This window comes from Paenibacillus alginolyticus DSM 5050 = NBRC 15375, assembly GCF_000422905.1.
Lineage (GTDB): Bacteria > Bacillota > Bacilli > Paenibacillales > NBRC-103111 > Paenibacillus_E > Paenibacillus_E alginolyticus.
On the sequence record NZ_AUGY01000011.1, the window covers coordinates 57,672 to 115,342 of the forward strand.

At 45.8% G+C, this 57,671-nt stretch carries 47 protein-coding genes, 6 pseudogenes and 1 riboswitch (2 of these 54 cut by a window edge); of the genes and pseudogenes, 37 read left to right on the forward strand and 16 right to left on the reverse strand.

The genetic code is table 11. From position 1 onward, the window contains the following. The 3 genes from G519_RS0105480 to gcvPB all read left to right on the forward strand — a co-directional run. Positions 1–143 carry the final stretch of an SDR family NAD(P)-dependent oxidoreductase gene (locus G519_RS0105480; protein ID WP_029193829.1) on the forward strand. The gene continues 640 nt to the left of window position 1, outside the view, so only the last 143 of its 783 coding nucleotides appear in the window; the start codon falls outside the window, past its left edge; the stop codon is at positions 141–143. A gap of 85 nt (positions 144–228) precedes the next feature. Further along, entirely contained in the window at positions 229–1,644 is a 1,416-nt protein-coding gene (gene gcvPA / locus G519_RS0105485) for an aminomethyl-transferring glycine dehydrogenase subunit GcvPA (RefSeq protein WP_036632132.1), read from the forward strand. A gap of 28 nt (positions 1,645–1,672) precedes the next feature. Next, positions 1,673–3,232, forward strand: a complete 1,560-nt coding sequence (gene gcvPB / locus G519_RS0105490) for an aminomethyl-transferring glycine dehydrogenase subunit GcvPB (RefSeq protein ID WP_029193831.1) — start codon at positions 1,673–1,675, stop codon at positions 3,230–3,232. Between the two features lie 161 nt (positions 3,233–3,393). Here the strand turns inward: gcvPB and G519_RS41835 are convergent. Continuing rightward, a pseudogene (locus G519_RS41835) lies at positions 3,394–3,839 on the reverse strand (EVE domain-containing protein). Between the two features lie 116 nt (positions 3,840–3,955). Here G519_RS41835 and G519_RS41840 point away from each other — a divergent pair. Both G519_RS41840 and G519_RS0105505 read left to right on the forward strand, forming a co-directional pair. Beyond that, on the forward strand, positions 3,956–4,759 hold the full coding sequence (locus tag G519_RS41840; RefSeq protein WP_161632903.1) for a helix-turn-helix transcriptional regulator: 804 nt from the start codon (positions 3,956–3,958) through the stop codon (positions 4,757–4,759). Between the two features lie 106 nt (positions 4,760–4,865). Then, positions 4,866–5,474 (forward strand): SET domain-containing protein, encoded by a 609-nt coding sequence (locus tag G519_RS0105505; protein WP_029193832.1) that lies wholly within the window; start codon positions 4,866–4,868, stop codon positions 5,472–5,474. Here the strand turns inward: G519_RS0105505 and G519_RS41845 are convergent. Beyond that, a complete protein-coding gene (locus G519_RS41845; RefSeq protein WP_051253110.1) occupies positions 5,438–7,579 on the reverse strand; it encodes an ATP-binding cassette domain-containing protein in 2,142 nt (713 codons plus the stop codon). The genes G519_RS0105505 and G519_RS41845 overlap by 37 nt on opposite strands. Before the next feature lie 198 nt (positions 7,580–7,777). Between G519_RS41845 and G519_RS0105515 the strand changes: the two genes are divergently transcribed. Both G519_RS0105515 and G519_RS0105520 read left to right on the forward strand, forming a co-directional pair. After that, the gene (locus G519_RS0105515; RefSeq protein WP_029193833.1) at positions 7,778–8,491 is read left to right on the forward strand and encodes an ABC transporter ATP-binding protein; all 714 of its coding nucleotides are present in this window, start codon (positions 7,778–7,780) and stop codon (positions 8,489–8,491) included. A gap of 14 nt (positions 8,492–8,505) precedes the next feature. Beyond that, positions 8,506–9,726, forward strand: coding sequence for an ABC transporter permease (locus tag G519_RS0105520; RefSeq protein ID WP_029193834.1), 1,221 nt, complete (start codon positions 8,506–8,508; stop codon positions 9,724–9,726). A gap of 80 nt (positions 9,727–9,806) precedes the next feature. On the opposite strand, the pseudogene G519_RS41850 reads toward G519_RS0105520, so the two are convergent. Beyond that, positions 9,807–10,064: pseudogene (locus G519_RS41850) on the reverse strand (SDR family NAD(P)-dependent oxidoreductase); the annotation flags it as partial. Between the two features lie 327 nt (positions 10,065–10,391). Here G519_RS41850 and G519_RS0105530 point away from each other — a divergent pair. Both G519_RS0105530 and G519_RS0105535 read left to right on the forward strand, forming a co-directional pair. Further along, positions 10,392–12,269 carry an LTA synthase family protein gene (locus G519_RS0105530; RefSeq protein WP_029193835.1) on the forward strand — a complete coding sequence of 626 codons (1,878 nt, stop codon included), beginning with the start codon at positions 10,392–10,394 and terminating at the stop codon, positions 12,267–12,269. A gap of 114 nt (positions 12,270–12,383) precedes the next feature. Next, the gene (locus G519_RS0105535) at positions 12,384–13,439 is read left to right on the forward strand and encodes a metallophosphoesterase family protein (RefSeq protein ID WP_029193836.1); all 1,056 of its coding nucleotides are present in this window, start codon (positions 12,384–12,386) and stop codon (positions 13,437–13,439) included. Between the two features lie 153 nt (positions 13,440–13,592). Here G519_RS0105535 and G519_RS0105540 read toward each other — a convergent pair whose 3' ends face one another. After that, positions 13,593–14,027, reverse strand: coding sequence for a hypothetical protein (locus G519_RS0105540; protein ID WP_029193837.1), 435 nt, complete (start codon positions 14,025–14,027; stop codon positions 13,593–13,595). Positions 14,028–14,588: 561 nt separating this feature from the next. Then, a riboswitch (SAM riboswitch) is annotated at positions 14,589–14,719 on the forward strand. 102 nt (positions 14,720–14,821) lie between these two features. Between G519_RS0105540 and G519_RS0105545 the strand changes: the two genes are divergently transcribed. After that, on the forward strand, positions 14,822–15,397 hold the full coding sequence (locus G519_RS0105545) for a hypothetical protein (protein WP_029193838.1): 576 nt from the start codon (positions 14,822–14,824) through the stop codon (positions 15,395–15,397). Between the two features lie 237 nt (positions 15,398–15,634). On the opposite strand, the pseudogene G519_RS41855 reads toward G519_RS0105545, so the two are convergent. Further along, a pseudogene (locus G519_RS41855) lies at positions 15,635–16,514 on the reverse strand (sigma-70 family RNA polymerase sigma factor). Positions 16,515–16,735: 221 nt separating this feature from the next. Between G519_RS41855 and G519_RS0105555 the strand changes: the two are divergent. Both G519_RS0105555 and G519_RS0105560 read left to right on the forward strand, forming a co-directional pair. Further along, entirely contained in the window at positions 16,736–17,170 is a 435-nt protein-coding gene (locus G519_RS0105555) for a VOC family protein (protein ID WP_307720068.1), read from the forward strand. A 94-nt stretch (positions 17,171–17,264) separates the two neighbouring features. After that, the gene (locus tag G519_RS0105560) at positions 17,265–17,633 is read left to right on the forward strand and encodes a DoxX family protein (RefSeq protein WP_029193840.1); all 369 of its coding nucleotides are present in this window, start codon (positions 17,265–17,267) and stop codon (positions 17,631–17,633) included. A 199-nt stretch (positions 17,634–17,832) separates the two neighbouring features. On the opposite strand, the gene G519_RS41860 is transcribed toward G519_RS0105560, so the two are convergent. The 3 genes from G519_RS41860 to G519_RS47250 are packed head-to-tail and all read right to left on the reverse strand — an operon-like array spanning position 17,833 to position 20,404. Continuing rightward, the gene (locus G519_RS41860; protein ID WP_244280021.1) at positions 17,833–19,077 is read right to left on the reverse strand and encodes a S8 family serine peptidase; all 1,245 of its coding nucleotides are present in this window, start codon (positions 19,075–19,077) and stop codon (positions 17,833–17,835) included. Continuing rightward, positions 19,050–19,235 (reverse strand): hypothetical protein, encoded by a 186-nt coding sequence (locus G519_RS51995; protein WP_244280022.1) that lies wholly within the window; start codon positions 19,233–19,235, stop codon positions 19,050–19,052. Before G519_RS51995 ends, G519_RS41860 begins: the two co-directional genes overlap by 28 nt. A gap of 53 nt (positions 19,236–19,288) precedes the next feature. Beyond that, positions 19,289–20,404: a sensor histidine kinase gene (locus G519_RS47250; protein ID WP_051253112.1), complete on the reverse strand. Its 1,116-nt coding sequence runs from the start codon at positions 20,402–20,404 to the stop codon at positions 19,289–19,291. Between the two features lie 213 nt (positions 20,405–20,617). On the opposite strand from G519_RS47250, the gene G519_RS0105575 reads away from it, so the two are divergent. Next, a complete protein-coding gene (locus G519_RS0105575) occupies positions 20,618–21,067 on the forward strand; it encodes a MarR family winged helix-turn-helix transcriptional regulator (protein ID WP_029193841.1) in 450 nt (149 codons plus the stop codon). Positions 21,068–21,122: 55 nt separating this feature from the next. Beyond that, positions 21,123–21,899 carry a pirin family protein gene (locus G519_RS0105580; protein WP_029193842.1) on the forward strand — a complete coding sequence of 259 codons (777 nt, stop codon included), beginning with the start codon at positions 21,123–21,125 and terminating at the stop codon, positions 21,897–21,899. A gap of 199 nt (positions 21,900–22,098) precedes the next feature. On the opposite strand, the gene G519_RS53245 is transcribed toward G519_RS0105580, so the two are convergent. The 3 genes from G519_RS53245 to G519_RS0105590 are packed head-to-tail and all read right to left on the reverse strand — an operon-like array spanning position 22,099 to position 23,551. After that, positions 22,099–22,329: a dihydrofolate reductase family protein gene (locus G519_RS53245; RefSeq protein WP_322786716.1), complete on the reverse strand. Its 231-nt coding sequence runs from the start codon at positions 22,327–22,329 to the stop codon at positions 22,099–22,101. Then, positions 22,253–22,609, reverse strand: a complete 357-nt coding sequence (locus tag G519_RS41870; RefSeq protein ID WP_244280023.1) for a hypothetical protein — start codon at positions 22,607–22,609, stop codon at positions 22,253–22,255. The genes G519_RS53245 and G519_RS41870 overlap by 77 nt, the downstream gene beginning before the upstream one ends. A 45-nt stretch (positions 22,610–22,654) precedes the next feature. Then, positions 22,655–23,551, reverse strand: a complete 897-nt coding sequence (locus tag G519_RS0105590) for an alpha/beta fold hydrolase (protein ID WP_029193843.1) — start codon at positions 23,549–23,551, stop codon at positions 22,655–22,657. A 265-nt stretch (positions 23,552–23,816) separates the two neighbouring features. Here G519_RS0105590 and G519_RS41875 point away from each other — a divergent pair, with 265 nt between their 5' ends. The 12 genes and pseudogenes from G519_RS41875 to G519_RS0105650 all read left to right on the forward strand — a co-directional run bounded on the left by G519_RS41875 (position 23,817) and on the right by G519_RS0105650 (position 38,230). Further along, on the forward strand, positions 23,817–24,158 hold the full coding sequence (locus tag G519_RS41875) for a winged helix-turn-helix transcriptional regulator (protein ID WP_051253113.1): 342 nt from the start codon (positions 23,817–23,819) through the stop codon (positions 24,156–24,158). A gap of 185 nt (positions 24,159–24,343) precedes the next feature. Further along, positions 24,344–24,872: pseudogene (locus G519_RS0105600) on the forward strand (GyrI-like domain-containing protein); the annotation flags it as partial. Positions 24,873–25,006: 134 nt separating this feature from the next. Beyond that, complete coding sequence (locus G519_RS0105605; RefSeq protein WP_029193846.1) at positions 25,007–25,627, forward strand: MepB family protein; 621 nt, start codon at positions 25,007–25,009, stop codon at positions 25,625–25,627. Positions 25,628–25,828: 201 nt separating this feature from the next. Next, positions 25,829–26,467, forward strand: coding sequence for a pyridoxamine 5'-phosphate oxidase family protein (locus G519_RS0105610; RefSeq protein ID WP_036632135.1), 639 nt, complete (start codon positions 25,829–25,831; stop codon positions 26,465–26,467). A 120-nt stretch (positions 26,468–26,587) separates the two neighbouring features. Then, complete coding sequence (locus tag G519_RS0105615; RefSeq protein ID WP_029193848.1) at positions 26,588–27,940, forward strand: ABC transporter substrate-binding protein; 1,353 nt, start codon at positions 26,588–26,590, stop codon at positions 27,938–27,940. A gap of 143 nt (positions 27,941–28,083) precedes the next feature. Further along, positions 28,084–29,838 carry a sensor histidine kinase gene (locus G519_RS0105620; RefSeq protein WP_244280024.1) on the forward strand — a complete coding sequence of 585 codons (1,755 nt, stop codon included), beginning with the start codon at positions 28,084–28,086 and terminating at the stop codon, positions 29,836–29,838. 8 nt (positions 29,839–29,846) lie between these two features. Next, a complete protein-coding gene (locus tag G519_RS0105625; protein ID WP_029193850.1) occupies positions 29,847–31,466 on the forward strand; it encodes a response regulator transcription factor in 1,620 nt (539 codons plus the stop codon). A 345-nt stretch (positions 31,467–31,811) separates the two neighbouring features. Further along, on the forward strand, positions 31,812–33,659 hold the full coding sequence (locus tag G519_RS41880; RefSeq protein ID WP_051253117.1) for a GH32 C-terminal domain-containing protein: 1,848 nt from the start codon (positions 31,812–31,814) through the stop codon (positions 33,657–33,659). A gap of 24 nt (positions 33,660–33,683) precedes the next feature. Then, positions 33,684–34,601 carry a carbohydrate ABC transporter permease gene (locus G519_RS0105635; protein WP_036632137.1) on the forward strand — a complete coding sequence of 306 codons (918 nt, stop codon included), beginning with the start codon at positions 33,684–33,686 and terminating at the stop codon, positions 34,599–34,601. 243 nt (positions 34,602–34,844) lie between these two features. After that, a complete protein-coding gene (locus G519_RS0105640; protein WP_029193852.1) occupies positions 34,845–35,681 on the forward strand; it encodes a carbohydrate ABC transporter permease in 837 nt (278 codons plus the stop codon). 39 nt (positions 35,682–35,720) lie between these two features. Continuing rightward, a complete protein-coding gene (locus tag G519_RS0105645; protein WP_029193853.1) occupies positions 35,721–36,689 on the forward strand; it encodes a carbohydrate kinase family protein in 969 nt (322 codons plus the stop codon). A 29-nt stretch (positions 36,690–36,718) separates the two neighbouring features. Continuing rightward, positions 36,719–38,230 (forward strand): glycoside hydrolase family 32 protein, encoded by a 1,512-nt coding sequence (locus G519_RS0105650; protein ID WP_029193854.1) that lies wholly within the window; start codon positions 36,719–36,721, stop codon positions 38,228–38,230. A gap of 63 nt (positions 38,231–38,293) precedes the next feature. Here G519_RS0105650 and G519_RS0105655 read toward each other — a convergent pair whose 3' ends face one another. Next, on the reverse strand, positions 38,294–39,157 hold the full coding sequence (locus G519_RS0105655; protein WP_029193855.1) for a helix-turn-helix transcriptional regulator: 864 nt from the start codon (positions 39,155–39,157) through the stop codon (positions 38,294–38,296). A 148-nt stretch (positions 39,158–39,305) separates the two neighbouring features. Between G519_RS0105655 and G519_RS0105660 the strand changes: the two genes are divergently transcribed. From G519_RS0105660 to G519_RS53470, 10 genes and pseudogenes are all read left to right on the forward strand, one after another. Then, a complete protein-coding gene (locus G519_RS0105660) occupies positions 39,306–41,279 on the forward strand; it encodes a glycoside hydrolase family 127 protein (protein WP_029193856.1) in 1,974 nt (657 codons plus the stop codon). 623 nt (positions 41,280–41,902) lie between these two features. Continuing rightward, positions 41,903–42,928, forward strand: a complete 1,026-nt coding sequence (locus G519_RS0105665) for a LacI family DNA-binding transcriptional regulator (RefSeq protein ID WP_029193857.1) — start codon at positions 41,903–41,905, stop codon at positions 42,926–42,928. A gap of 169 nt (positions 42,929–43,097) precedes the next feature. Further along, positions 43,098–44,888 carry a glycoside hydrolase family 36 protein gene (locus G519_RS0105670; RefSeq protein ID WP_029193858.1) on the forward strand — a complete coding sequence of 597 codons (1,791 nt, stop codon included), beginning with the start codon at positions 43,098–43,100 and terminating at the stop codon, positions 44,886–44,888. Positions 44,889–44,911: 23 nt separating this feature from the next. Then, a complete protein-coding gene (locus G519_RS0105675) occupies positions 44,912–45,949 on the forward strand; it encodes a LacI family DNA-binding transcriptional regulator (protein WP_051253119.1) in 1,038 nt (345 codons plus the stop codon). A 311-nt stretch (positions 45,950–46,260) separates the two neighbouring features. Beyond that, complete coding sequence (locus G519_RS0105680; RefSeq protein WP_029193860.1) at positions 46,261–47,940, forward strand: type 2 periplasmic-binding domain-containing protein; 1,680 nt, start codon at positions 46,261–46,263, stop codon at positions 47,938–47,940. A gap of 84 nt (positions 47,941–48,024) precedes the next feature. Continuing rightward, a complete protein-coding gene (locus tag G519_RS0105685) occupies positions 48,025–49,002 on the forward strand; it encodes an ABC transporter permease (protein ID WP_244280025.1) in 978 nt (325 codons plus the stop codon). A gap of 11 nt (positions 49,003–49,013) precedes the next feature. Beyond that, entirely contained in the window at positions 49,014–49,910 is an 897-nt protein-coding gene (locus tag G519_RS0105690) for a carbohydrate ABC transporter permease (protein WP_029193862.1), read from the forward strand. A 49-nt stretch (positions 49,911–49,959) separates the two neighbouring features. Further along, entirely contained in the window at positions 49,960–51,258 is a 1,299-nt protein-coding gene (melA, locus tag G519_RS0105695; RefSeq protein WP_029193863.1) for an alpha-glucosidase/alpha-galactosidase, read from the forward strand. A 334-nt stretch (positions 51,259–51,592) separates the two neighbouring features. Further along, positions 51,593–53,797 (forward strand): DUF5018 domain-containing protein, encoded by a 2,205-nt coding sequence (locus G519_RS41885; RefSeq protein WP_051253121.1) that lies wholly within the window; start codon positions 51,593–51,595, stop codon positions 53,795–53,797. A 102-nt stretch (positions 53,798–53,899) separates the two neighbouring features. Beyond that, a pseudogene (locus tag G519_RS53470) lies at positions 53,900–54,034 on the forward strand (hypothetical protein); the annotation flags it as partial. An 86-nt stretch (positions 54,035–54,120) separates the two neighbouring features. Here G519_RS53470 and G519_RS0105705 read toward each other — a convergent pair. Genes G519_RS0105705 through G519_RS0105715 form a run of 3 tightly spaced genes read right to left on the reverse strand, consistent with a single transcriptional unit; the run spans position 54,121 to position 55,927 of the window. After that, on the reverse strand, positions 54,121–55,323 hold the full coding sequence (locus G519_RS0105705; RefSeq protein WP_029193864.1) for an NAD(P)/FAD-dependent oxidoreductase: 1,203 nt from the start codon (positions 55,321–55,323) through the stop codon (positions 54,121–54,123). Further along, on the reverse strand, positions 55,320–55,658 hold the full coding sequence (locus G519_RS0105710; protein WP_029193865.1) for a (2Fe-2S)-binding protein: 339 nt from the start codon (positions 55,656–55,658) through the stop codon (positions 55,320–55,322). The genes G519_RS0105705 and G519_RS0105710 overlap by 4 nt, the downstream gene beginning before the upstream one ends. Further along, positions 55,655–55,927, reverse strand: coding sequence for a (2Fe-2S)-binding protein (locus G519_RS0105715; protein WP_029193866.1), 273 nt, complete (start codon positions 55,925–55,927; stop codon positions 55,655–55,657). The genes G519_RS0105710 and G519_RS0105715 overlap by 4 nt, the downstream gene beginning before the upstream one ends. 153 nt (positions 55,928–56,080) lie before the next feature. On the opposite strand from G519_RS0105715, the pseudogene G519_RS41890 reads away from it, so the two are divergent. Next, positions 56,081–57,186, forward strand: a pseudogene (locus G519_RS41890) (M24 family metallopeptidase). Between the two features lie 56 nt (positions 57,187–57,242). On the opposite strand, the gene G519_RS0105725 reads toward G519_RS41890, so the two are convergent. Beyond that, positions 57,243–57,671: the end of a LacI family DNA-binding transcriptional regulator gene (locus tag G519_RS0105725; RefSeq protein WP_029193867.1), read on the reverse strand. The gene runs 537 nt beyond the window's last position; 429 of the gene's 966 nt are visible here — the last part of the coding sequence; its start codon lies beyond the right edge, outside the window — the gene reads right to left on this strand; the stop codon is at positions 57,243–57,245.

Consider the following 57,671-nt stretch of genomic DNA (forward strand, 5'->3'; position numbering starts at 1 on the left):
TAATCGCCTCGGCTGGCGGCCGCCCGCTGGAAAGACTCGGAACACCGCGAGATATCGCCAATGCGGTCCTATTTCTGGCGAGCGACATGTCTTCCTGGGTAACGGGAAGCGTGCTTGTTGTAGATGGCGGGGGCATTGCTTAAGGGCGATTCGCACCTAGCTACGCTTAGCAAGTTTAGAATCTATGAGTTCGTGTTTTTTAAACTACCTTTATAAGTACAACAACGAATGGAGGCGTTACCTTTGCCTAATAACAGAAATTATGCCCATCCTTATATACCGAATACCGTGCCTGAGGTTCGTGATGCGATGCTGAAGGAAATCGGCCTGACCTCGATGGATCAGCTTCATGACGCCATTCCAGATAGCTTGAAGCTGAATCGGGAGATGAACCTTCCGCCTGCCATGACGGAATATGAGCTGCGCCGTCATATAGATGGTTTGCTCGCCAAGAACAAACACGGCGCCGCTTATCTGAATTTCCTCGGAGCGGGCTGCTGGCAGCATTTTATTCCGGCTGTCTGTGACGAAATCAATCAGCGTTCCGAGTTCGTTACGGCATATGCCGGTGAACCTTATGAAGATCACGGACGATTCCAAACTCTGTTCGAGTACCAAAGTTTAATGGCTGAGTTGGTTGATATGGACGTCGTTAATGTCCCTACCTTTGACTGGGCACAAGGGGCTTCAACAGCGATTCGAATGGCGGGCCGCATTACCGACCGCAGTGTTGCACTGCTTCCAAAGTCAGTCGATCCCGACAAAGTCATGATCATTAACAACTACTGCACACCTGTGATGGAGCTGCGTTTTGTTGAAATCGATGAGACAACCGGCAAGATGGACTTGAATGATTTGCGCAGCAAGCTATCCAGCGAAATAGCTGCGGTATACTTCGAGAATCCTGGTTACCTTGGGATCATCGAAGACCAAGGACAAGAAATTTCGGAGCTTGCTCATTCCGTGAATGCCATCTCCATCGTTGGCGTGGACCCAATCTCACTCGGCGTTCTTCAGCCTCCTAGCCAATATGGCGCAGATATCGTCTGTGGAGATTTGCAGCCGCTGGGGATGCATATGAACTACGGCGGCGGGCAAGCCGGATTTATCGCGACACGCGATGAAGAGAAATACGTCATGGAATACCCTTCACGATTGTTCGGCATCGTGCCGACGGAGGTAGAAGGCGAATATGGCTTCGGCGACGTGGCTTATGAGCGCACATCCTTCGCGCTTCGTGAGAAAGGGAAGGAGTCCGTTGGTACCCAGACCGCATTATGGGGCATAACAGCAGGTGTCTACTTATCTTTGCTTGGGCCAACTGGTATGCAGGAGGTCGGCGAGACTATCATGCAGAAGTCGCAGTACGCGGCCAAGAAACTCTCCGCCATTCCAGGCATTTCCCTTCGGTTCGCAGAAACAGCTTTCTTCAAGGAGTTTGTTGTTGATTTCAACGATACAGGCCTAACGGTTGCTGAAATTAATGCGCGTCTGTCAGAAGCAGGAATATTCGGAGGCAAAGATTTGTCCGGTTCTTTCCCGGCATGGGGACAATGTGCCCTCTATTGTGTTACTGAAATTCATTCACAGGCTGATCTAGATCGTCTGGCAGACACCATTCAAACCATTGTTCGCAAACCGTGATCGACATATATAGAGAGGACGGAACGCCATGAAACGAATTCGCAGAGACCATAAAGTCCGTAATTTTCATCAAGCCAAATGGGATGAGCCGGTCATATTTGAGCTTCACCGTCAGGGTGAGCGAGGGGTCATTCCGCCAGGAACGGAGGCTGGCATTTCAGCTGAAGTGGGAGACGGGATTGGACGTATACCTGTTTCCATGAAACGAAAATCAGCGCCGGCTTTACCCGAAATCGGTCAAGCTAAGGTGCTTCGCCATTATTTGCGCCTATCCCAGGAGACTCTTGGTTCCGATTTGAATGTCGAGATCGGCCAAGGCACCTGTACGATGAAGTATATTCCGCGCATCAACGAAATGCTTATCCGTACGCCTCATATGATGGAGCTGCATCCTCTACAGGAGGCTGATTCCGTGCAGGGTATGCTGGAGATTTTCTATAAACTGGACCTTGCGATGCGTGAGATCAGCGGAATGGATGCCTTCTCGTTCCAACCGAGCAGCGGCACGCAAGCCTTGCTAGCGATGGCTTCCATCGTTCGCGCTTATCATGATTCGCAGGGTGAGGGGGATCAGCGGGATGAGATCATTACGACGATTTTCTCCCACCCCTCCCAAGCGGCGACAGCTGCAGTTAAGGGCTACAAAATCATCACACTGCATCCTGATGAAGATGGCTTCCCAGACATAGAGAAGCTGAAGAGTGTCATCTCCGAGCGAACAGCTGGTTTTGTCGTTGCGAACCCGGAGGATACGGGCATCTATAACCACCGAATCCGCGAGTTTACCGACCTTGTCCACGAAGCGGGCGGAGTCTGCTTCTACGATCAGGCCAACGCAAACGGCTTGCTTGGCATCACGAGAGCGAAGGAAGCGGGCTTCGACATGTGCTTCTTCAATCTGCATAAGACATTTGCGGCTCCTCATATGTGCGGTGGTCCAGCTACGGGTGCACTTGGTGTAAGCGAGGGACTGAAACGCTTCTTGCCTGGACCGCTTGTGGATTACGACGGAAGCCGTTATGTTTTGACGAATCAGACGGCAGACAGCATTGGCAAAGTTCGCAGCTTCCACGGGGTTGCACAGACGGTCCTGCGTTCTTACGCTTGGCTTATGAGCCTCGGTCCGGATGGGCTGAAGGATGTCGCCCAAATTGCGGTTCTGAACAACAATTATCTGTATCATAAAATCCTGCAAATCCGCGGAGCAAGCGCACCTTATATCAAAGGACGCCGCCTCGAGCAGGTTCGCTACAGCTGGAAGCAGCTTACAGATGAGACAGGTGTCACGACAGAGGATATCACTCGCCGGATGTGTGATTTCGGCCTGCACTACTGGACGTCCCATCACCCGTATATCGTGAAGCAGCCGTTTACCTTAGAGCCGACAGAGTCGTATTCCAAAGAGGATCTGGACGAATACATCCATGCGCTGGAGCATATTTCGAATGAGGCCTACACACAACCTGATATTGTGCGGTCAGCTCCGCATAACAGTACCGTTCATCGGAACGACGAGTCGTCTCTAGATGATCCGAAGCAATGGTGCATTACTTGGCGGGCGTATTTGAAGAAGACTCAACTGGTATAAATCGAACTATCATATTTATCTTGTTATCATCTGTAATTATTGTTGAACAGAGAGGCTCCGTGAGGGGTCTTTTCTGTTTGTAAGTATGAGGGACAAACTCTAAACACAATAAGTGGAATCCAATATTTTAATAAGGGATCCCACTTTATTCATTTGTAAATTCAATTGTAGAAAACACATTGCTTTCTCATAGCTTCTGAAATAACTGTGAAATCCGTTAGATCAATTTCAAAGTGTCCCTGCGAAAGCGATATCCCCAATTTCGGTTTCCCTTGGTGAAACTCATTCTCTCCAAGAGGGAATGGGCGGGAGCCTCCGTACACTCATAATAATCTATGTTGCGTCGATATGGAATGAAGGATTCACTCATAGGATACTCGTACACTTCGTCACCTCTCACTTGTCCAATTGCTGTAAATGCTTGTAAAGGTTCACCGCTGTTTAAATCCGTTTTTGGGGAGTAATAGATTAGCCAATCTCCCTGTCTCATTCGCTTTAAGGATGCGGCTTTTCCGTGACACAATTGTGCAAAGCCACCTTCTACTCCTCTTATGACGTGCGATTTAGAGACAACTCCGATCCAATAACGAAGATTATTATTTTCCATATAATTCACACAACCTTGAGTTCAATTTTTCGTCCCATTCTTTCAACCGTGATATGGAGGCCCTCTCGATATCAGGCATACCACTCCGCTCAACACCAGGTATTGGGTATGAGCTCATGGAAGGGTTCTTTCTACCGCCGATTCAATTTACTGCTCTAGAGGCGTCCATGCTGTTACTCGGGAGCGACTATGTAGCTACTACTTTTGACAGTACATATGCTGAAGTTGCGCATACAGCACAAGAGAAAATAGAGGCAATTATGCCTGAAAAGCAACGGATACAGGTTCAACAGCTGCGTGACAGTATTCATCTTCTGAACTTGGACGAAGCTTTTCATGCCCCGAACATCACGGAATCCGATCAAGAAATATTAGGGCTTGTACGCAGAGCCGTGTTGGAACAACGTGAGCTCTCTTTTACGTATAGAAGCCGCCGATCTTCCCCTTATGCATCCGAAGAACCCTCATGTACACGAAACGCTCATCCTTACGGACTCGTTCATCAGAGAGGAATCTGGTACTTCGTGGGTCATTGCACCATGCGCAATGAACTGCGTCAATTTCGTTTGGAGCGTATGGAGTCTGTTACTCTGTTGACAAGCACCTTTGCGCGTCCCTCCGAATTTCGGATGAGTGAGTATGAGCCAGAACAAAACTTTCTAGTAGAAGTGACCGTATCGTTCACAAAAGAGGCAGCTTCTTGGGTTCGAGAAAATCCCTCTTTCTATTTAACAAATTTGGAGGAACGAGAGGACGATGTCCTTGTGACGCTGCATTGTCGAAATGAACAAGATATTCTGCAATGGGTACTCAGTTGGGGGCGGTACGCACGTGTGTTACAGCCACAATCGTTGCGCGAGAGCATCAAAGATCACGCAGCGTTCCTTGTCGATGCTTATCGGGAACTGGAACCTTCTTGAGAGTTTTGAATCATGAATTTCTGGGAAAAGCAGGAATCGACAATCCAATCGATAATATAATATAAAAAGACAAATACCGCCAATTTTCGGCAAGGAGAGTACAAACATGATGCATCCGCATACGGAACTGCGATACATTGATGACAAGATCGGTTTCGGGGTTTTCGCTACCAGGCTTATTCCCAAAGGGACGATTACTTGGGCACTCGATGATTTGGATCAAATTCTAGAGCCGGAAGCGGTTCAGGCGCTCGAGGAAGATAGGAAGAAGCTAGTTCTAAAGTACTCCTATCGCAATCAGGATGGGAAGTACATCCTTTGCTGGGACAATGGCCGTTATGTGAATCACAGCTTCCATGCTAACTGTATTGGAACGGCGTACGAGATTGAAATCGCGGTCCGTGATATTCACCCTGGGGAGCAGCTAACCGATGATTACGGCTCGCTGAATGTGGATGAACCGTTTGAATGCTTCCCGGAGGAAGGAACCGATCGAAGGCGAGTGATGCCCGGCGATTTGCAGCAATACGCTGATGTGTGGGATGCTCAGGCGTTAGACGCTTTCCAGCACTACTATGAGGTCGTACAGCCACTGGCGCATCTCATTCGCCCGGAATTTCAAAATAAAGTAGAAATCGCTGCTAAAGAGCAGCGATTGGTGGATTCCATTCGAGCCATTCATTTTGACCGTGATTCCAAGAATGTTGTCAAATGAGGAGCACGCTTCATTAAGTCTTGGAAAAATTCACGCTGCAGCGTGATAAAGACGACTGGTGAAAGTGTGTAAATTGTAGCAGTTCGGGGAATGTTGCGAAGTAAAGCCACTTCCCCAAAGAAATCGCCGTCGGACAGCACGGCAAGCCGATCATTGGTTCCGGTGCTGTTCTTTTTCAACACTTCGACCTTGCCCCTCACAATAATGTAAAACTTATCCCCCAGATCCCCTTCGTGGATGATCGTCCGCTCTTTGGCATAGGATTCCGTCACGAAAAAGTGGGATATATCTCGTAATAGCGATTCATCCATTCCTGAAAAAATCGGAAACAGCTTCAGCCGCCCCGAACTAACCTCCACGTGATAGCCGTCCTCGCTAATGTCAAAGCCAGTCTGCTTCGTCCACGATTGCTTATAACGTCCTTCCGGCAGCTTGAGTAATTCCTGGTGACTGCCTTGCTCGGTAACTTCGCCTTGATTCAGCACATAAATACAATCGGCATGCTCGGCTGACGCGAGACGGTGGGTCACGGATATGACCGTTCTGGTGGCCGTTATTTGTTGTAACGTCTTGTTGATCGCTGCCTCTGTGGACGGGTCAAGTGCCGAGGTCGCTTCATCCAGGATAAGAATGGCTGGGTTGCGAATGATAGCACGGGCGATCGCGACGCGCTGCCGCTGACCGCCGGATAGACGTCCACCACGCTCGCCGACATCCGTATCGTACCCATCTGGAAGACTCATGATGAAATCGTGGATTTCGGCTAAGCGTGCTGCCTCCATCACTTCCTCGTCACTAGCTTCGGGCTTGCCAAGGCGAATATTTTCACGAATGGACGATCGGAAGAGGAAACTTTCCTGAAACACGATCCCAATTTGAGAACGGAGCGATTGCAGCGCAATTTGACGGATGTCGGTTCCATCGTAGCGCACGGAGCCCATCTGCGGATCATAGAAGCGCATCAGCAAGTTAATGATCGTGCTTTTACCAGAGCCGCTGGCTCCAACAAATGCAGCAAAGGTACCTTTGGGAATCGTCAGACTGATGCCGTTCAAACTGCGCTGCTCTGGGCTATAAGCAAACGTGACGTTGCGAAATTCAATGTGGCGTTCAAAATGCGGCAGATGATCAGCTTGTTCGTTGCTGGGAACGCTCGGCTGCTCATCGAGCAGCTCACGGACTCGCTGCATACCGGATGTCGCTTCAATAAATTGAGGGGCAAGCCAGGTTATAGCCGCAACCAAATAGCTCAGGCTCAGTAGAATCGCGCTGAAGGCGAGCAGCGAACCAATAGAGAGGATGCCGTAGTAAGCTAACAGCGATCCCACGCAAATCGTCATCAAGTTCAATATCATCGTGCCCAAATTGGTCGTACGGTCAATCAGGAAGCTTAAGAAGCTGGATCGAGTCGATAACTTCCCGTACTGCAGCATACGATCGGCAAAGCGTCCAATCATTAACGGCTGAAGCCCGAACGCTTTAATCACCGGTTGCGCACTCACATTTTCCTGTACGGCTGTGGCGATGCTGGCCTGCTCTTCTTTTAACTGATAACTGGCATCATAAGCCTTCTGTCCGAATAATTTCGGGCCAATTAGACAGAGCGGTAATCCAATCACCGCAAGCAGCGCAAGCTGCCATTGAAGGACGAATAGCACCGCTACGTTCAAAATAAGCCCCAGTATGGATAAAAGCGCATAGGGGATCAGCTTGATAAACGTATCAATGGAAATGAGATCATTATTGAACCTAGAAACGATGTCGCCACCGTTAATTCGATGGAAGAAGTCGGTAGAGAGGCTCTGCAGCTTCTCAAAGAGCTGCTTATAGTAATTCGTCACGATGCGGGAGCCGAGACCTGCGAACATGCGATCACGGTACATGCCCACAACGACAGAAGCGAGTGCGCCTGAAACCATCAAGGACAGAATAAGCAGAAGCAGGTTATACTGCTTCGGAACGATGGCCAAATCAATTATGAATTTATAGCTGAGCGGCATGAACGTTTCGAAGGTCAGCTCTACCAAGAGAGCAGCAAGCAGAAGCGCGGTCTGCAGTTTGTACTGAAGGAAAGAGGAACAGAGCAGACGGACAAAGGAAAACATGAATAACCTCCCAGGACTAAAGAACCATTTCCTTTATTTTAACATCAGGTTTGGATTTGGTGTATAGCCCGTACGTAAGCTCACAAGAAAAGAATAATTTATCTGACATTCATATTCCGTAGAATCAATCCATGATACGATGTTGGAAATCTGCAGATGCGTGATATATGATGAGGGTAGAAGGGATCGTGACCGAGAATGTCAGAAGAACGATTAGCTGTATTAGAAGTCCATATCGATCAGGCTGGTTATGATGAGGTGCCAGATATTGTTAAAAATGTTCACTTTGATGTTCGACAAGGTGAACTGGTGGGTCTATTAGGTCCAAATGGAGCTGGCAAAAGCACGACGATTAAGAGCATCCTTGGTTTATTGAAGGATTTCAAGGGTAAAATCTCCTTTATGGGTGAACGAAAAAGCTATGCTTATATCCCAGAGCATCCGATTCTGTATGATGAGCTGACGTTATGGGAGCATATGGAATTTGCGGCTTCCGTCTACGATCTGGATCGAACGGTATTCCTAGAGCGTGCAGACGATCTTTTGCATCGGTTTCGACTGTTGGATGAGAAGCATCAACTGCCCGGAAAGTTTTCCAAAGGGATGCAGCAGAAAATTATGCTCATCCTCGGCTTTTTGAATAAACCAGATGTGTATATTGTGGACGAGCCTTTCATTGGATTGGATCCGAAAGCGATCAAAGATTTCCTAGGGATGTTGGATGAGGAACGCAAGCGCGGTGCAGGCATTCTGATGAGTACCCATGTGTTAGATACAGCAGAACGGATTTGCAGTTCGTTTGTACTTCTTTCAGGTGGCAGATTGGTAGCAAATGGAACACTGCAGGACATTCAGCAGCAATGCGGCATGCCTGACGCGCCATTGTTCGACTGCTTCCATTCGTTACTATGAAGGGGGACCATGGGTTGAAGAGTAGTTTTCAAGTTTTCACACGAAGAGTGCGCTCGGATTGGCATTTCCAGTATCGGGCTTTGCGAATGGCTGTGGATTGGGTCATTGCGATTTATTTTGTCATTCCACTGATGATTGTGGCTGGCTATCAATATTACTCCTGGTGGGCGACTCAGCCATCTTGGTTTAGTTGGATATCGATGTTTATGATTACGGTGGTCTTCTATGTGTTCACATGGCTGGGAACCATTCGATACTTTGTTGAAGAGGGGGACCAGCTTTTCCTCCGACAGAACCAGAAATGGTTTCGGCATCTCATGCTCCTTGGCTATAGATACTCTCTAGTGTTGCAAGGAATCACGACGTTAATATTGATGCTCGTATTTCTTCCTTTATTAGTTCAAACGTATTCCTATAGCGTGTTGCAAGTTATTTGTTTATGGTTGCTTACTTATTTGCTGAAAATTAACCTAGGGTTGCTTCGCCAATTGCTTGCACTTCGTGTATATGGAATTGTGCTTTGGTTGCTGCGGATTGTGATTTTTGTCGGACTTTTCTTCTTGTATCAACTGTTAGTTACAGAGGTAAGTCATAACACTTCCTATAGTTGGGCGGCAATTCTTCTTTTTCTAGTGCTGGTTGTTTTCTTAAGCCGAATACGGCTGCAAGAGAAAGGAGCTTTCTTCGCTGATATCGCTAGAGAAAGAGATTCACGGATGCGCATTGTCTCCCTGATGTTAATTCGTGTTGTTGAGCGGAAAAGAAAACCGACACGGAAGTATCCCCTCTTATTCGGGAAATCGCAGCGCTTGTTCAAAGGGAAAGGTGCCGGCAACGGAATCGCTGATTTATTAACGAAATCCTTTTTTAGAAATGGTACACAGTGGAAACAAACGATACAGTTCGTTGTTGTGATCGGTGGAGCTATGTTTATTTTGCCGGGTGCCCTTAAAATTACGATCTGGATCCTTGCTGCATGCCTATTGGTATTTTGGAGAAAATCTTTCTGTAAAGATGAATTGACAGCTCCGTTTCTGACTCTTTTTCCTATAAAGGACACAATGAAACATCAAGCTCTACAATCTGCAATTCCTATCCTTGTACTGCCAGCGCTGGTCTTAATCAGCCTATGTATGGGGATATCGTTCTTCACCTGGTGGGGACCTGTACTGATGGTCGGAGCAGCATTTCCGTTAGCCTATGGGACTTCTTCTGTATTTACAAGTTGGTATTGAGTAGGCATAAATAAAGGTAAGTTTTACTACGACTAAACATAAAACCAGCCCTTCCATTTTGCTTGGAAGGGCTATTGATTACGGGATCCTAGTAGTTTCGCAAGATGCAGGGTAAACGTATTTATGGCACCTTTCGTCAAATTGTACGCCATAATATGAGGATAGGCAATTCGCGTAACGCCTGAAGAGATGTTGATAATTCGCCCTCCGTCACGCAGAAGTTGCAAGGACTGCTGGACGAGGAAGAACGGTGCTTTTACATTAACTGCAAATATCGCGTCGAAATCCTTCTCCGTGGTTTCCTCCACTGTTTTGGAAGTTCCTATACCGGCATCATCTTCCCTAACGGGTAGCTATAGTTCAATATACAACACGAAACGGCAGCTGGCTTATGATCGGCTGCCGTTTTCTCACCTAAAGGGCAGGAGAGTTCTGTCTCATCCGTCAAAACTAAAGTCTATAGGGTTATAAAGACCGTCGGGGTCGATATATGTGTTATGGCGATGAGTGTATTCGATTTCCTTTTTCAATTGGTATTCTTTCATGAAATTACTTCATTTTGTATTAGTTAAATTTGACAAGCATGTTTATATTAATTGCATTTAGTCAAAGACTGCATTATGGGTAGAAGAACTAAGATAGGGAAGACAACAATGGAGGAAGAAATGGATCATTCTTGGAATAGGTTATGGCGAAGCTTTTTTACTGTATTTTCTGTTATTTTGTGGGCGAAATTTGCTTTGTTGCGATATTTCCTTTTTGAGAAAGTGGATCTTAAGTGGTGGCTTCTGGATTTAGTAAGCCTCCTTGTCATTACCGGGTTGATAGAGAATTGCTTCTCGAATCAGATAAAGCGGATCGTTTATTGGACTTTAAATGCAATTCTGTCCCTGATCTGTTTTGCTGCTACCCTTTATTTTGAACATTTTGGATCGGTTATTACCTATACATCAGTTTTGGAATTGAAGCAGATACTGCAAATTTCGTCTAGCATTAAAGCGACGATTCATCCCTTAGACTACTTATTTTTTGCCGATTTTATACTGCTATTTTTTATATGGCTTGCGACGAGAAGGAGCGGTTTTTCTCTGATTGTCAAACTGCCATTTCGGCGGTCTGTCATGATTATTTTGACACTAGTTTGTTTGGGAGTGTCGGTATGGTTTGTTAAAACAGACAAAGACATTTCGAATGAACTCGTCCGGGCTGAGCAGCTTGGCCTAATGAATTATGAGGCTTCTGTTGTCGTCAACGGTATAAGCGAAAAAAACAAAACGAATTTCGTTAATTTGAAGCAAGCACTAATGGTCATCAATCAAGTAGAAGATAGTTATGGATATAATCCCGGGGTCAATACTGACCAAAAGCCCAATTATTTTGCCTCGCAGCAAGGTATGAACGTTGTGGTTGTACAGATGGAGGCTTTTCAAAACTTTCTGATTCATCTTAGTTATCAGGGCAAGGAACTAACGCCTGTACTTAATAAGTTGGCGGAGGAAAGTTTCTACTTTCCGCATATCTTTCAACAGGTTGGACAAGGAAATACATCTGACGCTGAATTTATGTCCAATACGTCCATATATCCCACTGGAACGATTCCGATGTCAACAGGCTACGGGGATCGAAAGCTCCCAAGCCTACCAAGGCTGCTTGAAGACAAGGGGTACGAGGCGGATACGTTTCATGTGAACGAAATTCATTTTTGGGATCGGATCAAATTGTATCCTGCGATTGGGTTTACTCATTATTTTGACAAGCCGTTTTATACGAACGATAATTTCAATTCATTCGGGGCTTCCGATGAAGAACTGTTCCGTGTGGGAAGCGAAAAACTTACTGAGCTGCACGACCAAAAGAAACCTTTCTATGCTCAATTTATAACCGTATCAAGCCATTTTCCTTTCACAGTACCAACCAGGTTCGAGAAAATGCCAATACCGTCGGCGTTGGAGGGGCAGGAGATCGGAAATTACTTGCTTGCAACCAATTATACCGATTATGGGATTGGGACGTTGATCGATAAGTTGAAAGCTTCCGGTGTATGGGATCAAACACTTTTTGTGGCTTACGGAGACCATTTCGGCCTGCAGCCGGAAGATATTGATCCAGAAAAACTCAGCAGTGAATTGGGTATTCCTTACCACGCTCAAATCACACGCTATAACATCCCATTGTTTATTCATTTGCCGGGTCAAACGAATGGTAAAGTGATCAGCCAGGTAGGCGGACAGCTCGATATTATGCCTACGATTGCCAACTTGCTGGGCATTTCTTTAAAAGAGCAGGGATTCGTCCACTTTGGTCAAGATTTATTAAATATACAGAAAAACGTGATTGGCATGAGATATTATTTGCCTACCGGCTCTTTTTTCAATGACCATATTTTGTTTGTTCCTGGGAAAGGATTTGATGATGGAAAGGCTGTCTCATTGCAGACACTTCAGCCAGTTGTTGATTTCAAAACGTACCGCAGCGATTTTGACTACATCATGAAGTTAATGAAATTGTCAGATCAATATGTAAATATGCTTCCGAAACGTTAGCTTAAATTTCTTCCATAATTGGTATCAAAAGCGAACTATGAGGATGAAAAGCAGCGGAGTATAATGAATTCAGCATCAGGATGAAGGTTAAGGAAGTGAGGGGAAGAGTGCCGGATGGATAGAAGGTCTTTTTTGAAGTGGTTAGCGGCTGCTTTGTCTCTTCCTTTGCTTGGAGGATTAGGAAATGCCGCGCAGCGATATTGGGAATCGATGAATAAGCCATCGATACTTGCTCAATCGGCTCAGTCTACTTTTACTTCGGTAGTTTCCGATGATGAAGCGCTCATGTCCATGTATATCTTCAGCGACCTTCACATTTCGCAGGACCCTCAAACCCCTCGTAAAATGAAACAAGCCTTACAGGACTTAACATCATATGAAAATCTAGTTGATGCACTGATTATTACGGGGGATTTGACGGATACGGGGACGATGAGCGATTACCGTCTGCTATCGAGCATTTTAAGCAAATACAAGCTGCCTCCGATTGGCGCGAACATGGGAAATCATGAATATTACACAATTTGGACAGACGCTCATGGGGCTTGGAAAAAGTCGACGATGCCAAATGGTAAGACCAATGAGCTTTCCCGTCAGCAGTTTTTAACCTTTATGAACTATAGAAAGACGTATAACGAGATGACGATTAAGGGTTATACGGTACTTCTTTTGTCACAAGAAACCTACATTTTGGAAAAGCCCGAAGTTGGGGAAGGTGCCTGGTACTCGGATGAACAATTGGACTGGCTGGAGGAACGATTGTCCTCCGTTTCGAAAGATGGGAAGCCTGTTTTTGTTATGATCCATCAACCACTTCCGCCGGAGGGTGAGAATGGCGGAAGTCATTTTCTGATACGTGCCAAACGGTTTCGCGAGATTTTGCAGCCTTACCAGAATGTATTTGTATTTTGTGGTCACCGTCATCAAGATTTTACAAATGGCACGGAACATTATGTCAAGGAAACGTTTCATCTCTTTCACAATTCTTCAGTCACTAGGCCACTTGATCGAAATTATATTGAAATTTGGAAAGACCATGCACAAGGTATTTACTTGCAAGTATATCAAAATAAGGTGATTGTTCGGGGCAGGGAGTTCAGTAAACGCTCCTTCATTAAGGAAGCTTATTGGACAATTCCCCTACAGACAAAATCAAAAGTATTATTGTAATCGAGCTGGAAGCTACTTTGGTAGCTTCTTTTCATTTGTATGGAGGTGGGCATGGGTTTGAATATACTTGAAACAAGTGGATTTTTTTACTGTTTATTCGGCCAGACCGAACGAATAACCAACGTTGAGTAGTTCGCCGCGGATGATACCCGGTTACTTCTGATCCGCCCTGCTACTTCTTCCGAATATTCCGGCAAGACCTACAAGGCCTAGAAGATTCAGCACGCCCCAATCAATTCTGTTGTTCCCGGTTGCGGCGTTTACTGTATATATGCGGTAATCGCTGCCGATTCTTGCGGAAGATGCGGAGAACCCGTTCCCAGTAAATCCAGAACCGGAAAAGCCCGAAGCTCCATAAGGTCCGCCTTTATTCGTATATTTATTGTCACTAGATGTGAAATCGGTTTCCTCCGTAAAATGATTACCCGCATACGTTTGAAGCACTCCGTGAGTTCCTCCGTCCATGCTTTCGAAGACATATTTTTCCAAATTATCGACTTTCGCTCCGGTTTTCGTCTCCGTTAGAGCATAGTCACTTACGATCAAGCAACAAAAGAGAGACGAAATGAAAACGATATTTTTGATCATGCCATTACCCTCCAAGTAAGTACAATTTCCGAAAAGCAGTGCATCCTTTATCATTCCCACAATAGAATAATGCGTACGTGGAACCTTTTGTAAAAGGATCATTTCTCACCCAAAAGGACATATTACAAACATCAGGTAGGTATTGAATTTTAAGAGATACGAGAAACGCTAGCATAACAACACCCAGCGACTTCACCGTGAAGAATGAATATACATAGCGCTATACACAAATCACAATTTTTCATCGCATAGTGCGCCATTCTTTCTGTTACACCACATATTGTGAGAGCTATAAGAAGTTCGGTGACAAAAATATTTGATTAAGCTTCGAGAAACTTTAGTCGAAGAGAAGAGGCTGTTTTGAAGTGGCTTCTTTCTGGTTTTCGTTCAGGTAACGGGGATTTGATCATTGAGCTAACGCAGAACGAGAGTCTTAAACACCAAAAATGAGGCGAAAATCACATAAGTTTTATCATTTATTGCGGATTGATCAGGGAGTGTTAAATCCCTTGACATCAGAGAACTTTATAGTAATATAGAAATAATTGAATATGTTGAATTTTCTTATCAAGAGCAGGTGGAGGGACTAGCCCGATGAAACCCGGCAACCGACAAACCTTTGTTAAACAAAGGAATGCACGGTGCTAATTCTTGCGGAAACGCTGATCTTAAGCGAATCTGGGAGATAAGAGTGAGGATATGACTTTGAATTTTTATGACCTTTCTCTAATTCCAGGGAAGGTCATTTTTGTTTGCATTAACACAAACAAAACTAGTGTAATAGGAGGGACAAGATGGCGATCACGATACCTGACAATCTGCCAGCCAAAGAGACTTTAAACCAAGGGATCACTTTTACGATGAATGAGACAATCGAGTATCACCAGGATACTCGTACCCTTCGTATTTCTTCGTATAATTTGAAAAATTCGGTTATAGATCTTTCGTTTGAAAGTTTGCAGCATTGTAAGATTACCCATATAGAATGTTTTCGATTTGACAGTGAGCTTACAGAAAAGCTCATATTTGAACACAGCACAGATTATGTCTGTGGGCTAATTGCTCTCTCTACAAAGACGGGAGCATGTGGGTTAAGGGGATTTGCGATCCCTTGTAAAAGCATGAAGTGTGATACGGTTTTGTGGGCTGCTCCTTTTCAGCGAATAAAAGGTCTGACCTTGGTTGAGAGCTTGAACTACGTTCGACAAAAACAAGAGGCATGGGGACCCGTGAGATCCGAATTAATTGAATCTGCATTAATGGATCTAAATGGAAAACTTGGACCGGCATCAAAAAACAACAAGAATCAAAGATACATCTGGGATCGAGCATACTTATTTGACCATACGCAAGCGTACGTCTTTTTCTAAAAAATTCGACAAACCAGGTGAAGACTTGGAAGACTTGATTAGCATTGGAACCATCGGACATCACAATAAACTGCTGTCCTACATAGAAATGAGTGACATTAAAATGGTACCATTCTATCTTACTCAAGATATATATGGGAGTACTTTAATGTCACTGCGATTAAATTTTAGGAATGGAACCATTTTAATGTCAATAAGGAGACTATTTTAATGTCGCTGCTCTTTGAAGCTGACCCATCAATCCTTCATTTCTGCTAAATCGAGCTGGCGAACGCGCGCTTGATCGGCAATCATGTCGATCTCGGTGATCTTGCCATCCACAATTTTGAGTTCGAGTACGAAAAGCATTTGACCGCGAGGAGCAACAACCACGCCAACAGATCCGTTCACGAGCACCGGCCGTGCACCCTGGGCGCGACCAGCGAAGCCCTTGGCCACAGCTTCCGCACCGTGAACAAGTGGCCATGCTGCGACCAGAGGAAATGCAGGGTCTTGTCGGAGCACAACATCGGGGTCTAATACCGCAAGAAGCTTCTCAAAATCTCCAGAACGCGACGCAGCTAGGAAAGCATCTACAAGCTCCCGTTTTCGCTTGAACTCCTCCGAATCCGCAGTCGCTTTCGCTCCCTGAACCCGACGGCGTGCACGGCTCGCAAGTTGTCTGGCTGCAACCTCGTTACGGCCTATAATCGGGGCGATCTCCGAGAAAGAAAAGCGCGAAAATATCGTGCAATACGAATGAGATGCGTTCGGCGGGATTCAAATTTCCAAGGACCATCAGCATCGCAAGACCAACAGAGTCGGCCAACAATGTTTCGTGCTCAGGATTGCTTTCGTCCTGACGGCTATTAACCGGTTCAGGTACATTCACGAGCGTAAGCTCCTCACGCCGCGATTTACGAGTTCGCAGCATATCCAGACACACCCTAGAGACTATCGTTGTCAGCCATCCCCCCATATTCTCGACCTCTCTAGTATCTGTGCGGCTAAGACGAATCCATGACTCCTGTACTTCATCATCCGCTTCGTTTAATGATCCGAGCATCCGGTAAGCCACCGTTTGCAGATGATTTCTATGCGCCTCGAATTGTCCCACAAGCCAATCATGATCGTTCATACATCACATTCCTTCCTTCGGTTCCTTTTTACTTATATGTCGTACGAAACTGGGCAAACGTGACAACTGAGATGTACGAAATCTGCATTTTCTTATCCTAAAAAAAATTCACCGTATCCGTCACGTTTCCTTGCTGACTTACGACATAGTAAGTGACAAGGGAAAACCGATCATACGAAGAATACCGAGGGTTTCCCGGAAAGAACATTTAAACTAAGGAGATGATTGTTGTGAGTACTTGTTTGATCCCTTTTCTTGAAATGAACGGAAGTGCCCAGGAAGCAATAGATTTTTATGTGAAGGCATTGGATGCCAAGGTCGCCTATATGCTGCGATTCGGTGACATGCCGGAAGATCCCAAAGCTCCACTGCCTCCGGAAAAGAAGGACCAGGTTAATTACGCTATCTTGAAAATCGGCGATTCGGAACTACAGATTACAGATCATATCACTGGAAGCACCTACGAGAAGGGAACACAAATCACCATCGTTGTTCAAACCAACGATAAAGATAAAGCTACCAAATATTTTGAAGCATTGAAGGAAGATGGTCAAGTGAACGATCCGCTTCAAGCTAGTTTCTTCAGCCCCGCTTACGGCAATGTTACGGATAAATTCGGCATCACGTTCCGAATCCTTACAAAAGGTCGCCAGTAATCAATTAGTTGGGAATGAGTGGGCAGCTCTATAAGATGTTGGCAGAATAGTAATACGAAATTTATGGTACTTAAAATAAAGGGAGGAAATCCTAATGACTGTATTTTCCGTCGTTCTTCAAAGTTTGCTAGCCTTATACTATGCCTTTTCAGGAGGCGCCAAGATCGCAGGGGCCAAATACTGGGCTGATATTTTCAAGAATCTTGGACTACCGCAGTGGTTTCGTGTCGTCACAGGTATCGTCCAGTTAGTCGGAGCAGCATTACTCATCATCGGCTACTGGTATGTAGGGGCGGTCGCATGGGCTGGCATTTGGCTTGGAGTCACTATGTTATTGACGTGTCTCGCGCATTTCAGGGTCAAGGATCCAATCAGTAAGACAGCAGCGGCCATCGTTTTTACTGCGTTAATCATCATTCTAACCATTATTAATGCAGATGGTCTGATGCTTCCTCTATCTTAAGAAAGCATTATCTTTATTGTTTCCGACGACTGGTTTTGTCGGCTGATGGGCCAAAGAACGCCGCTGGCCAAATAATTTGTTGAAGTAACGAGGAACGATAGTTGAACATTCAACAAGAACAGTGTACTTTACTTTAAGGTAGGTAAGAGATCAAACAAGCCCAGTGCCGTTTTTGGCACTGGGCTTGTTTGATTAAGAACTATTTGACTAAAGCATTGTACACATTCGCTTCACCTGCGCCGTATAAAGCATCATTGCCGGTTGGGCCGTAATCGATCGCCGTTTTTTCGATTAACGCGGCAACTTGAGCAGGGTTCAACTCCGGATGAGCCGCTTTAATGACGCCTGCAATACCAGCCACTTTCGGAGCTGCCATGGATGTACCGTGGAGCAGCGCGTAGCTATGCAGGTTAGAAGTGAAGTACGAAGGCAAATAGGTAGGCCATGTGCTAAGCGCGCGATAGTGGAAATCCCGTTGGTTCAAATCCAGAGTTGCAGCATAGACGGGCCCATTGTCGCCGCCTGGTGCGGCTACATCAATTTGATTTTTTCCATAATTGGAGTAAAATGCGATACTGTTCGTCGACCACTTGTTCGAGGAAGAAACATTGATGACACCATTGATTTGGCCAGGTGTTTCTGTTGTTTTCCCTTTAAATACAAAGCTAGGGGAACCGTATGTAGCGTTTAGATAATCAGTCATCGCTTTGTTATCGCGTAGGTTGAGACCTTCATTTCCAGCTGCTGTTACCACCGTTACATTATGGTTCACAGCATATTGAATAGCACGTTTCCAAAGCAAAATGTCAGCAACATCCGAATATTTGGTTCCATCAATATAATACTTTTGGGAGTCAAAGCCGCCGATCGACATGTTAATGACGTCAACCTTATCATTCGCTGCCTGAACGATAGCAGCTACAATCCAGGCCGTAGGCGCACCTTGTCCGCCGGGAAATACACGGTAGGAGCGGATGCCAAGATTCGGGCCGACACCTCTGACTTTGCCGTTCCCAGCAATGGAACCTGCCACATGCGTTCCGTGTCCTGCGCGGTCCAGTAGATCGTTAGGATCACCAGTTTCACTGGTATCTGTTCCTGCGGGTACAAAGTTCATGCCACCGAGGAAGTTAGCTTTTAAGTCGGGATGATTGGCATCAATACCGCTGTCGATAACGCCTACAATGGCCTTATGCGTGCTGCCTGAGCCGCCGGTTTCAATGGCAAACGAAGCTCCGTTATTCGTCACTTTCTTAATGTCCCACTGATAATCCCAGTAGCTGTTCGTTGTTTCCGGCTGGGGAATATCTGTAACGGGCTGACCGTCAGCTGTGGAGGGATCTACTGTACCATCGCTTAGCTTATGTACCATCTGAACGTTAGCAGCAGCAATATCCTTGACTGACTGCAGCTTGGTCATAAATTCAGTGCTGGACGAACGCACCTCCAATCCTCCAATCTCAGGAATAGCCCGAATAACTTGCCCGCTGTTGTTCCACCTGTGCTGCTCTTCGATGCTGCCATTGCAGATATGCCGCCACCCATTACAGTTGAGACAGCCAAAATGCTGGATACGGCCAGGGTTGTCCACTTACGCTTCATAGTAGTCCTCCTTCAATTTGTGTCAATTAAATCTAAATTAGCAAAAGTCCATCTCACCTTTGTTTGAAACTTAAGCGAAATGACGTTTCATTCGGACTGGAATCAAACGTGACGTCTCCCTTATTTTTGGTCATAATTTGCTTACATATGGCGAGCCCAAGACCAGTACCATCCTTTTTGTTGGTCACAAATGGAATGAACAGTGAGTCCTTTATCTCTGGAGGGATTTCAGGGCCATTATTGGAAATGATAATTAAGAATTCATCATCTTCCAGCATGGAAGCGATCTTTAATCCTTTCTCGCCTTCCTTTTCTGACAACGCGTCCAAGCTATTGTTCAGAATATTTGAAAGAACCTGTTGAATGGCTATTTTTTGAACCTTGAGCTTAATATCATCCCCTTGCTGAAAAATTAACTCAATATTATCGTTTACTAATCTAGGCGCAAGCATTGCTAGGACATTGTCGATAATCGATGTAGAAGACACTTCTTCAAAACTTTCCTCAATGGCATCCTTTTTTGAAAAACTGAGGAATCCTGCGATCTGCATCTGAATGCTTAGAAGTTCACTTTCAATCGTATCCAGATACGAGCTAATTTTTTGGTAATTTTGAATCGATAGTTGCTTGCGCAAGATTTTTAAAAAACCAAGTATGGCTGTCAATGGATTTCTGATTTCATGCGCCATGCTTGCCGCCATCTTTCCGATAATCGTCAGGCGGGCTTCATGCAGCTCCGTGATCGTCTGTTCTTGACCCGACAGCAGTTCTTTCGTAATGGTGTTGTATTGATGGAGAAAATATCTTTCATATAAGCTGACCCGAGCAATAATTTTCCTAGTCAGACTCATGGAAATCGTCTTCCCTCTAGGGTTTTCTTGAATTAACCATAAAATGGCGTCAATCCACAGTTGACTGCTATGTACAACATGGCTAATAGAAACATTTCTCTTCAAAAACACTTTTTGGGACTCAGGGATTGCTAGGAAACGAGAATGCTCTGCCGCGGGAATGTGAAGGTCTGACATATATGTATAGAAGCCTTCCGCATCTTTTTTTAGAACTTTTCTGTCATATTCAGGATAACAATGAATGAACTCGCGAATCCACTTCGTAATAATCTGATTTTTATATTTTTTTATGATCATCAGGTGCTTCTCATCGGTCATCACATTTGCTCCCTATAGAGGATATTCTTTATTAGGGTTCGACGAAATAAGAACAGTTCCTGTTCCTTCGTGTATATTTAGTAGGAAGCCACACGAGCAGAAGCGAATACCTAAACTATTTTTCATATACATGTTGACAATAACTGGTTCAAGGCATATATTTATCTTAAATTAAAGATATTTGAATCCGAGATATATACAGGGGTGATAGGAATGCCCATTCAACTAGATGATGCTCATGAGACTTCCCTTAAGTTGTTTGTTGTTCTTTCCAAGGCTTACAAAGCGATCACGGAGCAAGCTGTAAAGGATGCGAAACGATACGGGTTGTCACCTTCAGAATTTATGATTCTTGAAGTGCTGTATGCGAAGGGGAAGATTCCTTTGCAGCAAATTGGAGAGAAAATATTAATTACAAGCGGCAGCATCACTTACAATATCGACAAATTGGAGAAAAAGGATCTTTTGAGACGGGTACCTTCCAATGAAGATCGCAGGGTGATCTATGCTGAAATTACGGACGCTGGGAATGAATTGTTTAATCGGATCTTTCCCGAGCATGCCGCAAAAATCCATTCTTTAATGAAGGCTGTTACGCAAGAGGAGCAGCTAGTGGCAATTGAACTGATCAAGAAATTGGGGAAAGGAGTGCTGGAAGGGTAGGCATGGGTAGGTTGGTTGGCTGAGATGAAAATTAACATTTAGGAGGTTGTTCCATATGCAAGCACGAGTATACACACCTGCCATGCAGGGAATTGGTGAATTTGACGGTGGGAAAATCAAAGAACAAAAGCCGATTGGCTTTTCAGGCGAAGGATCAGTTATCAAGCGAGTGGGTCCCTTATTTTATTGGGCATGGGCCACTTCAAGCAGCGAAGCCATGATCGGCCTGCATCCTCATCAAGGCTTTGAGATTATGACTTATGTGGTTGAAGGCAGTGCTTTTCATGGGGATACCTTGGGTACGAACAGCACAGTGGGAGCAGGCGGGGCGCAGGTCATGCAAACAGGCTCTGGCGTAAGTCATCAAGAAAAGCTAAGTGCCAATGCGGAGCTTTTTCAAATATGGTTTGAGCCTGAATTGACGGAAGCGATGCGGAGAAAGCCAACCTATCGCCAGTATGAGCATGAAGAATTTCCACAAATAAGCCACGAAGCAGGGTATAAAGTGAAAACGGTAATTGGTGTAGATGCTCCTATACAGTTGGTTGCTGATATTGAAATGTGGGATGTTGAAGTAAATAGCGGCGCTCATTATCAACATAAGATTGATGCCGGCTATACATTAACGGCTTTAGCAATTCGCGGGCAGGGAACATGGGGTGAGACTGGGGCATCGAAACAACCTGTACAGTTTCATCACAAAGATTTCATCCTTGCAGCAGCTGAATCAGAGACAGAGGTAACAATTACGAACACGGATGAAGAGGTAATGCGGCTGATTCTCATCAAGGTTCCAACAACGGTGGCTTATCCACTTTATCGTAAAAGATAATTGTGGCTTTCGCTTCACGTCAAATATCTTTATTGCTAAACCTGAAGGGATTGCAGAGATGGTCGTCTTATCCTCTTCAGCAGCAAATACACAACGAGGCTGCCGCGGAAACGTTTGACGGCCTCGTTGAACTGTAAAGATTTGATCATTGCTCAATTGCCCTACTCATACGTATGGTGGGATCTACCTGGCTGCCGTTTTAATTACCAATCGCATAGTGCAATTGAACGACGCCGCTGCCGAGTGATTTGAAGTTCAACAATTCTACTTCCTTGTATTGGTACTTCTCCGTGTCAATCAATAGATTGAGTCCCTTCCCTTCCAGTACCGGCGCGACATTGAATATGAGCTCGTCAACAAGCCCTTGACCCAGAAAAGCATTGTGAAGGTCCGCCCCCCCCCGAAATGAGGGCGGTTTGATAGCCTTTATCCTGCAGGTAGCTCAAGGCTTCGAGCGGCGAGCCGACAACCGTCACACCGGGAATTTCTTTCACGCTTGCCGATACGATGACGATATCCATGCCGGCAAAAGCACCCCCGCCTCCGCTCGCCTGCATCCCTTCAAACGTGCGTCTTCCGACAATGAAATTACCAGCTGCTTGAGCATGTGCCGCAAAATCGCCGAGTGCTTCCTTTTTTGGGGGATTATTCGGACTCGATTGCGCGTAGTTACCATTGCCTGTTAGTGTTGCCCATAGAATTGTTTTCATTGGATAGCCTCCTAATAGTCGATGAAAATAAATGATGATTATAGTTCAGCCTAGCTTTCTTGATTGCCGCGATGTCCGTTCTAGGACTCTGCGGATGGATGCGACCACCCGGTCCGGCCGATCTTCCTGCACGTAGTGGGAGGCATCGTCTAACGATTCGGTTTCGTTCAATTTCAAATAACCTTGCCATTTAGCCATCTCTTCGGGTGGAAAACCCGCGCTATCCTTCATCCCCCACAGAATCTGTGCTGGTAAATTGGATAGAACCGGCAGTTTCGCTTCGATTTCCGCGAGCCACGGACGCGCTTTTCGGATCTGTCTTGGGAATACCCATGTCGGTTTCCGGGATTTTGGGGTTGGGAATGGATCGGTGTAGGCCTTTCTCAAGATATCCGTGATTTTCTCGGAATGATAAATCCCATGCGGGACAATCTTCTTGGCGAAGAAGTTTCGTCTTGTCTGCAGCCAATATCCGAAGGGCCATCCGCCCATAGCAAACGAGAAAAGCTTCATCGCAGGAAGCGTAGCCGGCCATGCCCAGGTATTCATCACGACAACTCCGCGCAGGTTCTCACGGTGTCTTACGGCGTAGCCCAATCCAATCGGGCCTCCCCAATCTTGGACTACAAGTACGAAGTCCTTAAGATCCAGTCGTCGGATGAATTCGGTGACTGCCTCAGAATGCTCCTTCGGCGTATAGCCATAATCGGAAGGAGCTCGTGACATTCCGAGTCCCGGGTAATCCAATGCAATCAGACGGCATTCACCGCTTAATTCTTTGATGACGTTCCGGTAAAGATACGACCAGGTGGGGTTTCCGTGTAGAAGAAGAATGACAGGACCCTGCCCCTCGTCAACGTAATGAATCATGCCATCGCGATAAGACATCCAGTGGTCCTTGAACGGATACTCGGATGCATCTACATCAAACGGTCTTTGCATTTTGCCTCCAATCTGCCATAAGTTTCAAGTGGCGTTTAAATCGCATGGAATAGTTGTCTAAATATTCAGATTTTAAATGTGATTCAAAGTCCTGTTAATATCGATTGAGCGCCCTGGTTGCGCGCACCACTCAGGGGTTGCTATCGATATGAAGTAGAATTTTGTGTTTTGGCTCTTCAATAAGACTACAACACTGTGGTATATTTGAAAAGTAGTTACAATAAAGTGCAATAGTTTCAAAAAATGAACTATGGAGGAAACGTCAATGTTGGATCGCTCTTGTATCGAAGCCATTGATCCTTTGCTGGAAATCCTGGATGGTAAGTGGACCCTCCCACTTCTGCTAGAATTGTTTGTCGGCACCAAGCGATTTGGTGAGCTGCGGCGAAAGCTACACCCGATTAGCCCGAAGACGTTAACGGATCGACTGCGGGTGCTGGAGGAGAAGGGGATAATAACGCGCACGCAGTACCCCGGTGTGCCGCTGCACATCGAATATGAGCTAACTGAGCGAGGATGGAATCTGCAGCCTATTTTTGCGGCTATGTGGGCATGGGTTCAGGAAAATGACTTAAGTGGCGAGCGTGGGGCGGAAGAGATGGCATAGATGTGAATGTGACAACTATAGTGGAGGAGCTTGCATCGTGGCAGCTCCTCTTTTGTTTTATTAAAGTAACTATCAGGATAGTACAAGAAGGATATTTCCTAAGATTATTAGAATTAAACCAGTTGGGAAATAAAGATATCCGACGTCTTTGTGCATGAAATGTCGGACGAAAAAGTCACAATTTAAGGGTGAAATTAAAAGCCTTTCCAAGGATATCCTTTCAAATTTCAAATTAAAGGGGACACTGAAATGGAGTACAGAATTGAGAATCTTGATTTCGAATTAAGAATTATAGGGAAAAGTCAGTCTGTTAAAACAAGCAAAGCATTTAAAACGATCCCTACGCTTTGGAACAGTGCAAAAAAAGATGGATCTATGCAAAAGCTAATTGATATGTCATGGGAAAATCCAAAATGTACACTTGAAAGCCTCCTGGGGGTTTGTGGAAAAGAAGCGGCCATAACGGAAGATACATTTGATTACTTTATGGGGGTTCGTTATGATGGGGAATCTCCAAGTGAAATGGAAACTCTTATAATTCCTCCAAGTACATGGGCGGTTTTTCCGAATATTACGGAGGCATGGAAACGTTTATATTCAGAATGGGTTCCAACTTCGGGTTATGAACTGGCTAAATTACCATGTATCGAGTGTTATTACGGACCAAAGCACAAACCAAGGCATGAACTATGGGTTCCAGTCATACCGAAATAATTATTCGCTAAAGGAGCTTTTATCGCAAAAAACGCACCAACTACAAGTTGGTTATCGATCCCTACTTCGCCAAACTCAACGAATGTTTGGTATTCTTTTAGATAGAATGTAATGAACATAGGAGACTAGAATAGATGGATAATAAAAATCTTAATTTAACAGAAGCATGCCCTAATGATCAAAATGCCTGGGCTTCCTCAGATATAATTCATAGTGACCTGCTTGCTACTAAGAATTTCGTCTATAACGTGTGCGGGTTTGATTGCTCTCAACCACTTGAAGAAGCACAAAATGCTGAATATGGGGCCTATTTATTTAATATAAATTCTCTCTCCATAAGATTTCGTGTCGCTAAAATCACTCCTACCAAGGTAGGGCAGTTTGTAACGCTATGGCATAGAATTGGGGATGGAACGATCCACCCATATGACGTATCAGATCCAATCGATTACTTCGTAATTAGTACCCGCCAGGAGACTAACTTTGGCCAATTTGTATTTCCAAAGCATGTTCTATTCAATCAAAATATCGTATCAAATCAAGGTGAAGGCGGTAAACGGGCTATACGAGTGTACCCACCGTGGGACAAGACTATCAGCCTCCAGGCTCAGAAAACTCAGAAATGGCAGTTGGATTATTTCCTGGAGACACCTATAAATGAACCGATAGACAGTGATCGTGCTCGAATGCTTTACGGCCTCGAATCAGAGCGACTGCATAGTGTAACTGAACGACACCACTGCCGAGGGACTTGAAATCAAACAACTCTACCTGCTTATGTCGATATCGGCAAAGGGACCTCCGCCATTCCCCTTCATGGGCTTCAAACGTGCTAATGAAATAAATAGGAATGGAGGCTAAATCATGTAGATTAAAGTAACATTGCCGGATGGAACAATTAGAGGGTATCAACAAGGTACGACTATCGAACAAGTTAATTAGAAAACGGAGGTATTATGATATCATTTATTGATACTAAAGAACTCATTACTACAGTCGAAGAGCTTAGATCGCTTATTGGCTACCCAAGCGAACTTGTTCAACACAAGGTCATTTCTCATATCGATGAACATTGCAGGGACTTTATAGCCAAATCACCTTTCATAGTTATATCAACCTCTGATTCTACAGGCAGATGTGACGTATCTCCCAGAGGTGATTCGGCTGGTTTTATCCGGGTAGTTGATGATAAGCACATTGTAATCCCTGAACGACCAGGAAATAAAAGAATGGACTCCTTAAGCAATATAATTTCCAATCCAGAAATAGGTCTAGTTTTTCTAATTCCAGGGCTTGGAGAAACACTGCGAATAAATGGGCGTGCATTTGTAACTAAAGATAGTGAATTGTTAAATACGATGGCTGTGAATGGAAAAATACCCTTACTAGGTATTGTGGTTGCCATTGAGGAATGTTTTCTTCACTGCGCAAAAGCATTTAGACGATCAAGATTGTGGGAGCCTGAATCTTGGTTGAATAAAGATGAATTACCGTCAGCTGCAAAGATACTATCATCTCATGTAAAACTTGAGGGAGTAACCGCTGAGCTAATTGCTGAAAGATTAGAAGAAGGCTATTCAAAGAGACTTTATTAGTCATAGATCATGATAATTTTATAAGTTCTAAGCAGAGAATATTGAATTTAATATCCCGGCCCCTTTGATATGATGATGACAAGAACAACAACAAAGATAAATGAAAGGGGCATTTACATTTTGAAAAAACTAAGTCAAACAGTAGTAAGCGCTATCGTAGTCGGTGGTTTATTGGCGGGATGTTCAACGCAAAGTGACGGTGGAAATACGTCGTCAGCAGTACCCAGCCAAACGGATAATGCGGTTAAAAAAGAAGAGAAAGTCAAGTTGACGTTCTGGAGAAACTCGGGGAATGATACGGAGAATGCAGCCTATGACAAGCTTGTAGCTTCCTTCATGCAAAAGTATCCGAACATTTCAGTTGAAATGACACCGATTCCGTACTCCGATTATGACACGAAATTAAGAGTATCCATTGCTTCGGGCAGCCCGCCGGATATTATGGCGCTAGATGCTCCTACGGTCGGTTCGTATGCAAATGCCGGTGCTCTGAAGCCGTTGACCACATACTTCAAAACGGACGGGAATATCGATGATGTTCCTAAATCAACACTTGCGACCTACACGTATCAAAATGAAATCTACATGGCGCCATTAACGGAATCTTCGATTGCCATGTTCTATAACAAAAAGATGTTTCAAGCGAAGGGCATTCCGCTTCCTTCCAAAAATCCGGATGAGCCGTGGACATGGGATCAGGTGCTCGATGCTGCAAAGAAAATCAATGATCCAGCGAGTGGCATCTTTGGTATAGACCCTGCACAGGGCTTCGGGAACGCGGGAGCTACAGCCTACTTCAAGTATCCGATCATCTGGCAGCTTGGCGGAGAAATTATGAGTCCTGACGGTAAAACGTCGAAAGGCTTTTTGGATTCTCCTCAAACGAAGAAAGCCATTCAATTCTTCTCGGACTTGTATAACAAAGATAAAGTATCTGCTCTGGAGTATCCGCCGGATCCATTCCCGAACGGCAAACTGGGCATTACGATTGATGGTTCCTGGTCACTGGCGAATCTGAAAGAGAAATTCCCGAATTTCAAGCTTGGCGAAGACTATGACATTGCTCCTCTGCCAAAAGGAACTGCACAAGCCGTAGCAAATGGCAGCTGGGCGCTCGGTATTTCAGCCAAAAGCAAACATCCCGATGAAGCGTGGAAGTTTGTCAATTGGGTAACTGGGCATGATGGACAAAAGACATATGCCGGCATGACTAAGGACATCCCGTCCCGTTACTCGGCAGCGAAGGATTTCCCTGAATTGAATGAGTATCCGAAGAACATCTTCGTCATTCAAAATCAGAAGTACGGCAGACCGCGCCCGATTACGCCGATCTTCCCGCAAATGTCCGATGCTGTGAATAAAATGTTTGAAGATGTCACCATCGGCAAACGGAATATTGACGCATCCATTGCTGAAGCGATCACGACGATCGATAAGGCTTATGCGGATGTGCAGGCGCAGCAGAAAAAGTAGGTTTTTGAAGTTCATAGAGACGAATCATTTCGATGATCGTCTCTTTGTCGTTGTTTCCCTAGAAGGTTGACGTGTATGATTAAGGTGTGATGACTGGATAAGAAACGGGGGATTTCATGTTTTTTTCATTGAGGAGCCGTCTGATGGCTGTTTTCTCTATATTGCTAATCCTCCCTTTTGCTGCACTCGCTTATATTCTTAGTGAGGAAGCGACGAAAACGATTAAAGCGTCGATTGAATCTTCAACCGCTCAAACCATCGAACAATTTGCTTCGCATGTCGTGACTCTGCTTACTCAGGTTGAAGATACGGGCAATCAGGTTGTGAGCAGCCGAACGACGCAGGAATGGCTTACGGTTCATTTGAATCCCGATAATACAATTCAAGAGCGAGTGCTTACGAAGCAGAGATTACGGGAGTATTTTTCTTCGTATGCCGTTAACAACTCTAATGGCATTTCGATCAGCGCTTTTGCTGAGGATGCCGGGGGATTGTGGACGCAAGATAGAAGCTATAAAAATAGCGAGTGGTTTACGGCATTTATGACAGAGGGGAAGCGCTGGACGACAGCGCATAAAGATATCGATCAATCAGACGAATTCATGAGAGCAAGATCGATTAACAGCTTTCTTTTTCCACTGGTGCAGCTGCAGTCGTTAAAGAATGTCGGGTTCATTAAAGTCAATTACCCCACAACTTTGCTTCGAAATGCGATTGAGAAGATTCGGGTTGGGAAGACGGGGAAAGTGATTTTGCTAACGAGCGAAGGCAATAGTGTACTGGATCAAGATATTTCAGAGGATCGGGACATTCTAAGGAGTGGTCTTGAGCAAATCGATAAACGATTCGAAGGGGAGATTAGCGGGATTTTCCCAATTGAGGATAAAGGGAGTACGAATCTGCTCTTTTTTCGCAAATTACCTGCTCAAAATTGGACCATTGTAGGCACCGTTCCAGAAGGTGAATTATATGAGAAGATCACTCATATCAGGCAAACTATGCTTTTGGTTACTGCCCTTTTGCTTATTCTCGCTATGCTGGCGGCCTTCTGGTTGTCTGCAGGCATTACCAAACCGCTTAGTGTGATGGGCAAAGCGATGAAGCATGTGCAGCGCGGCGAATTTAATCAGGCTCTGCATGTGATGCCGAAAGTCCGGGAAGGGCATAGTGAAGTGGACTATGTGACGGGGGTTTTCGAGCAAATGACGCACAGGTTGAGATATTTGATCGAAACCGAGTTCGAAACGAATCTCCGCCGAAAGAATGCCGAATATAAGGCGCTGCTGCTGCAAATTAACCCGCATTTTTATAATAATACGCTTGAAATCATTAGCGGTCTCGCTGCCATGAAGCGGGAAGACCTAGTGATGGACGCCACCGAGGCTTTAGGCAAAATGATGAGGTATTCGCTGAACCTGAACAGTGATTTGGTCCGAGTAGCCGAGGAAATGAGCTATATTCGTGATTATCTGTTCATTCTCCATTTGAGACATGAAGCTCGGTTACAAGTCGTGATAGAGGAAGATCCGGCTGCTAAGGATTTCATGATTGCCAAGTTTATTATTCAACCCCTGGTGGAAAATGCAGTGAAGTATAGTCTGGAGAAGGACGGCGTCGCACAGGTCACGCTGCGTACACAGGTGTTAGACGATAGATTGTTGATCTGTGTCAAAGATAATGGGATCGGCATGTCCCCCGAATTGGTTCAAGATTTACTGACAGAGATTAAAACGGGTGATTCAGTTGCCATTCTCAGCAGCGAGGGGCAAAGCATCGGGCTTCGCAATGTTTTATCAAGATGCAGGTTGAATTATGGGGAGCAATTTCACTTAGGCTTACATTCCAGGTTGGGCGAGGGGACCGAAATGACCTTGTACCTTCCTCTGCTAAGGAGCTGACAACATAGATGTACAGAATCATGCTGATTGATGACGAAGTCGGCGTACGTAACAGTATTAAAGCCAAAATTGATTGGCAATCCGCCGGATTCGAAATTGAATTAGAAGCAGCTAATGGTCTGGAGGCCATGCAGCTTCTTACTGAGCAGCCGCTGCCCGATGTTGTGATTACGGATGTCCGAATGCCGCAAATGGACGGTATAGCTTTCATCAAAGCTAGTAAGGAGAAGTTCCCTCATCTTCGTATCATCGTGCTTTCGGGCTATTCGGATTTTGAATATATGAAGGCAGCCATCCAGTTGGGGGTGAAAGATTATTTGCTAAAGCCTGTCGTGCGCAGCGAATTAACGGCACTCCTAGCCAAACTGTCCGAAGAATTGGAAGATGACCGCAATCGAATACGCGAACAAGACCAAGAGGAAATGAAGAATCATCAACAGCTTCACCTCATGCAGGAGCAATTAATTTGGCAGCTGGTGAAGGATGAATGGTTTAGTGTATCCACCGTGAAAGAACGGATGCAGCAATTACAGCTGTCTTCTTTGACCATAGATGATGTACATGCGCAGTTTGTGACGGTGGAGATGAGAATTCCGCAAGGCCGCTTGGACGATTGGAGTGAGCGGAAAGACTTACTCTACCTGGCATTCCAGATGATTTGCCGGGAGTCTGCCGAAAATTGGGAGCAGGTGTATCCCTTTTATCCTATTAGTCATCCTGCCATGATGCATTTCCTGATCCTTATTCAAGATCCTGCGCAGCATAGTCGTTTCATGGAGGACTTCGTTCGCAAGCTCAAGCGGAATATCAAAAGCTACCTGAGAGTGGAGAGTGTAGTCGGCATAGGTGAGTCTATCAACGGACTGAGGCAGTTGAAGGATGGTTATGCATCGAGCATGCTGGCTTGGAGCCAAAGCACGATCCAATCAGACAAGGCTGAGCCGAACCGAAATATGCTGGCATTGACACATGCGTTTTCGCCGGAAGTAGAGAGAAAGCTGATGCAAACCATTGAAAGCCTGGATATGCCTGCATTCACTAAGCAGCTGCATACCATTTTCTCCGCTGATCGAGACACGCCGATGTTTGTATTTACCTTCTTGACGTTGCGGATTATTTTGCTGTTTAATGCCATAGCCAAGAAGTTCGAACTTGGTGATGCCTCGCTGCAAAGCTATCTATGGAACTGTCAGATGACGGTGAGAGACTATTCCTCAAGGGAGCAAGTGTTGGAGCAGCTTCATGAAATGGCACAATTGGTGATGAACGAAGTGAGGAAAACGAGATTCTCCAGCGGCCAGCAGATGATCGAAGCGATTCGCAACTATGTAGATGAGAATTTCTCCTACGAGCTTACGCTAGCTTCACTTGCGGACATGTTTCATCTAAATGAAACCTACTTGTCCGGATTGTTTAAGACGAGCGTTGGCGTTACTTTTAGTGATTATGTCACGAAATTACGTCTAAGTAAGGCCGCGGTGCTGCTGGAAGAAAATGAGCTGAAGCTAACGGATATTGCTACGCTGGTTGGCTACTCCAGTTCAAGTTACTTTAGCACAGCTTTTAAAAAGTATTATGGTAAAGGACCGAAGGAGTATCGGGAAGAGCTACTAAGTAAGAAAGTGTAGCAGCTAAAAAATGCAGATTTGAAATGGGCTGTTCCAAAAGGTCAATTCGACCATGAGGGCAGTCCTATTTCCATTTGTCGCATGAAGGAAAAGCTAGCTACTGGGAGAAATAAGAGTCTTTGGGAGTTTCTATTTGCGTGAAAAGTGGCTATAGGAGTGGAATAAGAGCCTTTATTAGGGGCTCTTATTTGTCGTTGATAGGGTAGAAAACTAGCTACTTGGAAGTGTTTAACTAATGCCAAATAAAATTGAAAGGCAACTCCCGATGATTTTGAAATCTTTCTTCGTGCGGACTCGGTACAATTATCATACAGAAAATGATGGTGACATGCACAAGGAGGAAGTATGCGGAAGAAATTAGGGTTATGGGCGGTTGGTGCTGCCACGGTTGTACTTCTAGGATTGGGGGTGGCGGTTCTGGTTAAATGGGATGGCAGATCGTCGGATGCAGCAGATAGCTCAGCTTTTACGTATGCGAGTGATCCGAATTATTATACAGAAAAGTTCCGTCCGCAGTATCACTTATCACCAGAATCCGGCAATATGAGTGATCCGAACGGGATGGTCTATTTCGAAGGTGAGTATCACCAATTTTATCAAAACAGTGGCCAATGGGGACATGCGGTAAGTAAGGATCTCATCCACTGGGAGCATCTCCCGGTAGCTCTGGCTCGGGATTCCTTGGGAGAGATATGGTCAGGGAGCGCTGTGGTAGATAAAAAGGATACGAGTGGATTTTTTGGCGGCAAAGCGGGCTTGGTCGCGATTTTTACCCATTTCAAAGGCGGTGTTCAGTCGCAAAGTATTGCCTACAGCGCGGATAAAGGCCGGACATGGACCAAATATGAAGGAAATCCGGTGATTCCGAATCCGGGCTTGAAGGATTTTCGAGATCCGAAGGTCATCTGGCATGCGCCTACCCGTTCTTGGGTGATGGTAGTGTCTGTGGATAACCGTGTTCGTTTCTATTCATCGCCCGACCTGAAATCATGGAAAATGACCAGCGAGTTCGGAAGCGATCAAGGCTCGCACGCGGCCGTATGGGAATGCCCGGACTTGTTCGAGCTACCAGTTGAGGGCTCCAAAGCGAAAAAGTGGGTGCTAGCGGTAAGTATCGGCAGCAACGATACGACGAAGGGTTCCACTGCGCAATACTTCGTCGGTACGTTCGACGGGCGAACGTTCAAGAATGATAATAAGCCATCGGATGTGCTATGGACGGATTACGGTAAAGATTTCTATGCCGCTGTATCCTATTCGGATATTCCAGCCAAAGATGGACGCCGCATCTGGCTGGGGTGGATGTCAAATTGGCGTTATCCGTTCGCGATGCCGACGGGCAGCTGGAAGGGAAACATGTCCATTCCCCGCGAGCTTAGGCTAAGGAATATCCCTGATCAAGGATTGCGGCTGATTCAGGAGCCAATTAAGGAACTTCAGACTTTGCGAGGTAAGGAAGTTATTGTCTCCAAGCAGGCGTTATCTGCAGGACATAATCCGTTCGACGCCATTAAAGGAACATCCTATGAGTTGGTTACCGAACTATCTGTTCAGCCGAATGCGAAATTAGCATTCAAGCTTAGAAAAGGAAGCGACCAAGAAACGAGCGTCAGTTACGATGCCAAAACGGAGGAGCTGACGGTAGATCGAACACGCTCCGGCATCACCTCGTTCGAGAAGGGCTTCGCTGAGAAAGTTTCAGCGCCGCTGAAGCTGAAGGACGGCAAGCTCAAGCTCCGATTTTTCGTAGATGAATCTAGTCTTGAGGTATTTGGGAACGATGGCGAGGCTGTTGTTTCCAGCCTGATTTTTCCTGATCCGACGAGTAACCGATTGGAGTTAACTGCCTTGGAAGGCAGCGCCATGCTGGACAATGCTCACTTTTATCCGATGCAGACGGTATGGCGGAATGAGGATGTGAATGCTGCCAAGCCGCAGCGGATTGTGTTAAGTAAGAGCACGCTCGATGTGCCAGTGAATAGCAGTCAGCAGGTCGAAGCTTCGGTCATTCCATTAAGCGCTCCGCAGCTATTGAAATGGCAGTCTAGCAGCGAGGCGATAGCTACAGTTTCAGCGGTTGATGGCGGAGCTGTGGTGAAGGGCGTTCAGGCCGGACAGGCGGAGATCAAAGCGATCAGCCCAGATGGCGGCGTGGTTTCGAGCTTCAAGGTTTTTGTCTACGACGGAAAATAAAGAAGTGGAATGGAGAGATAGACCATGGATACAGCGATACAAACAGCGGTAGAAACCAAAATAAAATCTCGAAGCTTCCGAATGCATGAGCAAGCAACCGCATTCTGGTTTATTTTCCCGGCGATAGCCTTATTGCTTGTCTTCGTGTTCTACCCAATGCTGCAAGCCTTCATCATCAGCTTTAAAAACTATTCGTTGGTTGGCGCAGGCGATGTATTTGTCGGAATGGATAATTATGTTCATCTAATGAAAGACCGCGCTTTCTTTAACAGTCTGAAGCATTCGTTTTATTTTGCTATCATTGTGATTCCAATTCAAACGAGCATCGCTCTGGGGTTAGCGTTATTGATCCAAAAGAAAACAGCGGCGGCAGGTTTGTTCCGAACACTCTATTTTATCCCTGTTATTATTTCGACTGCGGTGGCTGCCACGGTTTTTAAGTTAATTTACAATAAAGAGTTTGGGCTTTTGAACAGTGTTCTCAAGGCTCTGCACCTGCCTGTTACAAGCTTTCTATCTGATCCGGACACGGCGATGAATGGCATTATTGTACTCGGGATCTGGAAAGGCGCCGGATTTTTCATGATCATCTTCCTGGCAGGTCTGAACAATATTTCCCCTGATCTGTACGAAGCTGCCAGAGTGGATGGCGCATCTAGGATTCAGCAGTTTTTCAAAATTACGCTTCCGCTATTGAATCGGACCATGGCCTTTGTTGTCATTATGACCACGATAGATGCGATTAAGCTGTCAGGGCTCGTCTTTGTATTGACTAATGGAGGGCCGAACAGCTCGACGGAAACTGTTGTTTTCTACATTTATAAGCAGGCTTTCACGCAAATGAGAATGGGGTATGCGACAGCGGCGGCTTTTGTACTCTTTGCGATCGTGCTAGCCATTTCACTTATCCAAATGAAGCTGTTTAACAAAGACACTGATTAGAGAGGAGAGACTTTGAGCACGCTCAAAGATCCCAAAAAGGAGAGACTTTGAGCTCCACTCAAAGATCCCTATATTATCCCACAAAGTGAAGCTAAGCTCTGAAGTATATTCCGTCCGCATCGAGTCAAGACTCGATCGGCGTCTAAACTCACCACTTAAAGCGGTCATTCTTCCCGAATTACTTCGATAAGAGTTTAGACATTACTTTGCGGGGGCCCCAAATAAATATTAGGAGGAATCGCCATGAAGAGGGTAACCAGCATCGTAAGATTGATCATCATGATTGTGATCGCTTTGATTTCTGTCGCTCCGATCCTATGGATGGTCGCCGGCTCATTTCGTCCATACCAGGAGCTTTTTAAATATACGTCTCTGAATATTCATCTGCTGATCCCTGTGGAGTGGACGGGACGTAATTTTCATAATGTCATTTTCAATGCTCGCAATCCGTTCCTTCGTTATATCTGGAATACATTGCTCGTGGCTTCGATCGTCACCGCGCTTGTGCTTATTATTAACTCGATGGCAGCTTTTGCGTTTGCTAAACTCAGGTTTCGCTTTAAAACTTTCGTTTTCGCACTGTTTATGTCGGCGATGATTATACCGGGTGAAGTTACTCTCGTACCAAACTACTTGCTCATGCATGATCTAGGCTGGCTTAATTCTTATAAAGCGCTGATCGTACCTTCGATGTTGTCCGTGTTCGGCATCTTTATGCTGAGGCAATTTTTCGCAGAGGTTCCGAACGAAATGATGGAAGCGGCACGCATAGATGGAGCTAGCTTACCGCGCACATTCGTATCCATCGTGCTTCCGGCGGCAGTTCCCGCATTAATTACACTCGGTCTGATGACGTTCCTAGGCAACTGGGATTCCTATCTCTGGCCGCTTATTGTGATCAATGATCAAAAGATGCAAATGATTCAAGTGGGTATTTCCACGTTTTCCTCTAACGAAGGGACGGATTGGTCCAAAGTATTAGCGGCGAACACGCTATCGACAGTGCCGATTCTGCTGCTGTTCTTGTTCTTGCAGCGTTACTATATCCAGGGTATCACGATGTCAGGTATTAAGGGTTGATCCAAGGAGTTAGCATAGTGAGGAGAAAGGAAGCTTAAGATGAACTATGATGCAGTTGCGCTAGGGGAGTACTTAATTGATTTTACACCTCAAGGTTTATCAGACGCCGGACAGCCTGTGTTTGAGCGCAATCCGGGAGGAGCTCCCGTGAACGTTGTGGCCGCTATGGCTAAGCTTGGCATGAAGACCGGGTTCATTGGGAAGGTAGGCAATGACCCCTTTGGTAGGTATTTACGGCAAGCTTTGCTGCAGCAAGGTGTGTCAGATAGCGGGCTTGTCGCGTCTGACGAGGCTCATACGACAATGGCCTTCATACATTTGGATTCGCATGGAGAGAGATCCTTTCATTTCTCACGAAAGCCCGGTGCAGATCAACTGTTGCGAGAGGATGAGGTGAATCTGGCTATGCTGGAGGGAACGCGGGTTTTTCACTTTGGATCGATCTCGATGACAGCGGATCCCTCCTATACGGCTACGATTAAGTCTGTGCAGAAAGCCAAGGAGAAAGGTGCGCTCATTTCTTATGATCCCAACTGGCGCCCTTCTTTGTGGGAGGACGAACAGCATGCTAGGGAAGCTATTCAAGCAGGCTTAAACCTCGCTGATCTCGTGAAAGTATCCGAAGAAGAGGTCATCTTCCTCACAGGGCAGGGGGACATAGAGATTGCGTCGAAACAGTTGATGGAGCGGTATTCCATTCAATTGCTATTAGTAACCGCTGGATCTATAGGCTCATTTTATCGGATGAACGATTGGTGGGGGAAGGTGGACAGCTATTCGGTTCATACCGTTGATACCACGGGTGCAGGGGATGGCTTTCTCGGAGCTTTTCTATACCAAGTGTTAATGTTGGGAAAACCTTTACAGGTCTGGAGCGAAGATGAACTATGCAGTGCTCTGAGATTTGCGAATGCAGCGGGTGCTTTGGCGACGACTCGGAAAGGTGCCATTCCTTCCCTTGGTACAATTGAAGAAATTGGAGCATTAATGCGATCCGGGAATGTGTGATAGAAGTTTAGGAATGAGGGGGAAATAGGATGAGTCATCAAGGTGACAAGGAACGGAATAAGGTTCACGAGGAACAAGTAGTTCTAGCCAATACGGCGTTGGAGCAAGATTCAGCAGCAACAGCAGTGGCAGAGGACAACTTCAGACTTTACTATCATTTGATGCCTCCCGCAGGCTGGATGAATGATCCGAATGGCCTGATTTATTTTAATCAAGAATATCATGTATTTTATCAGCACTATCCTTATGAGCCCAAATGGGGACCGATGCACTGGGGACATGCTAAAAGTAAAGACTTGGTAAACTGGGAGCATCTGCCCGTAGCGTTGGCGCCATCAGAAAATTACGATATGGGAGAAACCGGTGGATACGGTTGCTGGTCGGGCAGTGCCGTGGACGATAACGGCGTGTTGACGTTGATCTACACGGGGCATGTCGATGGACGCACACCCACTGAGGTTCAGTGCATTGCGACAAGCACAGATGGGGTTACCTTTAACAAAGCAGCGAATAACCCGGTTATTGCTTGCGCGCCAGAGGAAGGCGGCTTCGGATTTAGGGATCCAAAGGTTTGGCAGCATGCAGGTGTATGGTACATGGTTATTGGATACGGGAAAGACGGATTGGGCAAAGCGCTGTTGTATAAGTCTTCTGATCTGCGGGATTGGAGCTATATCGGGGTCGCTGCTGAAAGCGATGGCACGATGGGGGATATGTGGGAGTGCCCGGATTTGTTTCCGCTGGGGAACGGAAATGACCACGTGCTGGTGATTTCCCCAATGAATATGGGAACGACCAAGACGATGTATCTAATTGGCAAGCTTAGCTATGAGAGCGGCGTTTTCGACTACCGCTACGCAGAGCGGCTGGACTATGGCTTCGATTTCTATGCGCCGCAAACGTTCGTGGACGGGCAGGGAAGGCGTATTCTCATTGGCTGGATGAATATTTGGGGCGCTCAAATGCCGGAGCAGGAGCATGGCTGGATGGGGGCTTTTACATTGCCTCGGGAGCTGACACTTTCAGAGGACGGAACGCTGCGGATAGAGCCTGTGGCGGAATTGAAAGCCATGCGCGGGACTCATCACCGTGTCAGTAATCTGTCCATCAGTGCAGATACGGAAGTACCTTTGCCGGAAATTCATGGGGATGCGCTTGAACTTATCGCCGTTTTTAACACGGATCTTTCAGCTGGTGATGCTGAGTTCGGTTTGCTGCTTCGCTGTTCAGAGGATGGTTCCGAGTACACGGAAGTGAGCTATTCGACTGCTGATCGTAAGCTTAGAATGGATCGCAGTCACTCCGGTGCAGGCGAAGCGGGTGTGAGCGAAGTGCAGTTGACTCCTCTAGAGGATGGCCGCATAAAGCTGCAGATATTTATTGATCGCTCTTCTGTCGAGATATTTGCTAATAACGGGCTGAAAACCGTAACGAACCGCATTTACCCAAAACCTGACAGTCTGGGAATCAAGCTGTTTGCCAGGAATGGAGAAGTATCTCTGGAAAGCTTGGACGCTTGGAAGTTAATAACGGAAGGATAGCAGGTCATCGAGTGAAAGATTTGGTGCGTTGCAAGCACCACGACGGCGTCTTTAGGAGAACGACTAATGTGAATACTGCTTGCGGAAACGCAGAGGCGAGATGCCGGTATACTGTTTAAAGCAGTTGGAGAAGTAGGGGGCGTATTGGAACCCGACGTGTTCGGCGATTTGCCCGACCGGCCAATCCGTTTTGATCAGCAGCAGCTTCGCTTGTTCCAGTCGATATTCGTGCAGATATTCCATCGGAGTACAGCGGTAGATCTCTTTCATACACCTAACAACATAGTTCGGGTGATAATGAAGAGCCTCAGCAAGAGATTCATTCGTCACGTCAGCCTGATAGTGCTGCCTAAGGTAAGCTTCCGCTTTCTCTGCGAGCTTTAAAGCAGGGGAGGCGTCGCTTCCACTATACCCTTCTTCTAATAGACGCAGCAGTTCCATGAACAGCTGCTGCTCGTTCCAAAAGGTCGCCGAGCGATGCTGGTCTGACGACACGAGCATTTTGCGGAGGTGGCACTCGGCAAGGGTAAACTCCGGCGGCGAAGCATATTGCCGAATCCGAATCGTATAGGGGTTTGCCCATGCGTGCTGGACCGGGTAGGCTGGGTTGGCAGCATTGTCCGCTGCAAGAAGCCAACTCCCTTTAAAGTCGAAGTGATTCCAATAGAAAACGGTCTCGGTCTCGCAGGGCTTCACCGCATAGTGATAACGGTCGGGCAATAGCAGCAGTGTCTGTCCTTCCGTTACCTCCCACTGCATGTCCTCTTCTCCAATGAATAGCGTCCCTTTGACAACCCAAAGTAGGTCAAAGATGCCGATATTCCGTCGGCTCGGGTGCTGCTCTCCCGGACTTAAGGTCGATAAGCCAGTCGTAATGTAATAGGGTACAGGCGGCAGCTCCATCCAAATGATTCCTGATTCGTTCATACCCGATGCCCTCCCAAATTGCAGTGTGAAATTTTATAAAAAATAGGTTCGTTTTATTCGTAGTTCATTCCTGAATTCAAGAATAAACTGGATGAGAGCGATAATCAAATGTTATATAAATCACGTACAGCTCTAGGAGGAAATGCATATGGGGATTTCAACGAGTATGCGGCAAAGTGGAAGGCGTGTACGCATACAGGACGGATTTTGGAACCAGTTTACAGAGCTGGTGCGGGGGACGGTTATTCCCTATCAATGGGAAGCGCTTAACGATCGGATTCCAGATGCCGAGCCGAGCTATGCGATCCGTAATTTCCGGATTGCAGCTGGGATGGAAGAAGGCGAATTCGGGGGGCTGGTTTTCCAAGACAGCGATTTGGCGAAGTGGATTGAAGCGGTCGGATACTCGCTTGCAAGCCAACCTGACCCCGAGCTGGAGCGAACCACGGACGAGTTGATTGAGCTAATTGCCAAGGCCCAACACGCGAATGGTTATCTGAACACGTATTACTCGATCAAAGAACCGGGCAACGAGTGGACGAATCTTCATGAAGCGCACGAGCTCTACTGTGCAGGCCATATGATGGAGGCAGCGGTTGCGTATTACGAAGCCACGGGAAAACGGAGACTGCTTGATGTCGTGTGCAAATTTGCTGATTATATCGACACCGTATTTGGTCGCGAGCCAGGCAAACTGAGAGGCTATGACGGCCATCAGGAGATAGAGCTGGCGCTAGTGAAGCTGTATCAAGCGACGGGTGAGGAGCGTTATTTGAAGTTGGCGCAATTCTTCATCGATGAGCGCGGTCAATCGCCGAACTTTTTGATTGAGGAATGCAAGCAAAGAGGCGGGTACAGTCATTGGGCCAAGAAGGAACTGCCGATTCCGACCATTGAACAAATAGCCTATAATCAGGCGCATGTGCCAGTTCGTGAACAGGACGTCGCTCTAGGCCATTCCGTACGGGCGGTTTATATGTATGCGGCGATGGCGGACCTTGCAAGCCTGACAGATGACCGGGAGCTGCTCGAGGCGTGCCGTCGATTGTGGGATAACACGACGAAGCGGCAGATGTACATTACAGGCGGTATCGGCTCGACGCATCAAGGCGAGGCGTTTACCTTCGACCACGACTTGCCGAACGATACCGTATATGCTGAGACTTGCGCTTCCATCGGTCTCATCTTCTTCGCTCGCCGTATGCTGCTTCTGGAGGCGAAGAGCGAGTACGCCGACGTCTTAGAGAGGGCGCTGTACAACAATGTTTTAGGCAGTATGTCGCGGGACGGGAAGCATTACTTTTATGTTAATCCACTGGAAGTGTGGCCTAAGGCTTCCTTAAATAACCCGGACCGCAGGCACGTGAAGTCGGTGAGACAGAAGTGGTTTGGCTGCTCCTGCTGCCCGCCGAATGTGGCACGGCTTCTCACTTCTTTGAATGATTATATTTATACTACTTCTGCTGAGGATAACAAAATTTATACGCATCTGTTCATCGGCAGCGAAGCGCAGTTCGAGCTAGCTGTCGGTCAAGTGGCGCTGAAGCAGCAATCGCGTCTTCCTTGGGAAGGTTATGTACGAATTGAATTAACTGCTGTTCCGGACGCCGAATTTACACTTGCGCTGCGTATTCCGTCTTGGTGCTATGGGCAAGCTGTGTTGAAAATTAACGGCATGATTTCGGACTACGATGTTGAGAATGGCTATGCGACCGTAACTAGGCAATGGGCGCAGGGAGACATCGTGGAGTGGGAGCCCGTGCTTGAGGCGCAGTTGATCACTTCGCATCCGGAGATCAGGGCCAATGCAGGCAAAGCTGCTATTGAACGCGGTCCGCTTGTTTATTGTCTGGAGGAAACGGATAACGGCAGCTTGCTTTCGAATTTGTCTCTAGATCGTGAAACGGAGCTGCAGTCGTATTACGACACGGAGCTGCTCGGTGGAGCGGTTGTCATTGAAGCTGCTGGCCATGCCGATGAGCGAGCTTCCTGGCAAGCGAATATGGCGTATCGTCCGCTTGCGCAGCAGCAAGTGTCTGAGCCGGTAAAGCTTAAAGCTGTACCGTATTATTTGTGGGGCAACAGACAGCCGGGCGAAATGTTGGTCTGGATACGTTTTTGAATGATCTTCGAAACGTCTGTTTCGAAATGAATCATGCATAAGCCGGTGATTTCATAATCGGCGATCATGCGAACCGCAGAGGGGGAACGAGGATGCGCTATTTGGACGAAAAACCCCGAAATTAGGATAAAGAGGAACGAGGATGCGTTATTTGGTGGTTTTTGCCTTTGGACCGTTCTATTTTGAGCAAATAGCGTCCTCACGTTCCTCTTATTCGAAATTATGCGCAAAATTTCCGAAATAGAGCATCTACGTTCCGCCAACTAAAGGCCTGATGACTTAGAATGACATCTGTAAGCAGAGACTCTAGAATTAAGTTGCGAAAGCGCTTCAAACTAGAACTTTTAAAACTTTCGGTTCATTTTTCGTTCACCTTTTATTCTACGAATGTCCCAAATACTACACAAAAGCACCTCCAGTTCCACTAACAAAGTGGGAGATGGAGGTGTTTTACATTTTGACTCTTAGTGGGTGCTCGAAAATCATGAGTTGGCACTCGTACTACTTGAAATGATGGAACCCACAGTTTTTTTTGGAATGTCAAATGATTGCCATTGCTGCCAGTAGTCTGTAGAATGTTTAGTAAATATCTGTTTATTTAAATGGCGAAAGAATGTGATAGCATGGTAACGATTAAGGATATAGCCAATAAAGCGCAAGTTTCAAGCGCCACAGTTTCACGCGTTCTTAATAACGACATGACCTTGCAAGTTGCAGAGGAAACCAGGCAGCGAATTATTGAAGTTGCCAAGCAACTGGACTATAGAAAAACGAAATCACGTGCAAATAAGAACCTTGAAATAGAGGCCGAAAAAAAACAAAACATCGGATTAGTCATTTGGGGCTCGGAGCAATTGGAGTCCTCAGATCCTTATTTCATGTTTATTCGCCAAGGGATCGGCAAAGAGTGTGCTAAGCAAGGGATTACCGTCGACAAGGTGATGTTCATGGATGACTTCGATATGAATATTGCAGAGGAGTTGGATGGCTTAATCGTCATCGGCAAAGTACATATAGATTTGCTGAGACAATCGACTCAGATACCGCATATTGTTTCGATAGATTATGTGTTAGATGACGAATACGACTCCGTTATGTTCGATCTGCGAAAAGCGACTAGACATGCTATGGATCACCTTTTTCAGCTTGGTCATCAAAGAATCGGCTACATTGGCGGAATCAGTTATATTCGTACGCTAGAGGGCAAAGTGTATAACATTGATGTACGTCAAAAAGAATACGAAGCGATCATGCGGGAAAAAGGATGGTTCGAACCCGCCCACCTATTTGTGGATGACTGGCGCACAGAGCAGGGCTACCTTTTGATGAAGAAGGCATTAGAATTGGATGATCGGCCAACTGCTTTTTTGATTGGCAGTGACCCAATGGCTATCGCCGCGCTCAAAGCGTTGCAGGAATCGGATATTAAAGTGCCGGATGAGATTGCCATCGTAAGCTTCGATGATATTCCCCTGGCTTCATTCGTTTCGCCTCCTCTTACTACTGTAAGAGTGCTTACGGAAGATATGGGGGTTACGGCTGTGAAGCTGCTGGTTGATCGTTTCAACGGCCGAGATGTTCCTCTCCATGTGACCATTCCAACCAAACTTATTATTCGTGAGAGTTGTGGAACAAAAATAGAATCTTAAAAATAGGAAGAAGCCGTCTACTCAGATCATATAGATTTGAGGGATGGTTTTTTTATTTTATTGAAATTTACTGAATATCGAATAAAAACGATTGAGAAATTCGACTTTAAATGCTAAAATCGAGTAAATATTTAGTAAATTTTATCTACTTTGTGATGGAGGAACCAACATGAAAGAGGAAGCTTTGAACAATGACACGTTACAGGTAGGTCCTTACCATTTTCAATTATCGGGCTGCAACGAGCAGTTTCGCGGCTCAATGACTCGGGCGACCGTTCAGGAAGGTGTAGAACTTATTCACATCAAGTTGGAAGGGGAGAGCCTGCAGCAACCGCCAACGATCGAATTAATTTGGCATCATCCGGGCATCGATATTCAGGGCAGTTGGTACCCAAGCGCCTATCGTTCCAAGAGACTTCGTGTAGATTGGGAAGAAGGAGTCGTTTCCAAATCAACGTATTCGGCGCCAGTCTTTAGTTTATTTAACGTACAGGGCAGCAACCGACTCACATTCGCCTTCTCTGATGCGCTTAATTCCGTAGCCTTGTCAGCAGGTGTCAATGAGGAGACCGCCACGTTCCGCTGCGGGGTCAAGTTATTTTTTGAACCTAGTGCACCCATGTCTGTTTACGAAGCGACTTTGCGCTTGGACACGAGAGAAATCGCGTATTATGAATGCTTGAACGATGTTCAAAAGTGGTGGGTTTCCCTTCCTGGCTATACGCCTGCACTTGTACCTGAATCAGCCAAACTTCCCATGTATTCAACTTGGTACAGCTTCCATCAGCAGCTTACTTCAGAAGGGATCGAGCAAGAGTGTAGACTAGCCAAACAATTAGGCTGCGAAGCGGTCATTGTCGATGATGGCTGGCAAACCTCTGATAACACGCGTGGTTACGCTTATTGTGGAGATTGGGAAGTATGTGATGAGAAAATTCCCGATATGAAAGCTCATGTTGAACGCGTTCATCAACTGGGGATGAAATATCTGTTATGGTATTCGGTTCCTTTTATTGGATTCAAGAGTAAGAATTGGGATCGCTATAAAGGCAAAATGCTAAAGACGATCGATAGCTTGCAAACAGGCGTGCTGGATCCGCGGTATCCTGATGTGCGGGAATTCATTATTAACTTGTATGAAACAGCTTTGGCGGAGTGGGATCTTGACGGATTTAAGCTTGATTTTGTAGATAGCTTCGTTGGAACTGAAGAGACGATTTATAAGGAAGATAGCTCGATGGACTATATCTCAATTCCTGAGGCTGTAGACTGCTTAATGAGTAATATTATCGACAGATTGAGGCTCATAAAGCCTGACGTCATGATCGAATTTCGTCAAAATTACATCGGCCCCTTAATGAGAAAATACGGGAACATGTTTAGGGCAACGGATTGTCCGAATGATGCGATCGAAAATAGAATCAGAACGCTCGATGTCCGGTTGCTTAGCGGAGATACGGTTGTTCATTCCGATATGATGATGTGGCATCCTCAAGAGCCGGTTGAAAGCTCTGCGCTCCAGATCGTCAACACGCTATTTTCCGTTCCGCAAATTTCTGTTCTGCTAGATCGCTTACCGGAAGAGCATCTTCAAATGGTGCGGTATTGGCTATCTTTTTGGAGAGAGCATCGCGATGTATTGTTAGACGGCCGTTTGAAACCCCAGCATCCAGACTTTCTTTATCCATTAGTTATCGCCGATAACGGGCATAAAAGGATTGTATGCGCCTATGGCGATGTAACTGTCAAACAAGGAGGCATTCATCCCGAGCTTGTTTTGTTCGTGAACGGAACGTTGAACTCGCGGATTTATGTGGAGATTGAAGAGGATTGGGGCGCGAAATGGGTTGAGGTTCGTGATTGTAAGGGGCAATTGATCACTAAGGAACGTTTGGAACTGAAAGCTGGCATTCATCGTTTGGATATTCCCCCTTGCGGCGTGGCAACGGTATACGAATAGCGTCAAAAATGTATGGAGAGTATGTGATAAAGATAGCTACGATTAAAGATATTGCCAGAATCGCTAAAGTTTCTTCTGCTGCGGTTTCAAGGGTATTAAACAACGATACGACGTTCAGTGTACCTGAAGAAACAAGGCAGCGAATTATGGAGACGGCAGGTAAGTTGAACTATCGCAGAAATGAGCGGAAGCAGAAAACGGAACCAAATGACATGAAGCAGCTAAAGTTTGGTCTACTGATCTGGTGTTCCGAGCAAATGGAATATTCGGATCCCTTCTATTTGTCTATCCGCCAAGGCATCGAGAAGGAATGCATCAAGTACGGGATTAACATTAGCAGAGTGTTCCGATTTATGGATGAATCTAACACGAATATCGATGCCCATCAGTTGGATGGATTATTCCTGATTGGAAAGGTGGATATCGATATCATCAACAAATCGACCCGTACGCCAAACATCGTTTCTATCGATTATGTGCTTAGTGATGAATTTGATTCCGTGATGTTCGATTTGCCCAAAGCGACCAGGCAAGCATTGGATCATTTACTTCAACTAGGTCATCGGAAGATTGGTTATATGGGCGGAATCAGCTATATTCGAACCTCGGAAGGTAAAGTGTTCAATACGGATGCTCGGCAAAAAGAGTTTGAAGTCATGATGAAAGAATTAAACTTATTCAATCCTAATTATGTGTTTGTCGGTGATTGGCGCGCCGAAGTTGGGTATGAGCTAATGAAACAAGCGCTGGAAGCGGAAGATGTGCCTACCGCCTTCGTGATTGGTAGCGATCCTATGGCGATAGCTGCGCTTAAGGCGGTGAGCGAATCCGATTATAAGGTGCCTGACGATATAGCCATTGTCAGTATTGACGATATTCATTTAGCTTCGTTTGTGACTCCTCCAATAACGAGTATCAAAGTGTACATGGAAGAAATGGGGGAAACAGCCGTTAAGTTGATGGTTGACCGCCTGAGAGGTAGAGGACTGCCGCTGCATGTAACCATTCCAACGAAACTTATGGTGAGAAAGAGCTGTGGTGCGAACACTGCGGACGCATGATAATGAACGATTAATGCATAGTAAAGCGAATAGATGAGTCTTTCGCTTTACTTTTAAATATATTTAGTAAATTTATTCATTAAATAAGGATAAAATTTAAAATATTTTAGTAAAAACTATTGTGTATTTAGAAAATAATTAGTAAAATAAAAAAGTGGAATGATTCACCAATCAAATTTGCAAAGACAACTTGCTTACAACAGAATGCACGGTCACAGAATTGGGAAGCTGAGATGCAGGAGGAAATCTTAAAGGACGGTTTTGAAAGCGCAATCATTTTAAACTACTTTAATTGAAAGAAGGGGTCGGATTTGAAAAAGACTTTGCGGGTTATGTTATCTGCTGCACTAACGATGAGTGTTGTTGCTGGATGCTCCACACAGAAGGTTGACAACAAAGCATCAGAAACACCAAAAACTACGACGGAAACAAAAACGGAAACAGCAAAAGCCGCAACGAACGAGTTTGGCTGGGAAGTGCCTAGTAAGCCGATTGAGTTTAGTTACTATTATGCAGATTCGATCAACCCAGACAAGACCAAAAAGAATAGCGATTTGATGCATAAATTCTTATTAGAGAAGTTTAATGTCAACATAAATAAAATTACTTTTGATGCTAAGAAAGAAGATAAACTGAATTTGATGCTTGCTTCTGGTGATTATCCTGAAGTGATTGCCAATATGGACGAGGCGACGGTAGCCAAGTGGGTCGCACAAGGTAAAGTGCTTGAAATTGGTCCGATGGTCGACAAGTTAGCGCCGAACGTCAAGACGCAATTGGGTGATCTGTATAAAACATACTTAACGAACGGCAAATTGTATGCCCTTCCAGGTTATTGGGGATCACTGCCAATCCCGGATTTCTCAGCACATATTCGTTATGACTACTGGAAAGAACTTGGGACTCCGAAGTTTGAAACGCCAGATCAATACTATGATGTACTGAAGAAAATTCAGGAGAAGCATCCGAAGAATGATAAAGGTGAAAAGACGTATGCGCTCTCTGGTTTTGCGCCGGTTACGGAGAAGATCGTTCCAACACTGGCTGGCATGTGGGGACTGAAAGACGGGAATAAAATCAGCGCTGACGGCAAGATTACGCATTGGATTAACACGCCTGAAGGTCTTGAGCTTACGCTTTTCATGAACAAGATTTATCGCGATGGCTTGCTCGATCCAGATACATTTATTAACAAGTACGAGAATATGAAAGCTAAAATGTCAACGGATCGTGTTATGGGCTTCATTGGCGCATGGTGGATTGGTTGGAACGCAGGACACGAAGTGTGGCAGAAGAGCGATCCTAACTGGAATGAAGAGAAGCGTTTTATGCAAGTGAGCGCTAAAGCTGCGACTGCTGATAAAGCTTACTTGTCAGGGAAGAATTCGCGAAGTACAGGTATGACGGTGATAACGAATAAAGCCAAAAACCCAGAAGAAATTGTGAAATGGTTAAACTACTCTGTGACAGATACCGGTACAAGATTAATCGGTTGGGGAGTTCCGAATACCGACAAATCCGTATGGAACTTCAAAGATGGGAAAGCCAGTTTTGTTGAATCACAGAAACAAGCGATTATCGATTCCAAATTTGATTACGATGCTGGTGATCTACTCGGCATGGATATGTATAATCTGGTTACTAGCCAAGGCATTACAAAGGATGACGGTAAAAGCGCATATTGGTTTGATCAAAACTTCAACGATAATGCGAAATGGAAAAAGATGATGAACGATAATTTGAAAGATACGATTTATGACAATACCGTTGGGGATATCAAAATTCCTGCCAACGACCCTCTCGCAATAACAGATAAGCAAGTGAAAGATTTGCTTGAGTCGCAGTGGGCTAAAGCGGTTATGAGCAAGACGGAAGAAGAGAGCCGGAGCAATTACGCAGCCTTGAAAGAAAAGCTGAATGCGGCAGGCTTGGATAAGATCGAGAAATATAAAACCGACGAATACCAAAGAAGATTAAAAGAGTGGAAATAACAATAACGAAAGGAAGGGTCACTCCTTCCTTTCCTTTGTCCGAATTGTCTCAGTAAATCAAAACAATCGGATATGGAGGTACTTATGGAGAGCACTGTGCATGAACTGAATGACTATCGAACAAGTTCTATGGCGAAAAAGAAGACAAAGTTTCAATTGATTAAGAGACGATTTTATAGAGAGCGTCAAATATGGATGCTTTGCATCCCCATTCTCCTCTTTATTGCGATCATGCAGTATTTACCGATGTTAGGCGTGATTACAGCCTTCATGAATTACATTCCCGGAACTTCTGTTTTCAAGAGTGAATGGGTAGGCCTACTGCATTTCAAAACGTTCTTTGCATCACCTGATTTCCCCATGCTTATGCGGAATACGCTGGCAATTGGCGGGCTGAATATTTTGTTTGGATTCCCGGCGCCGATTATTTTGGCCTTGCTGCTAAATGAAGTTCGCAGTAAGCCTTTTCGTAAATTTATCCAATCCACATCATACTTGCCCTATTTTCTTTCATGGGTAGTCATTGCCAGTATTACTTTTACCCTATTTGGTAATGAAGGGATTTTCAATGAATTTTTGCTGCGTTTCGGATTCAGTGATCAGCCTATAGCCTTCCTGGGTGAAGGCGGGAAATATTACTGGGGAATTATCACGGGACTCGGCGTGTGGAAAAATGTTGGATGGAACTCCATCATTTACTTGTCGGCAATTACAAGTGTTGACCCTGAGCAGTACGATGCAGGAAAAGTGGATGGCCTCGGCAGATTCAAAAGCATGTGGCACATTACACTGCCCGCTATTCGCCCCACGATTGTCGTATTGTGGATTCTGAGCTTGGGCAGTATTTTTACGGCAGGACTGGAAGCCCCTCTCTTAATCGGAAATTCGCAAACCAGAGACTATTCGGAAGTCATAGATACGTATGTGTTCACATATGGACTTCAGCTCGGGAACTATTCTTTTGCAACCGCTATTGAATTAGTCAAATCAATCATTGCGATTAGTTTAGTATTCGGGGCCAATCGCTTTACGAAAAAAGTGATGGATACGTCAATCTACTAGGGGGAGCCTACATGGTCACTACATTCTCAAAACAATCGCTAGGCGGCAAAATATTCGATATCGTAAATCTTATTATTTTATTAATTTTTGGCTTGCTGGTGGTATATCCTTTTTTAAACTTGCTTGCGCTCTCTTTCAATGATGGAACTGATGCATTGAAAGGCGGCATCTATTTGTGGCCACGCAAATTATCGTTCAGCGCATACGAGTTTCTGTTTCAGGACAAGCGACTCATTTCCAGTTTATCGATCTCCATCATGCGGGTAGTTATCGGCACGCTTACCTGTGTGCTTTCGACTGGACTCTTGGCTTATATCGTTACGATTAAACATTTCTCCGGAAGAAAGATGATGAAAGTCATCTTTATTATAACGATCTATTTTAGCGGCGGGTTGATCCCAACTTATCTGGTGTTTCTTGGCCTCGGGTTGACGGATTCGTTCAATGTGTACTGGATTCCTGCTATGTTTAACGCGACTTGGATGCTGTATATGGCTTCTTATATGGAAAGTATACCTGACTCCTTATTTGAATCGGCTAGAATTGACGGTGCAAGCGAGCTCGGCATTTTCGTCCGTATTGCGGTCCCGGTTTCGATTCCTGTATTTGCTTCGATTGCCATTTTTAGTTCGGTAAGTCACTGGAACTATTGGCTGGATACAGTGATCTACAATTCAAGTGGGAACTGGGATACACTGCCTATTTACTTGAAAAGACTGCTGCTTGAAGTGGAAGCGTTCGAAGAGTTAAGAAATCCGCTAGCACTTAGCGAAAAAATGAGAGATTTATCGCCAACTACACTGCGTGCTGCATTAACGATGATTGTTACATTACCGATCTTTTTCGTCTATCCGATCATGCAAAAATATTTTGTCGGCGGGCTCACGCTCGGGGCAGTTAAGGGTTAGTTATTTTCGATAAAAAATAGATAAAATGATCATATTGGAGGAGCCATACATGTCAAAAATTACTTTCTTAGGTGCAGGAAGCACCATTTTCGCAAAAAATGTCTTAGGGGATTGTATGCTCACACCAGCGCTTCAAGGATTTGAATTGGTACTGTTTGATATCGATGCGGAGCGTTTGAAGGATTCCGAAAATATGCTCAATAACTTGAAACAGACAATGGGGAGCACGTGTGTCGTTAAAGCCTATTCCGACCGTAAGGAAGCCTTACGCGGAGCTGCTTATGTAGTCAATGCCATTCAGGTGGGTGGATACGATCCGTGTACCATTACCGATTTTGAAATTCCGAAAAAATACGGTTTACGGCAAACGATCGCGGACACAATCGGTATTGGCGGGATTTTCCGCAATCTGCGTACGATTCCGGTCATGCTTGATTTTGCTAAAGACATACAGGAAGTATGCCCGGATGCCTTTTTTCTGAACTATACGAATCCGATGGCTGTGTTGACCAATGTCATGAACACCTACGGCGGTGTCAAAACGGTTGGCTTGTGCCACAGCGTTCAAGTATGTGTGCCTCACATCTTCGAGCATTTGGGCATGGACCACAGCGGCGTGCAGTGGAAAATTGCAGGCATTAATCATATGGCATGGCTGTTGGAAGTCACAAAGGATGGCGTCGATTTATATCCGGAAATCAAACAACGTGCGCGCGAGAAACAAAAAGAGAAGCATGATGATATGGTTCGTTTTGAAATGATGCTTCGTTTCGGGTATTACATTACGGAGTCATCCGAGCACAATGCGGAATACCATCCGTATTTCATCAAGCGGCAGTATCCGGAACTTGTAGACAGATTTAATATTCCGCTTGACGAATATCCTCGCCGCTGCGTAAACCAAATCGAGCGTTGGAAAACGATGAGGGAAGAGCTTGTCAGCAATAAAAACTTGACGCATAATCGGACGCTTGAATATGCGTCTTACATCTTTGAAGCGATGGAAACGAACAATCCGTTTAAAATCGGCGGAAACGTCATGAACACAGGTTTGATTACAAACCTGCCGAAGGAAGCTTGCGTAGAGGTACCGTGCCTTGTTGATTCAAGTGGCGTGAATCCGACCTATGTAGGAGATTTGCCTCCGCAATGCGCTGCGCTGAACAGAACGAATATCAATACGCAACTGCTTACCATTGAGGCTGCTATGACTGGGAAGAAAGAACATATTTACCATGCTGCCTTACTGGATCCGCACACGGCTGCTGAACTGTCTATCGACGATACCGTTGCACTGTGCGACGAACTCATTGAAGCACATGGTAATTGGCTTCCTTCTTTCAAGTAAAAAAGGGGGGATTCCCCCTCTTTTTACACGCCAGAATTAATACGTTTTGGGTTATGGAGTAAGCACGTGGGTCAAGAAGTGAGTAAGGCAACTAAAGTTGCTCATTTTCACTTCATAGTCCCTGTTCTGCTTGCATAAGCAAGCTTATTAGAATGAATAAGCAAACTGAGCTTGCTTACTCAGTTCTACCTAATCTGCTATCTTAAAGGACCTAGTCGCAGGCTAGGTTTATCTTGTGTGATGGTATGGAACATGATGGATTTAGTTACAAATAAGAGATGTGAGATTTGAAGTAACTCCCGTAGATTTGTTTGGTAAGGAGGGGCAAGCAGCCATGAGCAATCCGATAGGACCACTAGCTGAGAATTTGATCCGAAATTCAAATTTTGATGCTGCGAAACAACATTGGCTTTATGATGGTGCGTTTACATACAATTCAGGTGATAATGTTATTGCCTACTTGGATCCGGGGGCGTCTTACTTGTCCCAAATCGTAACGGTGCCTGTCACAGGATATTATAAATTACAGGCCTTATTCAACATGGCTGATGAAACCGGTGCAAAGTTCGGAATCAGATTCCCTGAGGGAAGTGATATCAAAAGCGGCAACGTACCTAAGAGCAGTGTACCTGTGGCACAGACGCTTAATGGCATATTACTGGAAAAAGGCGCTCTTGTTGAAGTTTACTTCACAGGCATCAACGCTAATGACAAATGGGTTGAAATTGACGACTCTTATTTGTTGAGAGACACTGGGAATACGAACCCACTACCTGAACTTGCCAATATCGTCTCCTTTGCGGTACCGAATCAGGTTGGATTTTCGAGAGTAGATGGAGCAGCTAATAAGGTTTCGTTTAAAGTGACTTATGGAACGAATGTGAAAACGATTGCCCCGCAAATCGCCGTTTCAGAGGGCTCTTCCGTTACTCCGTCAACAGGAGAGGTGAAAGACTTTACCCATCCGGTTACCTATACGGTCAAAGGGAAGAACGGCACAACGCAGCTGTGGACAGTGGAGTGTTCAGCAGCTGACAAAGAAATCACGATTGATTCCTCCAATGGGAAAATCAAAGATGCTTTCAATTGGGCTAAGCCCAAAGCAAAGTCATATGTAAGAACGGGTAAACAAGGCCTGATTAATAGGGATGAAACCTTTAGAAACTCACCTGAAATTAAGGGTTACATGCCATCCTACTGGGCTGGGTATGCTCACCGATACGCCTTCTATTCCAGGGATATGGCTCATCAGATGGCGGGCGCCCATCTACTAGGACTGGATCGGGAAAACTTCTCCATGCTGAAGGCATTTGCTGGAACAGCGAACGAAACACATAAATGGTACCCAGCATGGGCGCTCAATTTCGATGGCTCGATTTTCAAATTGGACTATCGCAACGCAAATAGTTTTGTCAGAGAAGTTCCGGCTGTATTCGAGCTTGTTGAAAAAGCCTACAGCATGTATTTATGGACCGGCGACAAGAACTATTTGACCAATGAGACGCTTTGGACCTACTACGATAAAGCAGTGACGGATTTTATTGCGCTGCATGACGGGCAAATAAAGAACGGAGTCGCTGAAGGAACAGGAAAAGGCATTTTCGATGGCGCAGCTTCTTATGATGAACGGAACGGTGAGGCGGTCGTGGAAGCGGGGGATGGAATCGCATCCCAGTATCAAGCGCTGCTTGCTTATGCCAATTTGTCCAAAGAAAAAGGCGACATGAAAAAGTACCAGGAGTTTAAGGAAAAGGCACGAGCATTTAAAAAATACTTTAACTCGGACTGGGGAGTCAAAGGAATTGACTCTGGTTATGTGCGAGGCTATGAAGCGGGCGGCAAAGCTTACAGTAGCTACGGAAGAGAAGCGAGTTGGTTCATGCCGATGAAGCAAATTACAGAGGCCGGTGAGCGGACTGACCAATTCCTTGGGCTGATCGACAGGATGAGTGAAACGCCGGGACAGGCGCCGGTAAATATCGAAGCCTTCACCTACTTGCCGGATACCTTTTTCCCCTATGGAAAAAACGAACTCGGTTGGAAGTGGATGAAGTATGTCATCGACAGGTTAAACGAACCTCATGAGATAAGCAGCCAAGGAACAAACGGGGATTATCCGGAAGTCTCTTATACGTTGATCAGCCAAACGGTGGAGGGATTGATGGGAGTGACTCCGAATGCGCCTCAAAACAAGCTGTCTACTATATCCCGTTTGCCGCAAGACATTCAGTGGCTGGAACTCAACCATATTTCTTTGGGTGATCACGATGTCTACTTGAGACACGACGGTGCTACAAAGAGTACTTTAAGAAACAATTCCGGTACAAAAGGGATCAATTGGGAAGCGCAGTTTGCGGGTTCTTACCGTTATATTCAAGTGAATGGGTCTGCCATACCGGCAGAAACGAAAACCGTAAACGGGGTTACTATTAGCTACGCGGAAGTCAAAGTACCAATAGGGCAAAGTGTAATTGCAGTACCGTCAAATAAAAAGGGCGGGCACGATCAAAATGATCAAGATGATCAAAGTGATCAGTAAGCTCGCGGTGAGTGTGTTAACGGTTATCTAAGTATAGAAAGCTGCTGATAATTCGTTTATCAGCAGCTTTTTTGGTATGCATGAACAGGAAGCGGTGTCGAGGGAAGAAGCCAGCAGGAATGTTTAGCTATTCAGATTGTAAGAGATCCGCACTCTCCAGTGGGAGCTGTGGACGTCGTGATGGATCATTTGCAGGATTTGAGAAAAGGAAAGTGTCAGGAGTGTCTAAAGAATTAGACATATTGGCAGGTCGAGTGTCTAAAGTATTGGAATATGAGACCGTCGATTCCTTCATCCATTTGGCGTGTGAATTGTTGTAGAATTTACAACATTGCCTCAGCATACATTGTTTCGATATGCCGTCGCCCCTCCGCGACCTGAGGATGAAATTGAATCAGCGCTTGTTCGCGAACCGCCCATACATTCCGTATTGCACGCTGCAGCTCCTCATCGGTACCGCTAACTCCGCGAAAAGCTGCGATCGAAATTCCTGCAACCGTACCTTGGGCGGCGGCTACCTTCGCGCTTTCAATTCCAGTAATGTTCCCCGCTACGAACAAGCCTGTAAGCGGTGTTTGCAGCTGGGCGTTGTGGAGCGGGACATGTCCGCCTAATTCAGGTACGAAGCGGAAGGGACATCCGGCTACAGCGGCCAGTTCGGCTAAAGGATAAAGACTGCCCGCCATGCAGACGAAATCGACGGGAACACTTCGCGTGGAATGAGCCGCGATTTCTCCGTATGGAGACAGATCAGCCAGCTGCACGCTCTCGACTTTTTCCTTCCCTTCAATTTGTAGGGCTGCTTTTCGCAGTTGGATCGGGATCCCCCAAATTTTAAAACCGTTCTTCGGGTAAAGACGAAGTCCCCATGTTTGTAACGGGGAATAACGCATCAAGCCGCTGCCGAGACGAAGAATAGGGGACGGTGCAAGGTGACCGAGACGCAGCATCGACTGCATCACTTTATGGGGATCTCCTGCATCCGTATTTATGACGTTTTTGGCCGGAAGCACCATGGCGGCAATATCGATGCCAGCTAATTGCAGTTCGCGTGCAATGGCCATGGACAGCACATTGATCCCCACAATAATTCCACGCATGCCTACGCGGACCCTATGCACATTCGTCATCACCTGAGCAGCGCCAATGGACATGACACCCGGTAGCGTCCACCCCGGAATAGGGGCTGCGGTCTCCGCCGCACCTGTAGCAAGCAGGAGTGCAGGCACTTCCCGCACGCCATTCGACGTATAAACGATCCAACCTTCTGCCGATTGCTTCATATCGTAAACGGAAACGCCGAGTTCGATAACCACGCCAAGAGACACGGCTTTATACTGAAGTTTGGCTGACTCTTCAATCCCATTCCACCATGTCCCGTTAGGTTCTTGATGCAACTGGCCCAGCAGCCTGCCTCCAGGTTTCATGAATTCGTCGACAACCGTTACTTTTAACCCGCGCTCTGCGCAGGAAATTGCGGCTGACAAACCGGCGGGGCCGGCTCCAACGATAAGTACGTCTGTCATGGAAGATGAGCTCCTTTCTTCAACGGGGAGGGGAGTGATTTGCCTGTGCGGACGTCCAACCCATTTGTCAACAGCGTAAGGCACGCCCTTTGTCCGTCAATCCCGTCGACCGTTACACGGCATTCGAAGCAGTGCCCGATGTTGCAATAAAAACCACGCGGTGTACGGGTTTCTTCGTGGTAACGAAGCGTGCGAATACCTTGCGCGAGCAGCGCTGCGGCGATCGCTTCTCCCTCAAATGCTTCATATTCCTGATCATCAAAACGAAAGGTAATACCTTTTCGTTCGCTCCATTCACCTAGAATAGGGTGGTTCATAATTCGTCCGTAACTCATGAATGATCTCCTCCCAAGCTTTGAAAGGAGACAGGTCGGACAGGAGGCTGATGTTTCAGCGGTATTTCATTTGAAAGGGGTGTATCCGATAGTTCCTGTACGATCTTATCGACCAATAAGCGGCAGGTGCGTCCACCGCAATAACCCATGCCAGCACGGGTGCGTAGTTTCAATTCACGTGAAGAACAAGGATGCTGTTCGAAGGTTTCAAGCAAATGCGCAAGGCTTATTTCCTCGCATCGGCAAATAATAACGGATGTCATGTTCATGGGATTCCTTTCTTTTCGGTTTTAGTGCGATTCCTTCCTACAGATTTCTAGCAAAAATCGCGCCAATCTGATCAGACAAAGGTAAAGCTGGAAATATTGGCACGTAATTTGCTAATCTAAAGAAGACTGATACGAAAACGGGAGGGTATAGGTATGAGTTCCATTTATGAATTGAGATTGCACAAACTGCGTGATTACTTGGAGAAAAAGCAAATTGATATCGCCTTGATTACGAATCCAACGAATATTTATTTTTTTACCGGGTTCCATTCGAATCCGCATGAGCGATTCATGGCGCTTATCGTCGACATGGGCAGCGCCCGTGAAAGCATGATTGTTCCCGGCTTGGATTTGGAAGCTGCGCAGCAGCATTCATTTGTTCGCGATTTGATCCCTTGTTCGGACAGCGAGAATCCTTACGCTCTATTGAAAGACAAAGTGGGTAGAACTCGCATCGCCACGTTGGGGTTGGAAAAGAAAGCGATCAGCCTTTACAGGGTAGAGCAGCTGCAGGCGTTGTTTCCCGATGTGCATTGTACGGATATCGAACCATTTATTATACAAGAGCGGCTGATTAAGTCCGAAGAAGATCTTGTCAGCATCCACCGGGCGGTTGATATTGCCGAAAAAGTGCTTGAAAGCACTGTGCAAAAAGTTAAAGTGGGCATGATGGAACAGGAGCTTGCAGCTGAACTGGAGTATAAAATGAGGATGTTCGGAGGCGATAAGCCGTCATTCGAATCGATCATTTTGACTGGAAAAAGGTCATCCTTGCCTCACGGCAAACCAGGCGCTTATTCGATCCAGGAGAATGATTTTTTGCTCTTCGATTTTGGTGTTTATGCGGGCGGGTTTTGCTCAGATATTACCCGAAGTTTTTAGTTGGGGAAGGAACCAAAGAGCAGGAAACGATTTATGAAACGGTGTTAGCCGCGAATCTGGCAGCCATTCAGGCGGTCAAAGTGGGCACGCCATACGGAATCATTGATCAAACGGGGCGAGGTGTCATAGCAGCGAAGGGATATGGCGCTTATTTCAATAATCGGATCGGTCACGGCTTAGGTCTGGATGTGCATGAAGATCCTTCAATTAATGGTGAAAACGAGATGCTCATTGAGCCGGGACATGTATTCACGATTGAACCGGGCATATACTTGCCGTCGCTTGGCGGCGTTCGAATCGAGGACGATGTGTACGTGCAGCCAAACGGTCAGGTCGAAGTGTTGACCCACTATCCAAAGCAATTGCGCAGATTGTAAAATCGCAAAAAGAGGTTGTCCCAGAAGTCATTGATGACTAAGGGGCAACCTCTTCTTCATACCGCATGTACAGAATCACCTTTGACTAGAGTCACATAGATACGTTCGTGGTCGATCTCTTCATCCGCAATCAGTTTTAATAGCTGTTCGGAGGCCAATGCTCCCCATTTTCGCTTCGAGTAATCAATCGTCGCAAGACGGGGCTCCGTATACTGTGTCAACTCAATATTATCGAAACCGATAATATGAATGTGCGTGCCTATCCTATACTCGGATTCCTTGACGGCATTGTATAAGCCGATCGCCATCTCATCGTTCAAGCAGAAGACAGCGACAGGTTCCGTGTATTCCTGAATGATTCGCTCGGCGGCTTCTTCGCCGGCCGACTTGTTAAAGTCGCCTTGAATCTGCGTATAAGCAATTGGCTGATGACGCTCCACGACCTGACGGACTGCTTGAAGGCGCTGCATCGAGTCAAACGAGGC

Bases quoted from the DNA above. Each gene is read 5' to 3' on its own strand.
- gcvPA (WP_036632132.1), top strand. From the start codon at position 229: ATGGAGGCGTTACCTTTGCCTAATAACAGAAATTATGCCCATCCTTAT.
- gcvPB (WP_029193831.1), top strand. From the start codon at position 1,673: ATGAAACGAATTCGCAGAGACCATAAAGTCCGTAATTTTCATCAAGCC.
- G519_RS41840 (WP_161632903.1), top strand. From the start codon at position 3,956: ATGGAAGGGTTCTTTCTACCGCCGATTCAATTTACTGCTCTAGAGGCG.
- G519_RS0105505 (WP_029193832.1), top strand. From the start codon at position 4,866: ATGATGCATCCGCATACGGAACTGCGATACATTGATGACAAGATCGGT.
- G519_RS41845 (WP_051253110.1), bottom strand. From the start codon at position 7,579: ATGTTTTCCTTTGTCCGTCTGCTCTGTTCCTCTTTCCTTCAGTACAAA.
- G519_RS0105515 (WP_029193833.1), top strand. From the start codon at position 7,778: ATGTCAGAAGAACGATTAGCTGTATTAGAAGTCCATATCGATCAGGCT.
- G519_RS0105530 (WP_029193835.1), top strand. From the start codon at position 10,392: ATGGATCATTCTTGGAATAGGTTATGGCGAAGCTTTTTTACTGTATTT.
- G519_RS0105535 (WP_029193836.1), top strand. From the start codon at position 12,384: ATGGATAGAAGGTCTTTTTTGAAGTGGTTAGCGGCTGCTTTGTCTCTT.
- G519_RS0105540 (WP_029193837.1), bottom strand. From the start codon at position 14,027: ATGATCAAAAATATCGTTTTCATTTCGTCTCTCTTTTGTTGCTTGATC.
- G519_RS0105545 (WP_029193838.1), top strand. From the start codon at position 14,822: ATGGCGATCACGATACCTGACAATCTGCCAGCCAAAGAGACTTTAAAC.
- G519_RS0105555 (WP_307720068.1), top strand. From the start codon at position 16,736: ATGATTGTTGTGAGTACTTGTTTGATCCCTTTTCTTGAAATGAACGGA.
- G519_RS0105560 (WP_029193840.1), top strand. From the start codon at position 17,265: ATGACTGTATTTTCCGTCGTTCTTCAAAGTTTGCTAGCCTTATACTAT.
- G519_RS51995 (WP_244280022.1), bottom strand. From the start codon at position 19,235: ATGAAGCGTAAGTGGACAACCCTGGCCGTATCCAGCATTTTGGCTGTC.
- G519_RS47250 (WP_051253112.1), bottom strand. From the start codon at position 20,404: ATGACCGATGAGAAGCACCTGATGATCATAAAAAAATATAAAAATCAG.
- G519_RS0105575 (WP_029193841.1), top strand. From the start codon at position 20,618: ATGCCCATTCAACTAGATGATGCTCATGAGACTTCCCTTAAGTTGTTT.
- G519_RS0105580 (WP_029193842.1), top strand. From the start codon at position 21,123: ATGCAAGCACGAGTATACACACCTGCCATGCAGGGAATTGGTGAATTT.
- G519_RS41870 (WP_244280023.1), bottom strand. From the start codon at position 22,609: ATGAAAACAATTCTATGGGCAACACTAACAGGCAATGGTAACTACGCG.
- G519_RS0105590 (WP_029193843.1), bottom strand. From the start codon at position 23,551: ATGCAAAGACCGTTTGATGTAGATGCATCCGAGTATCCGTTCAAGGAC.
- G519_RS41875 (WP_051253113.1), top strand. From the start codon at position 23,817: ATGTTGGATCGCTCTTGTATCGAAGCCATTGATCCTTTGCTGGAAATC.
- G519_RS0105605 (WP_029193846.1), top strand. From the start codon at position 25,007: ATGGATAATAAAAATCTTAATTTAACAGAAGCATGCCCTAATGATCAA.
- G519_RS0105610 (WP_036632135.1), top strand. From the start codon at position 25,829: ATGATATCATTTATTGATACTAAAGAACTCATTACTACAGTCGAAGAG.
- G519_RS0105620 (WP_244280024.1), top strand. From the start codon at position 28,084: ATGGCTGTTTTCTCTATATTGCTAATCCTCCCTTTTGCTGCACTCGCT.
- G519_RS0105625 (WP_029193850.1), top strand. From the start codon at position 29,847: ATGTACAGAATCATGCTGATTGATGACGAAGTCGGCGTACGTAACAGT.
- G519_RS41880 (WP_051253117.1), top strand. From the start codon at position 31,812: ATGCGGAAGAAATTAGGGTTATGGGCGGTTGGTGCTGCCACGGTTGTA.
- G519_RS0105635 (WP_036632137.1), top strand. From the start codon at position 33,684: ATGGATACAGCGATACAAACAGCGGTAGAAACCAAAATAAAATCTCGA.
- G519_RS0105640 (WP_029193852.1), top strand. From the start codon at position 34,845: ATGAAGAGGGTAACCAGCATCGTAAGATTGATCATCATGATTGTGATC.
- G519_RS0105645 (WP_029193853.1), top strand. From the start codon at position 35,721: ATGAACTATGATGCAGTTGCGCTAGGGGAGTACTTAATTGATTTTACA.
- G519_RS0105650 (WP_029193854.1), top strand. From the start codon at position 36,719: ATGAGTCATCAAGGTGACAAGGAACGGAATAAGGTTCACGAGGAACAA.
- G519_RS0105655 (WP_029193855.1), bottom strand. From the start codon at position 39,157: ATGAACGAATCAGGAATCATTTGGATGGAGCTGCCGCCTGTACCCTAT.
- G519_RS0105660 (WP_029193856.1), top strand. From the start codon at position 39,306: ATGGGGATTTCAACGAGTATGCGGCAAAGTGGAAGGCGTGTACGCATA.
- G519_RS0105665 (WP_029193857.1), top strand. From the start codon at position 41,903: ATGGTAACGATTAAGGATATAGCCAATAAAGCGCAAGTTTCAAGCGCC.
- G519_RS0105670 (WP_029193858.1), top strand. From the start codon at position 43,098: ATGAAAGAGGAAGCTTTGAACAATGACACGTTACAGGTAGGTCCTTAC.
- G519_RS0105685 (WP_244280025.1), top strand. From the start codon at position 48,025: ATGGAGAGCACTGTGCATGAACTGAATGACTATCGAACAAGTTCTATG.
- G519_RS0105690 (WP_029193862.1), top strand. From the start codon at position 49,014: ATGGTCACTACATTCTCAAAACAATCGCTAGGCGGCAAAATATTCGAT.
- melA (WP_029193863.1), top strand. From the start codon at position 49,960: ATGTCAAAAATTACTTTCTTAGGTGCAGGAAGCACCATTTTCGCAAAA.
- G519_RS41885 (WP_051253121.1), top strand. From the start codon at position 51,593: ATGAGCAATCCGATAGGACCACTAGCTGAGAATTTGATCCGAAATTCA.
- G519_RS0105705 (WP_029193864.1), bottom strand. From the start codon at position 55,323: ATGACAGACGTACTTATCGTTGGAGCCGGCCCCGCCGGTTTGTCAGCC.
- G519_RS0105710 (WP_029193865.1), bottom strand. From the start codon at position 55,658: ATGAGTTACGGACGAATTATGAACCACCCTATTCTAGGTGAATGGAGC.
- G519_RS0105715 (WP_029193866.1), bottom strand. From the start codon at position 55,927: ATGAACATGACATCCGTTATTATTTGCCGATGCGAGGAAATAAGCCTT.